Annotated in this window: 46 protein-coding genes and 5 pseudogenes; 17 read left to right on the forward strand and 34 right to left on the reverse strand. The window is 61.2% G+C overall.

Annotated elements, in window-relative coordinates:
* Positions 1-211, reverse strand: a 211-nt coding sequence (locus MRBLMA1_RS06955) for a hypothetical protein (RefSeq protein WP_363735798.1), incomplete at its 3' end; no start/stop codon positions are given.
* A 1,013-nt stretch (positions 212-1,224) separates the two neighbouring features.
* Between MRBLMA1_RS06955 and MRBLMA1_RS06960 the strand changes: the two genes are divergently transcribed.
* Together MRBLMA1_RS06960 and MRBLMA1_RS06965 are read left to right on the forward strand one after the other, a co-directional pair.
* The gene (locus MRBLMA1_RS06960) at positions 1,225-3,705 is read left to right on the forward strand and encodes a TonB-dependent receptor (protein ID WP_363735799.1); all 2,481 of its coding nucleotides are present in this window, start codon (positions 1,225-1,227) and stop codon (positions 3,703-3,705) included.
* A 107-nt stretch (positions 3,706-3,812) separates the two neighbouring features.
* Positions 3,813-4,658 carry an N-acyl homoserine lactonase family protein gene (locus MRBLMA1_RS06965; protein ID WP_363735800.1) on the forward strand — a complete coding sequence of 282 codons (846 nt, stop codon included), beginning with the start codon at positions 3,813-3,815 and terminating at the stop codon, positions 4,656-4,658.
* A 240-nt stretch (positions 4,659-4,898) separates the two neighbouring features.
* Here MRBLMA1_RS06965 and MRBLMA1_RS06970 read toward each other — a convergent pair whose 3' ends face one another.
* The 6 genes from MRBLMA1_RS06970 to MRBLMA1_RS06990 all read right to left on the reverse strand — a co-directional run bounded on the left by MRBLMA1_RS06970 (position 4,899) and on the right by MRBLMA1_RS06990 (position 8,425).
* Positions 4,899-5,435, reverse strand: a complete 537-nt coding sequence (locus tag MRBLMA1_RS06970) for a winged helix DNA-binding protein (RefSeq protein ID WP_133654642.1) — start codon at positions 5,433-5,435, stop codon at positions 4,899-4,901.
* 237 nt (positions 5,436-5,672) lie between these two features.
* Positions 5,673-6,029 carry a ketopantoate reductase family protein gene (locus MRBLMA1_RS06975; protein WP_363735801.1) on the reverse strand — a complete coding sequence of 119 codons (357 nt, stop codon included), beginning with the start codon at positions 6,027-6,029 and terminating at the stop codon, positions 5,673-5,675.
* Entirely contained in the window at positions 5,911-6,219 is a 309-nt protein-coding gene (locus MRBLMA1_RS22315; protein WP_414714758.1) for a ketopantoate reductase family protein, read from the reverse strand. The genes MRBLMA1_RS06975 and MRBLMA1_RS22315 overlap by 119 nt, the downstream gene beginning before the upstream one ends.
* A 52-nt stretch (positions 6,220-6,271) precedes the next feature.
* The gene (locus MRBLMA1_RS22320) at positions 6,272-6,412 is read right to left on the reverse strand and encodes a 2-dehydropantoate 2-reductase N-terminal domain-containing protein (RefSeq protein WP_414714757.1); all 141 of its coding nucleotides are present in this window, start codon (positions 6,410-6,412) and stop codon (positions 6,272-6,274) included.
* Between the two features lie 4 nt (positions 6,413-6,416).
* A complete protein-coding gene (dmpG, locus tag MRBLMA1_RS06985; protein ID WP_363735802.1) occupies positions 6,417-7,472 on the reverse strand; it encodes a 4-hydroxy-2-oxovalerate aldolase in 1,056 nt (351 codons plus the stop codon).
* Complete coding sequence (locus MRBLMA1_RS06990; protein ID WP_133654650.1) at positions 7,469-8,425, reverse strand: acetaldehyde dehydrogenase (acetylating); 957 nt, start codon at positions 8,423-8,425, stop codon at positions 7,469-7,471. The genes dmpG and MRBLMA1_RS06990 overlap by 4 nt, the downstream gene beginning before the upstream one ends.
* A 272-nt stretch (positions 8,426-8,697) precedes the next feature.
* Between MRBLMA1_RS06990 and MRBLMA1_RS06995 the strand changes: the two are divergent.
* Positions 8,698-8,991, forward strand: a pseudogene (locus tag MRBLMA1_RS06995) (integrase core domain-containing protein); the annotation flags it as partial.
* 51 nt (positions 8,992-9,042) lie between these two features.
* Here MRBLMA1_RS06995 and MRBLMA1_RS07000 read toward each other — a convergent pair.
* Entirely contained in the window at positions 9,043-9,357 is a 315-nt protein-coding gene (locus MRBLMA1_RS07000) for a type II toxin-antitoxin system RelE/ParE family toxin (RefSeq protein ID WP_363735803.1), read from the reverse strand.
* Positions 9,358-9,362: 5 nt separating this feature from the next.
* Positions 9,363-9,620 carry a ribbon-helix-helix domain-containing protein gene (locus MRBLMA1_RS07005; protein WP_133654637.1) on the reverse strand — a complete coding sequence of 86 codons (258 nt, stop codon included), beginning with the start codon at positions 9,618-9,620 and terminating at the stop codon, positions 9,363-9,365.
* A gap of 578 nt (positions 9,621-10,198) precedes the next feature.
* Here MRBLMA1_RS07005 and MRBLMA1_RS07010 point away from each other — a divergent pair.
* A complete protein-coding gene (locus tag MRBLMA1_RS07010) occupies positions 10,199-11,323 on the forward strand; it encodes a S8 family serine peptidase (protein ID WP_363735805.1) in 1,125 nt (374 codons plus the stop codon).
* A gap of 56 nt (positions 11,324-11,379) precedes the next feature.
* Here MRBLMA1_RS07010 and MRBLMA1_RS07015 read toward each other — a convergent pair whose 3' ends face one another.
* The 3 genes from MRBLMA1_RS07015 to MRBLMA1_RS07025 all read right to left on the reverse strand — a co-directional run bounded on the left by MRBLMA1_RS07015 (position 11,380) and on the right by MRBLMA1_RS07025 (position 14,238).
* Entirely contained in the window at positions 11,380-12,153 is a 774-nt protein-coding gene (locus MRBLMA1_RS07015; RefSeq protein ID WP_363735806.1) for a transporter, read from the reverse strand.
* A 71-nt stretch (positions 12,154-12,224) separates the two neighbouring features.
* Positions 12,225-12,833: a hypothetical protein gene (locus MRBLMA1_RS07020; RefSeq protein WP_363735807.1), complete on the reverse strand. Its 609-nt coding sequence runs from the start codon at positions 12,831-12,833 to the stop codon at positions 12,225-12,227.
* Between the two features lie 124 nt (positions 12,834-12,957).
* The gene (locus MRBLMA1_RS07025) at positions 12,958-14,238 is read right to left on the reverse strand and encodes a S8 family serine peptidase (protein WP_363735808.1); all 1,281 of its coding nucleotides are present in this window, start codon (positions 14,236-14,238) and stop codon (positions 12,958-12,960) included.
* Here MRBLMA1_RS07025 and MRBLMA1_RS07030 point away from each other — a divergent pair.
* From MRBLMA1_RS07030 to MRBLMA1_RS07040, 3 genes are read left to right on the forward strand one after another with little or no spacing between them, the layout of a single operon-like run.
* The gene (locus MRBLMA1_RS07030; RefSeq protein WP_363735809.1) at positions 14,225-14,815 is read left to right on the forward strand and encodes an RNA polymerase sigma factor; all 591 of its coding nucleotides are present in this window, start codon (positions 14,225-14,227) and stop codon (positions 14,813-14,815) included. The two genes, MRBLMA1_RS07025 and MRBLMA1_RS07030, sit on opposite strands and share 14 nt — an antisense overlap.
* Positions 14,812-15,537 carry a hypothetical protein gene (locus MRBLMA1_RS07035; protein WP_133654631.1) on the forward strand — a complete coding sequence of 242 codons (726 nt, stop codon included), beginning with the start codon at positions 14,812-14,814 and terminating at the stop codon, positions 15,535-15,537. The genes MRBLMA1_RS07030 and MRBLMA1_RS07035 overlap by 4 nt, the downstream gene beginning before the upstream one ends.
* Positions 15,534-15,785 carry a hypothetical protein gene (locus MRBLMA1_RS07040; protein WP_363735810.1) on the forward strand — a complete coding sequence of 84 codons (252 nt, stop codon included), beginning with the start codon at positions 15,534-15,536 and terminating at the stop codon, positions 15,783-15,785. The genes MRBLMA1_RS07035 and MRBLMA1_RS07040 overlap by 4 nt, the downstream gene beginning before the upstream one ends.
* 183 nt (positions 15,786-15,968) lie before the next feature.
* On the opposite strand, the pseudogene MRBLMA1_RS07045 reads toward MRBLMA1_RS07040, so the two are convergent.
* The 3 genes and pseudogenes from MRBLMA1_RS07045 to tnpA all read right to left on the reverse strand — a co-directional run.
* A pseudogene (locus tag MRBLMA1_RS07045) lies at positions 15,969-16,238 on the reverse strand (tyrosine-type recombinase/integrase); the annotation flags it as partial.
* 523 nt (positions 16,239-16,761) lie between these two features.
* Positions 16,762-20,376: a beta strand repeat-containing protein gene (locus MRBLMA1_RS07050; RefSeq protein ID WP_363735811.1), complete on the reverse strand. Its 3,615-nt coding sequence runs from the start codon at positions 20,374-20,376 to the stop codon at positions 16,762-16,764.
* Between the two features lie 210 nt (positions 20,377-20,586).
* A pseudogene (tnpA, locus tag MRBLMA1_RS07055) lies at positions 20,587-21,029 on the reverse strand (IS200/IS605 family transposase).
* Between the two features lie 61 nt (positions 21,030-21,090).
* Here tnpA and MRBLMA1_RS07060 point away from each other — a divergent pair.
* Positions 21,091-22,401, forward strand: a complete 1,311-nt coding sequence (locus MRBLMA1_RS07060; RefSeq protein ID WP_363735813.1) for an HlyD family secretion protein — start codon at positions 21,091-21,093, stop codon at positions 22,399-22,401.
* A 7-nt stretch (positions 22,402-22,408) separates the two neighbouring features.
* Positions 22,409-24,355, forward strand: a complete 1,947-nt coding sequence (locus MRBLMA1_RS07065) for a glycosyltransferase (protein ID WP_363735814.1) — start codon at positions 22,409-22,411, stop codon at positions 24,353-24,355.
* Positions 24,356-24,466: 111 nt separating this feature from the next.
* Here MRBLMA1_RS07065 and MRBLMA1_RS07070 read toward each other — a convergent pair.
* Positions 24,467-24,646, reverse strand: a pseudogene (locus tag MRBLMA1_RS07070) (tyrosine-type recombinase/integrase); the annotation flags it as partial.
* A gap of 188 nt (positions 24,647-24,834) precedes the next feature.
* Here MRBLMA1_RS07070 and MRBLMA1_RS07075 point away from each other — a divergent pair.
* Positions 24,835-25,290 (forward strand): hypothetical protein, encoded by a 456-nt coding sequence (locus MRBLMA1_RS07075; RefSeq protein WP_363735815.1) that lies wholly within the window; start codon positions 24,835-24,837, stop codon positions 25,288-25,290.
* 252 nt (positions 25,291-25,542) lie between these two features.
* Here the strand turns inward: MRBLMA1_RS07075 and MRBLMA1_RS07080 are convergent, their stop codons facing one another.
* From MRBLMA1_RS07080 to MRBLMA1_RS07125, 10 genes and pseudogenes are all read right to left on the reverse strand, one after another.
* On the reverse strand, positions 25,543-25,980 hold the full coding sequence (locus MRBLMA1_RS07080; protein WP_363735816.1) for an acyl-CoA thioesterase: 438 nt from the start codon (positions 25,978-25,980) through the stop codon (positions 25,543-25,545).
* Between the two features lie 268 nt (positions 25,981-26,248).
* Positions 26,249-27,145: a 3-keto-5-aminohexanoate cleavage protein gene (locus tag MRBLMA1_RS07085; protein ID WP_363735817.1), complete on the reverse strand. Its 897-nt coding sequence runs from the start codon at positions 27,143-27,145 to the stop codon at positions 26,249-26,251.
* A pseudogene (locus tag MRBLMA1_RS07090) lies at positions 27,142-27,510 on the reverse strand (integrase core domain-containing protein); the annotation flags it as partial. The gene MRBLMA1_RS07085 and the pseudogene MRBLMA1_RS07090, both read right to left, overlap by 4 nt.
* A gap of 51 nt (positions 27,511-27,561) precedes the next feature.
* A complete protein-coding gene (locus tag MRBLMA1_RS07095) occupies positions 27,562-29,703 on the reverse strand; it encodes a xanthine dehydrogenase family protein molybdopterin-binding subunit (RefSeq protein WP_363735818.1) in 2,142 nt (713 codons plus the stop codon).
* On the reverse strand, positions 29,700-30,164 hold the full coding sequence (locus MRBLMA1_RS07100) for a (2Fe-2S)-binding protein (RefSeq protein ID WP_363735820.1): 465 nt from the start codon (positions 30,162-30,164) through the stop codon (positions 29,700-29,702). The genes MRBLMA1_RS07095 and MRBLMA1_RS07100 overlap by 4 nt, the downstream gene beginning before the upstream one ends.
* Positions 30,161-30,703, reverse strand: coding sequence for a cytochrome C (locus MRBLMA1_RS07105; RefSeq protein WP_363735821.1), 543 nt, complete (start codon positions 30,701-30,703; stop codon positions 30,161-30,163). The genes MRBLMA1_RS07100 and MRBLMA1_RS07105 overlap by 4 nt, the downstream gene beginning before the upstream one ends.
* 13 nt (positions 30,704-30,716) lie before the next feature.
* On the reverse strand, positions 30,717-31,262 hold the full coding sequence (locus tag MRBLMA1_RS07110) for a methylamine dehydrogenase light chain (protein WP_363735822.1): 546 nt from the start codon (positions 31,260-31,262) through the stop codon (positions 30,717-30,719).
* Positions 31,259-31,912 carry a methylamine utilization protein MauD gene (locus MRBLMA1_RS07115; protein WP_363735823.1) on the reverse strand — a complete coding sequence of 218 codons (654 nt, stop codon included), beginning with the start codon at positions 31,910-31,912 and terminating at the stop codon, positions 31,259-31,261. Before MRBLMA1_RS07115 ends, MRBLMA1_RS07110 begins: the two co-directional genes overlap by 4 nt.
* Complete coding sequence (locus MRBLMA1_RS07120) at positions 31,909-32,472, reverse strand: MauE/DoxX family redox-associated membrane protein (protein WP_363735824.1); 564 nt, start codon at positions 32,470-32,472, stop codon at positions 31,909-31,911. The genes MRBLMA1_RS07115 and MRBLMA1_RS07120 overlap by 4 nt, the downstream gene beginning before the upstream one ends.
* On the reverse strand, positions 32,469-33,641 hold the full coding sequence (locus MRBLMA1_RS07125) for an amine dehydrogenase large subunit (RefSeq protein ID WP_363735825.1): 1,173 nt from the start codon (positions 33,639-33,641) through the stop codon (positions 32,469-32,471). Before MRBLMA1_RS07125 ends, MRBLMA1_RS07120 begins: the two co-directional genes overlap by 4 nt.
* Positions 33,642-34,200: 559 nt before the next feature.
* Here MRBLMA1_RS07125 and MRBLMA1_RS07130 point away from each other — a divergent pair.
* The 7 genes from MRBLMA1_RS07130 (at position 34,201) to MRBLMA1_RS07160 (ending at position 40,975) form a co-directional block, all read left to right on the forward strand.
* Positions 34,201-36,045 (forward strand): CocE/NonD family hydrolase, encoded by a 1,845-nt coding sequence (locus tag MRBLMA1_RS07130; RefSeq protein WP_363735826.1) that lies wholly within the window; start codon positions 34,201-34,203, stop codon positions 36,043-36,045.
* 29 nt (positions 36,046-36,074) lie between these two features.
* Positions 36,075-36,665, forward strand: coding sequence for a DUF3237 family protein (locus MRBLMA1_RS07135; protein ID WP_363735827.1), 591 nt, complete (start codon positions 36,075-36,077; stop codon positions 36,663-36,665).
* 265 nt (positions 36,666-36,930) lie between these two features.
* Positions 36,931-37,923 (forward strand): extracellular solute-binding protein, encoded by a 993-nt coding sequence (locus tag MRBLMA1_RS07140; RefSeq protein WP_363735828.1) that lies wholly within the window; start codon positions 36,931-36,933, stop codon positions 37,921-37,923.
* Between the two features lie 153 nt (positions 37,924-38,076).
* Complete coding sequence (locus MRBLMA1_RS07145; protein WP_363735829.1) at positions 38,077-38,685, forward strand: YceI family protein; 609 nt, start codon at positions 38,077-38,079, stop codon at positions 38,683-38,685.
* Between the two features lie 127 nt (positions 38,686-38,812).
* Positions 38,813-39,793, forward strand: a complete 981-nt coding sequence (locus MRBLMA1_RS07150; protein WP_363735830.1) for a hypothetical protein — start codon at positions 38,813-38,815, stop codon at positions 39,791-39,793.
* A 121-nt stretch (positions 39,794-39,914) separates the two neighbouring features.
* Positions 39,915-40,463: a DUF6644 family protein gene (locus tag MRBLMA1_RS07155; RefSeq protein WP_363735831.1), complete on the forward strand. Its 549-nt coding sequence runs from the start codon at positions 39,915-39,917 to the stop codon at positions 40,461-40,463.
* Positions 40,464-40,474: 11 nt separating this feature from the next.
* Positions 40,475-40,975 carry a DUF6644 family protein gene (locus tag MRBLMA1_RS07160; RefSeq protein WP_363735832.1) on the forward strand — a complete coding sequence of 167 codons (501 nt, stop codon included), beginning with the start codon at positions 40,475-40,477 and terminating at the stop codon, positions 40,973-40,975.
* 101 nt (positions 40,976-41,076) lie between these two features.
* Here MRBLMA1_RS07160 and MRBLMA1_RS07165 read toward each other — a convergent pair whose 3' ends face one another.
* From MRBLMA1_RS07165 to MRBLMA1_RS07200, 8 genes are all read right to left on the reverse strand, one after another.
* Positions 41,077-43,107 carry an NAD(P)/FAD-dependent oxidoreductase gene (locus MRBLMA1_RS07165; protein ID WP_363735833.1) on the reverse strand — a complete coding sequence of 677 codons (2,031 nt, stop codon included), beginning with the start codon at positions 43,105-43,107 and terminating at the stop codon, positions 41,077-41,079.
* A gap of 713 nt (positions 43,108-43,820) precedes the next feature.
* On the reverse strand, positions 43,821-44,762 hold the full coding sequence (locus MRBLMA1_RS07170) for a LysR substrate-binding domain-containing protein (RefSeq protein ID WP_363735834.1): 942 nt from the start codon (positions 44,760-44,762) through the stop codon (positions 43,821-43,823).
* Between the two features lie 275 nt (positions 44,763-45,037).
* Positions 45,038-46,453 (reverse strand): NAD(P)/FAD-dependent oxidoreductase, encoded by a 1,416-nt coding sequence (locus MRBLMA1_RS07175; RefSeq protein ID WP_363735835.1) that lies wholly within the window; start codon positions 46,451-46,453, stop codon positions 45,038-45,040.
* A gap of 266 nt (positions 46,454-46,719) precedes the next feature.
* A complete protein-coding gene (locus tag MRBLMA1_RS07180; RefSeq protein WP_363735836.1) occupies positions 46,720-47,445 on the reverse strand; it encodes an amino acid ABC transporter ATP-binding protein in 726 nt (241 codons plus the stop codon).
* Positions 47,442-48,095 carry an amino acid ABC transporter permease gene (locus tag MRBLMA1_RS07185; protein WP_363735837.1) on the reverse strand — a complete coding sequence of 218 codons (654 nt, stop codon included), beginning with the start codon at positions 48,093-48,095 and terminating at the stop codon, positions 47,442-47,444. The genes MRBLMA1_RS07180 and MRBLMA1_RS07185 overlap by 4 nt, the downstream gene beginning before the upstream one ends.
* Positions 48,095-48,829: a substrate-binding periplasmic protein gene (locus tag MRBLMA1_RS07190; RefSeq protein ID WP_363735838.1), complete on the reverse strand. Its 735-nt coding sequence runs from the start codon at positions 48,827-48,829 to the stop codon at positions 48,095-48,097. Before MRBLMA1_RS07190 ends, MRBLMA1_RS07185 begins: the two co-directional genes overlap by 1 nt.
* A 357-nt stretch (positions 48,830-49,186) precedes the next feature.
* Positions 49,187-50,500: an MFS transporter gene (locus tag MRBLMA1_RS07195; RefSeq protein ID WP_363735839.1), complete on the reverse strand. Its 1,314-nt coding sequence runs from the start codon at positions 50,498-50,500 to the stop codon at positions 49,187-49,189.
* A gap of 62 nt (positions 50,501-50,562) precedes the next feature.
* Complete coding sequence (locus MRBLMA1_RS07200; RefSeq protein WP_363735840.1) at positions 50,563-51,117, reverse strand: YceI family protein; 555 nt, start codon at positions 51,115-51,117, stop codon at positions 50,563-50,565.
* Between the last annotated feature and the right edge of the window lie 147 nt (positions 51,118-51,264).

A 51,264-nucleotide genomic window follows, 5' to 3' on the forward strand; every position in this document is an offset into this window, starting at 1 on the left:
CCAGCTGCTCACTCCCCAGGGCGGTGATCGAGATGCCGACATCCTGGAGACGCTGCTCACGATGCTGCGCCGTCACGACAATCTCGCCGTTGTCCATGCCGCCTTCAGAGGCTTTCGACTGCGGGGCCTGCGCCTGAGCATATCCCGTTGTGGAAACCAGGGCGAAAGTCGTGGCGCCGATACCAAGCAGAATCTTCGTTTTTAAACGCATGCCTTATTCCCCTTTATCAGCCCGGTTCCCTCCGGACTCTCGATATTCGAGATATCGAGTCTACATATCAAGATCAAGAGAAATCATTCCAAGATGCTGCCAGACCTTGGCTAAATTTGAGCCGGTATCTGGCAGTGGCGAGATGGACCATTCCGCGGGGACTGTTGGCCAGGTGATCTTATCGGTGGTGTGGCCCGGTTGATCTTGATCCAGCCGAATACGCCTCAAGCAATCGCGCCCCTTGCAGAGCGTCCGATGATGTTCGTCTCACACGCCGCGTGTGGATGACCGCCTTATGGGCTCGCCTCGCCCGGTACCTTCGATGCCGCTGCGAGCAATTTCGCACGAATGAAACATACAGGCACTAATTTCGTTAGTTTTGGCCTTTGAGCAAAACTTGTCGATTTTTCTTGTGCTGTCAAGCACCCCATATATTAAATTATGCCAGTCCCACCTTTGGACGCCGGAAAGCGAACTGGAGTGGGATCGCAGCAGCATGATCTGGGCGGATAATGGCGGGCCGGCGTGCCCAAAGGCAGTAAAGAAATGCGCCGTGGACAGTGCCTTCGGCATGACGAATGGCCATGCCGTGCCGAGGGTCTTGTGTGGCGCCTTCCTGTCCCCAACTCCGCAAGGGATCCTCTGACTTTCCTCGCTAACGCTTCCATCGGTCGCGGGTCAGGCTTTTTGATTTGGCTTGCGGGCGCCACGGGCCGGTACGCAGTTCGAACGTGGCGGGCCACATCGGTTCAGCGAACTGCTACTGCTCTAGCCCTGGACTGGTAAGCCGCCGCATGGGTCCGCCCTTAAGGCGCGCGCCGGCAGCCCGTTCCTTCAGGCCACATCCTCCGTTCACCCAATTTGCAATCGCAGCTTTGCCACGGCCTGGCAGCGCGGTCGCTGGCTTTTTCCACCTTTGATCGAAACTGCCTGCATCTTAGATTGATTTTCAATTGATCTTACTATTTTGACGTGATATCTCGAATAACGAGAGTCCGGCTGGAGCCGGCCAGATGGGGGAATGGGACATGCGTTTAAGAACGAAGGCTCTACTTGGCATCAGCACCGCAACCTTTGCTCTGATCTCTACAACGGGACATGCTCAGGAAGCACAGTCGACGACAGCTACCGCCGAGGTGCAAAGCGCGGACACGTCCGGATCAACGGGGCAATCGGCCTTGGGCGGTGAAATCATCGTCACGGCACAGCGCCGTTCAGAAAATATCCAGAATGTCGGCATCGCGATCAGCGCCTATTCCGGCGACCAGCTTCGCGCCCTCAACGTCGTCGACTCTCGCGATATCGCAGCCCTCACCCCGGGCGTACACCTCGGCGGCGCCATTGCCGGGCAGAACAGCCAGTACACCATCCGCGGCGTCACCCAGAATGACTTCAATGACGTCGTGGAAGCACCCAATGCGGTCTACCTTGACGATGGCTACATTGCGATCGGCCAGGGACAGACGTTCGCTCTGTTCGACATCGATCGCGTCGAGGTGCTGAAAGGACCGCAGGGCACTCTCTTTGGGCGGAACGCCACCGGCGGCCTGGTGCATTATATCACCGTTAAGCCTGAACTCGGAAAAACCAGCGGCTTCGTCGATCTGAATTACGGCATTTACGACTCACCGGCGAATCCGGGCACGTTCCGCGGCGAGGCGGCCTTAAATCTGCCGATGGGCGAGAAGGTCGCCACCCGCGTCGCGGTTCTCTGGAACAAGAGCGGAGCGCTGCTGCGCAATCTCTATCCGCTGGGTGCGGTCGGCGGCTCGCCGGGCGCAGGCGCAGGAGCGAACATGGGTGACGACGACACCCTCGCCGGCCGTCTGACCACCTTGTTCAAGCCGAGCGACAGTGCGTCCATCACGCTGTCGATCAACGCCGGCCGATCGCGCCTCGCAACCGCAGCCTATCAACAGAAGCCGACTATCGCGCAGTTCGATGCCGCTGGCGAGTTGATCAACGTCATCAATGCAGCCCCCAATGAAACGCGAGCATCCATCGGAGCCAATGGTCAGGACGCGGGTTCGGACCTCAATAACGACGGCGTCTTCGGCGACAGCTTCGGCCGTCCGGTCGCGGGGGGTGACTATTTCGGCTATATCGATCCCGATGGCGCTGACTTCCGCACTTCTTCGGATTTCGCCTTCTCGGGTTTGAACAAGTCTCACACCTATGGCGTAAATCTCAACGGCGAGTTCGAACTGGGCAACGACATCACGCTCACTTCGGTTACGGACTACAAGAAGTTCTACAAGCTTCTCTTTCTCGACGTCGATGCGGGTCCGGGCAACCAGACCGGCAACTATCAAGGCGTCGATGCATGGACATTGAGCCAGGAATTCCGCCTTTCCGGCAAGACCGACATGTTCGATTGGACGACGGGTTTCTACTACCTCCACATCGACACGCACTCGATCAACGGCCTGAAATTCCCCGTCGGCAGCGTCGTGCCGGGCGCACCATTCGATCTCGGGACAGATGCCCACCTGATCACGAATTCCTATTCCGTGTTCGGTCAGATCGACTGGCATCTGACAGACCGCCTCAAACTCACCACGGGCGGCCGCTTCATCCGCGAACTGAAGGACTACAACTTCCTTCAGGGCATCTGGGGAACAACGGATTCCCGGCAGGCCCAGGTCGGCACGCCTTTTGTTATCGGTCCGGTCTTCGGCGCAAACGGGCCGGCTCCCTTTGTGGACAAGAAGGGCTCCTCGCTTTGGGCCGGAAAGGTCCAGCTCGATTTTCAGGTGACGCCTGACCTGCTCGTCTACGCAGGCATCAACCGTGGCGTGAAGGCCGGCAGCTACAACGCCCAGATACCAGGGGGACTGGGTGTTCCGGCAAGTGCGATCCCATACCGCCCGGAAGTCCTGCTCAGCTACGAAGGTGGCTTCAAGTACACGACCCCGGATCGCAAGACGCGCTTCAATGCCAGCGCTTTCTACTATGATTACAGCGACTATCAGGCCTTCCTGTTCAGCGGTGTATCTGGCGTTGTCGTCAACGCCGACGCGAGGAACTACGGTGCGGAAGCGAGCCTGTTCACCGCTCCGGCAGACGGGCTCGATCTCGGGGTCTCGGTTTCCTATTTCGATGCCAAGGTGAAGGACGTGCCGCTGCGCGTGGGCGGGCCGATCACGCGTGACGTCAAGCCTGTCTATGCTCCAGCTTTCCAGGCGAGCGCCATTGCCCGCTACGAATGGGACGCCTTTGGCGGGAAGCTCTCGATCGGCGCAGACGCCCAATACAGCTCCAGCTTCTACTACAATCTCAGGAACTTCGATGCAGACAAGTTCGGTCGGTACGTGATGGTCAATGCCGGGCTCGGCTGGACCAACGATGTCTGGACCCTCAACCTGCGCGTCCGCAACCTCACCGATGTCCGCGCCGGCGTGCAGGGCTTCGATCTGGCTTCGCTCTGCGGTTGCAACGAGGTTTCCTACAAGCCGCCGCGCCTCTTCCAACTGGGTGCCAGGTATAACTTCTGATAATAGCTGCCGGGAGAAACAGGGTGTCAACTCCGATACTTAACGCATTCCCCAAAAGGGATACCGACTATTCGATCTGGTCCCTCGCCTACTGCCAGGTCGATATCATGCAGGACTTTTTCGGCGGCTCGGGTCCTTACAGCAACAAGGGCGATGTGCACGCCCCGATGATCTACACCCTGCTCGTGGGCGGTGAAGTCGGCGGCAAGCAGCATGTTGCGCTTGTCGACTGCGGCTTCCGCAATGACTATTGGCTGACGCGCTATGCCTTCTCCAGCTGGGAAGAGCCAAAAGACGTGCTCGGCCGGGTCGGCTTCTCGCCGGAAGACGTCGACACGATCCTCGTCACCCACATGCATTTTGATCATATGGGCAATTTCGAGGCCTTTCCCAACGCCAAGCTCTATATCCAGTTTGACGAGTATATGGGCTGGTCAAACGCCGTCTGCGCCGCCCACCAGCACGAGACCGAAGAGGAACGGGCCTGGATCTTCTCCTCGTTCGATCCACAGGATCTCATCCGCGCTTCACAGGGTGTCGCCGACGGCCGGATCAAGTTCGTGCGCGGTGACGAGGAAGTGCTGCCCGGCGTGATCGCGCGTCTGGCCAAGGACAGCCATACCTTCGGCTCGCAATGGTTCGAGGTCCACACTCGCAATGGACCCTATGCCATGGCGGGAGATGCGGTCTACTGGTACCATAATATCGAGAACATGTGGCCTCCCGGTTACCATCAGGGCAACGCGTTCAACCAGATCAAGGTTTATCGTGAGATCAAGGAACTGCTCAAGCAGAAGACCGATCGCATGATCCCCGGCCACGATCCGGAAGTCTGGCGGCGCCACAGTTCATGGGCCGCGCCGAACGGCAACCAGATCGCCGAAGTCAATCTTCGTGACAACGATCCGAGCCGCAAACCTCACATCACTGGCGGCACGAAAGTCTACACCTGAACTCCCTGGGGTGGCCTCGATCACGGCAAGCAGAAGTCGGTGATAGCGGTCCATTCCAACTGCTACCTGCTTCAGGGCGCATATCGCCCTGAAGCAGGTAGAGCGATTTCCAGACGATCGGAACCGATCGCTGATTAGGAAATCGCGGAAAACAGGGAAACCAGAGCGGCGATCTGATTCAATCAGATCGAAACCCGCTCCAGTCTGTCTGCAGGCCAAAGCCTGCCTTCTCGCCCGCCCTCAGGAAATCTCTGTGGCCGTGTGCGAAAGCGCTGCCGACGTGCGCGAAACCTCTTCATAGACCCCGGTCAGGAAGGAGAGGAAATGCGTGGCATTTCCGAGCTTCTCGTTCAGGTTCTCGAGACCCTTTACGCTTTCGATCAGCAATTCCCTGCGGATCACCGAGAATTCCTCACAGGCCTTCTTGCCCTTATCGGTCACATCGAATGCGTGAATCTTGCTTCCCGGCTCCTTGATCTTCTGGATCAGTCCATGGCTCTCCAGCTTACGCAAGCTGTACTGGACATTGGCAACGTCATCGCGGTTGAGCATGCGCGCGATGGTCATGCCGTTGCGCGGGCGGTCAAGCATGCGGATGACCTGCAGGATCAGATATTCCGAAACCTTCAGATCACCGTCGGCCACGATGGCGCCGGCCGTCGCGAGCCAGCGACTGAACGCTTCGTAGCAGCGGATGATGGACCACTCGAACTCGGTTACCTTGTATTCCAGCTCGTTCGAGGCAAGATGCCAATGGCTGTAGTACTTGGAATCCATGCTGATTTTCCTGCTTCTTCGGCGGCCTGCAAACGACCGGCTGCTTTTGCAATCGTACCTTGAGCAGGCGAAAGCATTAAGCAGACTCTTTGTCCAGCATGTAACGGGGCTTGCGGCTAAGATTGCCGACCTGCGTAAGACGGTCAGGGATTTTCGTCCCGCAACGCCAAGCCGGATATGTCCGGTGACGGATTAAGATTCAGCAAGGCGCCCGCTGCCGGATCATCTTGTCGAGCATCAGGAAAGTCGGGTGCGGAATGCCATGCTGCGCAGCAAGCCGCAGGACTGCACCGCCCAGGGCCTCGTGCTCCGGACATCCGCCGCCACTTCGGCCAATGCGCGTTGCAGCAGGCTCTCACCGTCCATATGGGAGAGGACAGAGCCCGCCGGCAGATCAAGCGCGGCGGCCACTGTGCCAAGACATGCGGCCAGAAGGAATTTCTCCCACAGACTGCGGCGGATGTCCGGAGCAGCCTCAACCGGAAGGGTCGTGTTTGCGAAAGCGGCCCCCGACAACCTGCTCGACCAGAGTCCGGTCGCCGTTGGTGCATCCGAACAGGATTGAAGGAGGCACCCCCACATGACGGACCGCATCACCGTCCATCTCGAAGAAACCATGTACGCGTCCTGCGGCTATGTATGCATCGGGCACCAGGCGCGCCGCCGTTTCGTGCGCTTCGACGCCGTTCTGGAGCGTCAGAATGACACCGGCCCTGCCGGCCGGGAGCGCCTGTTCCAGATCCGGCATCTTCACGCAGCAAATCGAGAGGTCGACCTGCGGCAAGCCGTCATCCGCTGCTGCGACACGGAGCGGCACTTCGATTGCCTTGCCGCCGCTATATATGATCTGCGGGGCTGCGCGGAGCGCGCGCAACCTTTGCCCCGCGCGCAATCAGCACGACATCGCGGCCAGCCGCCGCCAGGATGGCGGCGGCTGCACTTCCTATCGCGCCCGCTCCGACAACCGCAATGCGCATGTCGTCAGCCTTGGTGGGCTTCCTTCTGCTTGACCAGGTCGAGCGCAATGTCGACGATCATGTCTTCCTGACCGCCAACCATCTTGCGCCGCCCGACTTCAGCCAAGATCGAACGTGTATCGACGCCATAGTCCCCCGCAGCCTTCTCGGCATGGCGCAGGAAGCTCGAATAAACGCCGGCATAGCCGAGTGTAAGCGTTTCGCGATCCACGCGCACCGGACGGTCCTGCAGCGGACGGACGAGATCCTCGGCGGCGTCCATCAACGCATAGAGGTCGCAGCCATGGTTCCAGCCCATACGATCGGCAGCAGCAATGAACACCTCGAGCGGCGCGTTGCCCGCACCAGCGCCCATGCCGGCAAGGCTCGCGTCAACACGGACCGCACCGTTCTGCACGGCCACGATCGAGTTCGCCACGCCGAGCGAGAGATTGTGGTGCGCGTGGACGCCGCGCTGCGTTTCCGGCTTGAGCACGCGGTCATAGGCCTGAACCCGGGCGGCGTAGTCGTCCATGCTCATCGCGCCGCCGCTGTCGGTGACGTAGACGCAATGAGCGCCATAGCTTTCCATCAGCAAAGCCTGCTGCGCCAGCGCTTCGGGGCTGGTCATGTGGCTCATCATCAGGAAGCCCGAAACATCCATGCCCAGATTGCGTGCGGCCTCGATATGCTGCTTCGAAACGTCGGCTTCGGTGCAGTGCGTGGCGATGCGGACCGACTTGACGCCCATTTCCGCAGCGTGCTTGAGGTCATGCACCGTTCCGATGCCCGGCAGCAGCAGCGTGGTGAGCACCGAATGCTCCAGCACTTCGGCAACCGCACCGATCCAGTCCCAGTCGGTATAGGCGCCGAAGCCGTAGTTGAAGCTGGATCCCTGCAGGCCGTCGCCGTGCGCCACCTCGATTGCGTCAACCTTGGCCTGATCGAGCGCCCTGGCAATCGCCTGCACGTGCTCGAGGCCATATTGGTGACGAATGGCGTGCATGCCATCGCGCAACGTAACGTCCTGGATGTAGAGCTTCTGGCTCGTGGGATCGTTGAAAGTGCAGTTCAGGGTCATGCCGCCATCCTTTCGGCGATCTTTTCGGCGGTCTTCATGGCAGCCGAAGTCATGATGTCGAGATTGCCGGCATAGGCAGGCAGGTAGTGCGCCGCGCCTTCCACTTCGAGGAAGACCGAAACCTTGAGGCCGGTGAACTCGGTTTGTCCCGTGCTGGCCATCTCGGGAATGCGCAAGGGCCGGTTGCCCCCGATGCTTTCGAACTGCACGGCCTGCTTCAGGCGATAGCCCGGCACGTAGCTTTGCACTTGCGCCACCATATCGTCGATCGACTGGCGGATTGCCTCGCGATCGGCGTCCTCGCACAGGCAATAGACGGTATCGCGCATGATCAGGGGCGGCTCGGCCGGGTTCAGGATGATGATCGCCTTCCCACGAGTGGCCCCGCCGACCTCTACGATGGCCTGGCTGGTCGTCTCGGTGAATTCATCGATGTTCGCACGCGTGCCCGGGCCGGCGCTCTTCGAACTGATCGAGGCAACGATCTCGCCATAGTGGACCTTGGCAACGCGATTGACTGCCGCGACCATAGGGATGGTCGCCTGCCCACCACAGGTCACCATGTTGACGTTCGCTGCGTCAAGGTTCGCTTCGCCGTTGACCGGCGGGATCGTGTAGGGGCCGATCGCCGCGGGCGTCAGATCGATCATGCGCTTGCCCGCGGCCAGTACGAGTTCGCTGTTCCGCTTGTGCGCGCCGGCGCTGGTGGCATCGAAAACGATCTCCACGTCAGCAAATTCGGGCATGGCCAGCAGGCCGTCAATGCCTTCATGCGTCGTAGCGACGCCCATCCGCGATGCACGCGCCAGGCCATCCGATGCCGGGTCGATGCCCACCATTACGCCCATTTCGAGCACGTTCGACAAGCGCAGCACCTTGATCATCAGGTCGGTGCCGATATTGCCCGAACCGATGATGGCTACCTTGGTCTTCTTTCTAGTCTGGAGATCCATTGCAAATTCCCAACAAGGATGGCTCGATAAAACTAGGCCAAACCTTCCGGTTAAACCAGCGGCCGGAGCGACCGATTTCTCATCTGATGAGATGCGAAGCCCGCACTGCCAAGCATCGCCCCCTCGGGCTGAAAAGAGCCGAGATCGGCTTAGGCAAGCCATGGCTTCCTGAACACGCAGATCGTGCAAATCGGGAGCGCCACGCCGTTGGCACCGTCGCTTCTCCTCTTCGAGATCATAGCGATCATAAGTTGGCTCAACGCTGGTCTTCAGACAACGGCCCGGAATTTATGTCGCGGGCGCTCGACCACTGGGCCTACATCAACCGTGTCACGCTGGACTTCAGCAGGCCGGGAAAGCCTACCGACAATGCCTTCGTGGAAAGCTTCAATGGCCGGCTGCGCGATGAATGCCTGAACACGCACTGGTTCTTGTCTTTGGACGACGCCAGGAGCAAGATCGAGGCGTGGCGGACGGACTTCAACGAGACCTGACCTCACACATCCCTGGGGTTCATGACGCCTGCCGAATTTGCTTCATCGGCCGGGGTTAACCCCGGCCGATGAAGCGCCGGATCTCTCGTTCTGGCCGGTGGCAAAACCGGGACAGGGTCACTCTCAGTGTGGAGAATCCTGTCGAAAACGATCGATCTGATGCATGCGTTCATGCAAAATCGTCACGATACCAACGGCACCATCTGACAAAACACGCCAGTAGATATAATGGCGCTCATACCGGCAATAGAACCCTTGAATGCCCAGTTCCCGTGGCACATCCCGCCAGGCAAGGCGCCGCGCAGCAATATCGTCCAACCGTGCAAAAAGGCCCCGGATATATTGGTCGGCCTGATCCTCCCCCCATGTTTCACGCGTGTGGATGTAGATGTCGTCAATCCGCCGACTGGCGGCCTGCTGGACGCGATATCCGATCATGAGACTCAGTTATGAGCGTTGCGGGCTATGACCGCGTCAGCATCAAGAGACTGATAGTCGCCCTCCGGCGCGGCAAATGCGCTGACCAACTCAGCCTGGAGGAGCGCCAAGCGCTCACTCTCGACCCGTTCCTTATCGCGCCGAATCAAGTCTCGGACATATTCACTCACATTTTCGTAGGCACCAGCGTCTCCGATATTAGCGGAGACAAAGTCACTGAGAGCACCGCTGACGCGCACATTCAAAGTCATAGGCTTGGACATCAGGCCACCTTTCTGTCCACAAAATATGGAATATCGAGGACAAACGCAAGGGTCACCGGGGAATATGCGGCAAACAACAGCATCGAGCAGTCACGTTGAAATCGACCCATCTTTGCCGCGCATGGACGAAATTGGCGTTCCAGATTCCTGCCGTTCGTTCATGATGGCGGTCTGGCGCTTCGCCGCAGCGAAGGGCCAGCGCGTCCTCGACGAGCCCATTTCCAACAAGCTTGACCTGCAACTGGGCACTGGCGTGACAGTGTAGGCCAATGGGAAAACCAGCCCCGCTGTCTCGCTGGGGATCAGCAAATTATTCTGATGCAAGGAACTGAGTTACGGCTTTGAAACCAACCCCATAGGCCGTTCGGCATATCGCATTCCCATACGATCCGGGGTATTGCCGCTTTTGCTCTTGCCAACCCTTGAAAGGGTTACAAACCCTGCCCCATCTCCACTCCGGAGGTGGGGCGCTTAGCATTGGGAATGCATTGGTAAATTTCGCTTAAGCCCGAAACGCTGTCGCTATGTTAAATCTTGTTTTGCAGCTTGGCTGCGACTTTTGGGGGAAGGATAGGCTCATGCAAAAGATGCCCGTTGGGATATTGGGCGTTGCATCGCTTCTGGCGATTGCCGGTCACGCACAGGCGGCGCCCAAAACGGCCAAGCAGGTGATTGCCGATCAATATATCTGCGTGTTCAAGCCTTCCATCACGCAACCGAATGTCCAGGCTCAGGCCAACCGCGTCGTCGGGGCACAAGGCGGCAATCTACTGCGGACATATCGTCATTCGATCCGGGGCTTTGCCGCCCATATGTCGGCTCAGGCAGTCGCCCGAATAGACAAGGTCAACAGCGGCATCGCCTTTTGCGAGCAGGACCAGGTCGCCAGCGCATCGCAAGTCGCGACGGCAAAGCCCGGCAGCGGTGGCGGCAGCGTACAGCCCGCTCAAACCATCCCCTGGGGGGTGAAACTGGTTGGCGGCGGTATCACGACGTCTCCTGCACTGGCGTGGGTCATCGACTCCGGGATCGACCTCACCCACCCCGATCTCAACGTCAATAAAACCGGCAATATCAGCTTCACGCGAGACTCCTCGCCCAATGATGGCAATGGGCATGGCACGCATGTCGCGGGTATCATCGCGGCCTGCAATAACAGCATCGGCGTGGTCGGCGTGGCGCCGTGCACTGCGGTCGTTTCCGTGCGAGTGCTGGATCGCACCGGACGCGGTTCGGTTTCCGATGTCATCGCTGGCATCGACTATGTCGCCCAATATGGCCGTGCTGGTGACGTCGCCAATCTCAGCCTGGGCGCTGGCGCTTCTGACGCCCTTGATGCAGCAGTCATCAACGCCGCGGCCGCCCATGGGGTCAAGTTCACGATCGCTGCGGGCAATTCGAGCGACAATGCCAATAATTACAGCCCGGCGCGCGCCAATGGGCCTGGAGTTTACACCGTGTCCGCCTTCGACAGCAGCAGGAATTTCGCGTCCTTTTCCAATTTCGGCAATCCGCCGATCGATTTCTCGGAGCCCGGCGTATCGATCTATTCGACGACCAAGGGCGGCTCTTATGTGACCTTGTCGGGAACATCGATGGCAGCGCCGCATCTGGCGGGACTGCTTCTGCTGGGCAACGCCAACAATGGCGGCCCGGTGCAGAATGATCCCGACGGAACGGCCGATATCATAGGCATTCACTAAGCCGTGCAGAACCGCAGAGCGGCTAACGCCTCTCTGCGGTTCCTATCCTTCTTGCGTCAGAATTTGATGCTGACCATCGACCCCACGCCATAGTCCGGCGCGCCCTTGCTCAACCCCGCCGTGCCGTAGAGGGTCAGATTGAGCTTCTGCGCAAAAGGGGTGCTGAACGCGCCGAACAGTTCATGGCTGTCACGCGCAAAATCGCTGGTCGTCTCCCGATAGTCATAGGATGCGATCAGGACCGATTTGCCCAGCGCCGCGCTCACGCCGCCCGATGCGGTCCAGGCGTTGTGCAGGTTGAACCCGGATGGATCGCCCGGCATCCGATATCCGACATTGGCAAAGGGCGTCAGTATGCCGAATGTCTTGGAAAGCTCGGCTGAAACCGTGACGTCCACCTTGCCGGTGCCCAGCGCCTTGGATTTGGACGCGGTGGGCAGCTTCACGCGGGCCGACAGATCGAGGCCAAAGCCCATGCGGTCTTCCGGGATCATATAGGCCGCGCCGACGGTCACATCGCCCAGCCCGCTTCGAGTGGTGCGCGGCGCATTGGGATCGATGACGATCCCGCCGGAACCGCCACCGACAATGGCCGAAGACCCGTCGATCCGCAGCCAGGGCAAAGTCGCGGTCAGGCGCAGATTGCCGGTCTTGTAACGCAGGCTCATCGGCACGACGAGAATATTGGTGTCGACCCCGGTGCCGTAATCGCCGCTGGAATAATCGACCCCGGTCATCGCCGTCAGACTGCTGTCATCCTGGGCCATGGCTGGCGCCGCCGCCGTGATGCACACCATGCCGGCCAGAGCCAGCGTCATGATCCCCTTCATTTCTTCTCCCCTTTTGCGCAAAAGCGGGCGGGTCCATCGAACCCGCCCGCCAAACCTTGAATTTGCTTTATTCAGCCGCCCCGGCCGGGCCGCGCCGCGCGCACGGCATCCTTGATGGCCGTGGCGTTTTCGCGGACCGCCGCCGCATTGTCGCGGGCGTCCTGAGCGCTGCTCCGCACATCGGCCGCCGCCGCCCGGGCCGCCGCTGCGGTCTGACGGGCATCGCTGACCGAACCGCGCGCATCGCTGGCGCTGGACCGGCTGTCACGCAATGTCGCAACCGCCCCGGTACCGTCCTTGATGGAGGCATTGTCGCCCTTCGCCGCGGCCACGGCGGCAGCATCGGCAGCCGCCGACTTGTCGGAGGCGTGATCACGGCCCGTCACATCCGCAGTTGCCTGGGTATCAGCAGTGCTGATGGTGGCTGTCGCGTCATCCGCATCATCGCTATCGTCGCCATGATCCTGTTTGCGCGCATCGTTCCGCGCATGGGCCATGGCTGACACGTCCGCGCCTATGCCCTTAGTCTGGGCATCCTTCTGAGCCTTTGCCATGGCCGATACATCGGTGCCAAGGCCCTGGCCATGCTGTGTCGAACTGTCCGTCGTCTGAGCGATGGCCGTGCCCGCCAAGGCGATGGCGGCCACGCACGCCAGGGACCAATATCTGCTTTCCAACATCACATTCTCCTCGAGGTTGAGCGCACAAAGCGCCCCCACAGGATAAGAACGTCTGACCAAGGCCGGTTCTTCCCAGCGTCCTGCCATTCATCGGAAAAATCGCACGTCTCTCAACGGGAAAGTCTCAATGGGAGGGCTGGGGCATTCCGATGACGCCATGCCCCGGCAACGACCGGCCCCTTTTCGGCTGCCACGCCGACCGCGCCAAGGTTTCGACCGCCGCTCGTGCGGCCCGTGGAGCCGGCGCAGGCAGCAATTCCGCCAGTTGGCGAGCGACCACTGGCGAGGCAAAGGAGGTTCCCCGCATCTGCACCATATTGCCCGCAATGCCCCGGATCGAGAGGATGGCGGGGCTGGCGAAATCCACCTTCCGCACACGGCTCGCCTCCGGCAGCAGGACGCCTCGTGCGTCGACGCCCGTAACCGCGATCACGCCCTCCAGCGACGCGGGATAGAGCGGTCTGGCCGACGACCCATCATTGCCGACCGGCGCCACGATCAGGAAACCGCGCCGGACGAGGATGGAAACCGCGGAGGCCACGACCCCATTATAGGGTCCGACCATGCCGATATTGACGACCGGTACATTTTGCCGCGCCATCCAGCCCAGCGCCCTCACCATCAACTCCGCCGTCCCACCCCGGCGACCATTGCCGAAAATATCCGCGACATAGACGGCTCCAGAGGCCGGGGTTCGCGCCAGAATAGCCGCGACCGCCGTGCCATGATCGTTGGGCACCACGCCTCCGGCTGCGAAACCCTGCTGCACCAGACGCGCCTGACGCGCCACTGGCTCGGCTCCGGTATCAATCATGCCTACGCGCCAATCCCCATGCTGGCCACGCACCGGCATGCCGGGGACGCTACCCGACCCCACTGCCCCGGATGGAAAGAAGAGATGATCGGCCTCAATCGCGACATCTGGCGCAATCCGGCGCAGCGCGTCCACCATGCGCGTGACAGACCAGCCCGGATGCGTCAGCACGGTCATGGTCAGCCCCAGATCCTCGACCTGCTCCCGCCGCACGACAGAGAAACCGGCCCGCTGCGCCGCCGCCAACGCCCGATCCGGCAGATCACTCGCCAACACCTCGCCCCGAATGGCGAGCGCGCCATTGCGATCCAGCTCATAATCCTCAGGATATTGCTTCGCGGTCGTCTCCGCCTTGTCCCGCTGGTTGCGCGAAAGGCGCTCGGCCTGGGCGGCCTCTGCCCGTTCGAGACCGCGTTCCCAGGGATCGATCGGCCGCCCGACCTCGCTGGCCCGGCCATGCTCGATCGCCGCCCGCGGCAGGCTGGGCATCGGCATGTCGCGCGGCGGGCCGCCCCGCATCTGGGCCAGCGCCACCATGGCCGGAAACCCCATACCGCCAGCGATCAGCACGCCCGCCATGACGATAGACAAGATTTTTTTTGCTTTCATACGCCCTCTCGGGATTAAACGTCTCGTCCCGGACGTTTCATCCATAGGGAAGTCTAGTTTGTCCGATCTTCGACGCCAACTGATTGCGGTGCTGCCGCGCCTGCATCGCTTGGCGGGCGTGATCGTGCGCAACCGTCAGGACGGCGACGACCTGTTCCAGAAGACCATCGCGCGCGTGCTGGAACGGGAAGACGGTTGGGAACCGGGCAGCAGACTCGATTTATGGGCGGCACGGATCATGAAGAATATCTGGCTGGATGAGGTCCGCATGCGCAACCGCTGGGCCCGGCTTGTCGAGCCGATGCCCGAGGGTGACTTGCTGTCCGACGAAGGCGCAACCGCCAGCGATCTCGAACGGAGCACTGAAAACCGCTGGCTCCGCGAGCAGGTCGAAGCTTTGCCGGAGGAGCAGAGGCTGGCGATCAAGCTGGTCGTGCTCAATGAGCTTTCCTACTCGGAGGCTGCGGAGATCCTTGAAATACCCGAAGGAACCTTGACCAGCCGCCTTGCCCGCGGGCGCGCTGCGCTGTCCCGCCAGATCATGGAGGGCAGGCCATGACCGACCGCATCCATGAAGAGATCGTGGCCTATCTCGACGGCGAAATGACCGGTGCAGCCCGGTTGGCCTTCGAAACGAGAATGGCGGGCGACCCCGGACTAGCGCAGGCGGCGGACGATCATCGCGACGTCCTCACCCAATTGCACATCGCCTATCCCGTTCCGGCCGAAAAGCGTTTCGATGCAGCGGAACTGGAGAAGCTGGGCCTGTGGGATCAGGGCGTCGTCACCCAGCTCGCTCCGAAGCGAGAAGCCAGGCAAAGGCGCCGCATTTCCGTATCGCTCTGGTGCGGCGCCATCGCTGCTTCGCTGGTGGGCGGGCTGATCATCGGCCGGATGGACTGGTGGGAACAGGGCTTGGTAGTCCAACAGCACGGGCAGTTAGTGGCGACCAGTCGCCTCGATAAAGCGCTCACCGAATGGGCCGATGGCGTGGGCAGCCCGATCCATATCGGACTCAGTTTTCGCAGTGCAAAGGGCGTCTGCCGCACTTTCCGCATCGACGGCGGCTATGCAGGCATTGGCTGCCGGGACGGCAATGGGTGGACCATCCCCATGCTGGCCAATCCTTCCTCCTTAGTCCCCGCCTCGCCAGACTTCCGTCTGGCCGGAAGTGATTTTCCGGCATCTGTCATGAACGAGGTGGATGCCCGGATCGTCGGCGAACCGTTGACTCAGCGGGAGGTCGAAGATCTCCGCCGTCAGGCCTGGCGATCGCAATGATGCGCAAGGCGGAAAACAGCAGGAGATTGGAGGGATCTGACCGCAAGAGTCTTCTGCTTCAGGAAGAGGGCGTTCAAATGTGGCGATTGGAACCGACCGATGGATCACCCTCCTACTTGATCCGATCACTGCGCATTTCTGAAACAGCACCATTCGAGGATCGTGAAATTGCCGAGCAATGGTTCAACCGCGAAGTTGGACTATCCCGTCATTGCCCCTCGGTTCAAAAGAAATTGGGCGGGCGGTAAGGCCTGCTCCACGCGGCGTTCTGAAACCCCAATGAGGCCTGCTCAGATACATAGAATAACGAGTTGCCGGAGAATGTCCGCTTCCAAACGGATGACAGAATCAATCGAACGTCATGATTTGGCGCGCGGCAGACGCGAATTCGGTACCCGCTCCTCGCAGATGCGAGGAGCCAGCCAAGATCGAATTTCTGTGCCCTCCGCCAGAGTGAAGGCGTCCTCCACATCCACCCCAAGATATCTGACCGTGCTTTCGATCTTCGTATGCCCCAGCAGAATCTGGATCGCACAGAGGTTTCCGGTCGCCTTGTAGATGATCGACGCCTTTGTCCTCTTCAGGGAGTGCGTGCCATAATCTTCGCTGGGCAGGCCGATCCCTGTGATCCATTCATATACCAGGCGGGCATATTGGCGGGTGCTCATGTGGGCCGAATGATCGGTGCGGCTCGGCACAATCCGCCTGCCCGGTGCGCTTCGCCAAGGTGGGAGGCCAATGCGCAAATTTTGCTGCTCTGTCAGGTGTCGAAAGTCACGCAAATTGCTTGGGTGGCGCACTATTGAGGTGTATGCTGCTGTCAGCAACCGAACATGAGTCGATCTGAGTGATCGGTGAAATGGATCGGATGTAGCAACGCCGCCGCTCAATTCCAGGACAAGCTTTCGTAGCAAAATCCTGATGAACTGGGCGGCGACGCCATTTATCGGCTCGATATGCCTTTGCCGCCCAAGGCTGGAGCAGGTTCACTTCCGACCCTTTGCAGACGTTCAGCGGCCAATTTCTGGCGCCCAACTGCGAACCGTCAGGTTTTCGTCCCGACCGCCCGCCCCTTGGCCGATTCCAGAATGGCAGCTTAGAGGCAGATTAATCGGAATGCCGCCATCACCTCTTCGGCAAAGCAGTTGGCCGCAGATGACCGCAACGGTCTGCCCTAAAAAGGTGAGGGGTGGCGCGCCACCCCTCCCGTAAGACGATTGTTGCTTAAACGATGAACTCATCACTAATTCGCACATTGATGTGCTGGACGCCGAGCAGATCCAGGTCGCCGTCCGCTATGTCGAAGGCAAAATCGAGGTCGGCATTCAATGTGCCACTCGTCTGCTGAACAAAGCCGATATCGACAATCTTCAGAACATCATTGTCCAGCGGATCCCAAGCCGTCAGACCGGTCGTGGTGCTGCTGCCGTTCCCGGCTCCTGTAGCCCCGGTCAGGTCGATGGCGTCACCCGACAAGCCATTGGCGCTTTGCATGATCTGGATGCCCTGGATCTGGTAAGTTTCACCAGCGGCCGCGTAGTCATTCTGTTCGATGACGAGCAGGGCATCGTTGTTATCCAGCGTGAACTCGATGTTGTAGGGCGCGGGAATATTTGCGTTGCCCTTGATCAGGTCCGAGTTCTGGACGTTGATGGCTCTCGTTATTTCATCGCCGTTCGCGTCCTTCAGATCGAGTATGACGACCAGATCCTCGGACATGCCGATACCGTCGAACTTGATGACGACGCCACTAGCTTCCGTTGTCGGGTCAGTCCGCTCAGTGCCGCCGCCGGCAGCTTTTGGATTAACATCGCCGAGGATGTTCTGATCGAAGAACCGCAGCGTCAGCAGTTCACCCTTTTGTATCGTATCGCCCGCGACGCCATTGGTGTCTCGGGTCGCACTGACCCAGTCCTCGTTGGTGTTGGTAACCATGTCGTGGGCGGAACCGTTAAACGTGATGTCGCCTGCAACGGCCGCTCCGTCGCCGGACGAGTTGAACCCGAAGCCGATCTGCTGGGTGATCGAATTTCCGGTGAACTGAACGAAGAACGGATCGGGATCGCCGTTCGGGGTCAGTTGCTCGGCGACGATCAACGGATGTCCCGTGTTCCCGGTGGGAGCCTTGGCGAGCAATTCGCTGGTGTGGAGCACATCAAAGCTGAACCCGTCGATCACGTCGGTCAGAGTGAGCGTGTAGGTGTCATTGACCTTGTCGAGATAAAGAGTGCCGGCCGCCGTGGAATCCTGCACGCCAGCAGTGATCGGGTCCTTGTCGTAATGGAACGAGAAGTTGAAAGTCGCGGAGTTGATATCTTCGGAGACGAGGGTGGCGACCGCCTGGGTGATAGCCGGGGTCTGCGGATTAGAAATCGAACCCGTCAGGCTGATCTGCACGCCGGCAGTGACAGGATCGGCATCGACGAAGTCGCTGACAGGCGTCACCAGATTATAGTCAGCGGCGGCGATCTGGTCTGTCATGTTATAGCCAATCTTGCCGCTGGCTGATTGCCCTATCACATTGCCCAAATGTTCCAGCGAATGATCGCCCGTACCGCCAGGATCGGCGTCAAATGGGACCGCCGTCGGATCGGTGTCATTGAAGGTCAGCGACAGCGGCGACGCCGTCGTGCTTTGCTGCGATACTGAGTCATTGTCTCCGTCCGTGACCGTCACTGTCGCCACGACATTGATCAGGCCATTGAGGTCGAGCGTGTTGTCCTCGCCGCCGCCCTGCGAGTTGTCGTGTTCGAGCGCAACCAGCGACGTCAGCGTCACCTGCAAGCCGGACAGTGCGACCGTGAAGGCCGTCGCGTCGAGCGAGCCATTATTGTCGCTGTCATACTTGCCCGAAACTTGGAATGCCGAGTCCGCTACCAGCGTGATCGGATGATTGCCGGCCGTCGTGGTAAGACCTGTTGCAGTGCCTCCCAGGCTCAACGCGTAGCTCACATCCGTTGTGGAGCCATCGACGGCGCTCGCCGTGACGCCCGGAGCCGTGATGGGCACCGTGCTCTTGCCGCCGGCCCCACTTGCCTCGCCAACCGCAGCAGTGCCAACCGTCGGCGGCGATGTGATCAACAGCGTCGGATCGGTATCGTCGAACGTGATCGACAACGCCAGGCTGGAGCTTTGCTGCGACAAAGGATCGTTGTCGCCGTCCGTGACCGAAACCGTCGCCACGACCTTGATAAGGCCGTTAAGGTCGAGCGTGTTGTCTTCGCTTCCACCTTGCGTGTTGTCGTGCTCGAGCGCCACCATCGACCTTAGCGTCACCGTCGTGCCGGACAGCGTCACGGTGAATGCCGTAGCGTCGAGGGAGCCATTATTGTCGCTGTCATATTTGCCAGAGATCAGGCTGGCCGAGTCGGCCACAAGCGTGATCGCCTTGTTGCCCGCCGTCGTCTGCAACCCCGTCGCGGTCGAGCCCACCAGGGCCAAGGCGTAACCTACATTCGTCGTGGCGCCGTCAACCGCGCTCGCGGTGAAGCTGGGCGGCGTGATCGTTGCCTGGCTCTGTCCGGTAATGTTGCTCGCCTCGATCACCTCGAGGGCGCCAACCACCGGCGCGGCCGTGATCGAGAGATCCGGACCGGAATCGTCGAAGTTGATGAAGGAGCCAACCTCCTCGGTACGGGCATTGGGGGTCGTCGTCGAAAAATGGAATTCGGTGATGTCGCAGCCTTCATTGGCATCGACACCCTTGACCTGTAGCCGGTCCATCCCGGTGGCGGTCGTGATATCGACCGTGGTGACGTTATCGAGCCCAGTGATAGTGACAACGTTCCCGGTCCCTCCAAGCCCGGTGATGGTGACGTTGCCGCTTCCCGTCGCATAGGTTCCATCTGCCGTGATGACGGTCGCAAATCCCGACGTTCCCGTCAGTTTAATACTGGTGATGTCTACCGGATTGGTCGCGGTTCCGTCGAAGAAGTCCGTGCCCTGCTCGTTCCCCGTGTTGTTCAAGGCGGTGATGCTGATGTCGACCCGCTTATCCGGCTGGGAAGGCGTGATCTGGTTGATCGTGAATCCGGCCCGCGTGACATCCTCGACATGGCTGCCATACTGGATCTGCGAGGCGGTGCCTGCGGTCAGGTTTGCCCCGGTCACAAAATCGACCTGGAGTGTTTCGTTCGGATTGATGCTCTGGTTGTTGATGCCGAAGCCCTGTGTGCTGACGTTGGCGGTACCGCCGTTGAGACCGATCACCAGAAGCTGCTTGGACGTGTCCGTGGGCGAGTTGATGGCGTAGAAGTCATGATTGCCGGGCGCGGCATTCGCGCCCGAAAAGCTGACCGTGGTGGTCGCAGAGAGCGAGGCGAATACCTTGTTGGTGAGGTCGATGCGCTCGTCGGTGACGGTTGGATCCGGTTGGAACAACGCCACATACTGCACCAGATATAGATCCGGCGTGGTGGTAGTGGTGTTGATAAGCGCGAACGAGAAGGCGAGCGCTCCGGTTGGTTGAGGCATGGTGGTCGGGTCGGACGTCCCGATCACGCCGATGACGACATTGGCATTGTTCGGATCCTGGAACAGCCAGACATAGTTGCCATCGACCGTTCGAATGTCGCTGTTCACGCCCACGGTGGTGGAAAATGGAGTTCCAGTGAGACTCTGGGTGAGAGATACTGAGGAGAAAGTGTCGCCTCCAGTCGCCGTTGCCGTCACGAAGTCGGCCTTGAAGGCGACCTGGGGCGAACTCAGGCCGCCCGAACTGTCGAGCGATAGAAGGTAGTTCACCGTAGCGTTGTTATGAAGGGACGGGTCAACATCATCATCCTGAAAGCCCGTTGTCTCATCGATGATGATGTTTTGGGTCACGATGTCGAGAGCCATGATGATCCTCCTCAGTTAGGATGATCAACGGTGCGCTGACCACCTCGTACCAATGCATAGCATCGCGACCAAAGAGCTCCGGCAGTTGACAGGATTATTATAATATTAGTGCGTCAAAATATAAACAATCTGCGCAATTAACGCGCAATTTTATTTGCCCACTCATCGCAATTGAAAGGACATGAATAGATCTGTGAAGTGAATATGAAATTAATTATAAACGAGATCGGTCTGAAAATCAAACTTCTTATTGATGTAATGCCAATGAGTTTGATATTGTGGGAATAAAAAGAGAGTTATATCGCAGGATATATATAATCTATATTGAACTATTCGATCCTCATCCAGGTGCGATGAATAGCGCTTGCGGATATGCTCGAACTCCTACTGGATTTTGCGCGATGACCGCCCCTTGGCACGGCGTACGAAGTCACTGACCGAGACGTGCGGTGAATTTCGACGAACATATGAACGTGGTCGCACGAGAGCACCCCGTGAACGATGGTCACGCCCATCTCGGCGCAGACCTGCCGGATGATCTCGCGCACCCGCAGGCGCACTTCGCCGTGAAGCACCTTGAACCGATATTTCGGCGCCCCGACCAGATGGTAGCGATGATGAAATGTCGTGTGGCAACCGCTGCTGTAGCCCATAGCCTGTACCCATCAAATCGAGGGAGCCAGCCGGGGGGGCAGGTCACAAGGGTAGTGCATCGTGACTGACATCCAACGCTGCCGGATGTCGGGTCATCCAACCTTTCTTAACCATATCGGCGTACGATCCACCGGCGAGATCGAGGGCGAAATGAGCGTAGAAACCCAATTTTCCACTGATGATGCAGAGGAACTGCAACTACCCGAACAGTCCAAGCGGCCATGGTTCCACCTGCCGCGCCGAATGCTGGTCGGTGGCCTGCTGTTGGTCATGGCCTTCGCGGTGCTGTTACGCAGCTTTATCTTCACAGCCGGTTACAACACGACATTAGTGGCGGATATGGGCGTCGTCAGGGCGCCGATCTCCGGCGAGATTGATCGGCTCGACGCGAATGTCGGTGATCGCGTGGCGCGGGACCAACTGCTGGGACGCTTTGCCGCTCCGGTGGGCCTGTCGGCGGCTGTCCGTGCCGGATCGGAAGATGTGGATCAGCTCCAGGCGAAACTGGCCAGCATCGACGGCCGAATGGCCGCTCTGCGCGCTGACGCCGACCATATCCGCAGCGAATCGGGCATCTATCGTTCTGAAAAGCTGGTGCAGATGGATGCGGTCGCAGACGAAAGCTCCGCAGAACTTTCCGCTGCGCAGGCACGGCTGACCTTCGCACAAAAGCAACTGGACCGCACCCGTGCGCTAGCCGATCGAGGATTCATCAGCGCCGCCGGACTTCAGCGGGCAGAGCAGGATCAGCGCGCCGCTCTGGCGGACCAGAATGCGGCCATGGCCCGCCGGCGCACCAATCTGATCGAAGCACGCGCCGCAGGGCAAGGCCTGTTCCTCAACAACGGCTATAGCAACGTCCAATATTCAACCCAGCGCCTGAGCGATCTCAATCTGGCGTTGAGCGAACTCCAGGGCGAGAGGGAGAACCTGACCGCAGCGCTCGCCACCGCGCAAAAATTGAGCGGCGGCAAGGTCAGCGCCATGCGGCGGCTGCAACTTCCGTTGCAAGCAAGCATCGATGGCAGAGTCTGGGCGAAGGTCGCCGCTCCGGGGGAATCACTGCGTGAAGGCGATCCGATCTACATGCTCGCCGACTGTGCGTCCTTCTTCGCCTATTTCACCGTCGGCCGCAGCGCCTACAGCAAGCTCAACATCGGCGCGCCGGTGACATTCATCGCATTTTCGAGCGGCGATCGCTGGCCGGGTACCATCGTCAATATGGGGGTGAGCGATCCTTCCCAGCTCCGCGTCACCAGCCATGTTCCCAACCCCGCCCCAGGCGAATATCTGATCGGCGCACGGATCACGCTTGACACGCAGGGCCAGAAGCAGTGCCCGGTCGGCACGGCGGGCCGGGTGGTGCTGTAACGCAGCCATGAATGCCGCCGAAATCCCATCCTATTTCTGGGGCATGGCCACCCTGGGCCTCTGCCTGCTGTTCTTTCCCAAACTCACGCCAGCCAACCCCCTGCATCGACTGATCGTCAGCGGCGCCGCGATCGGATCGATCCTGATCTATATGATATGGCGCCTGGTAGCTACGCTCGACCTGGACACGCCTGGCGCCGCCCTGCTTTCCGTGAGCTTCTTCATACTGGAAGTCTGCTCCACGCTGGGCGGAACCCTGGTGCTGATCGTCCTGACGCGAAAGCGTGACCGCTTGAAGGATGTCCGCAACAATATAGGCTGGTTGCGCGCCAACAGGCCCAGCGCGGCGATCTTCATCTGCACCTATAATGAAGATATCGGGATTCTGGACCGCACGATCACCGGGGCGCTCAATCAGAACTATCCGGCAAAGGTCTATCTGCTGGACGACGGTCGCCGGCCGGAGGTCGAGGCGCTATGCCAGCGCCGCGAAGTGGAATGGCTGACGCGCCCAAACAATGTACATGCCAAGGCCGGCAATATGAACGCGGGTATGGCGACATTGGCGGCGCGTGGCGAGACGCCGGACTTCATAGCCATATTGGACGCGGATTTCGTCGCCCTGCCCAATTTCATATCCCATTGCATGGCGCTGTTCGGGGATCCCGCCATCGGCGTGGTGCAGACGCCGCAACATTTCTTCAATCCCGATCCGTTGCAACACCGGATCAAGGGACATCTGGACCTGCCTGACGAGCAGCGCTTCTTCTTCGACACCTTGCTGCCGGCCAAGGACGGATGGGGCACGGCCTTTTCCTGCGGAACATCGTCGGTCGTCCGCACCAGCGCGCTGACCGACATCGGCGGATTTCCGACCGACAGCGTCACCGAAGACATGCTGCTGTCGATCCGCATGAAAGAGCATGGCTTTGTCACCGCCTATCTCAACGAAAAGCTCAGCCTAGGCCTCGCGCCAGAAGGAATCGGTGAATATTGCACGCAGCGCATCCGGTGGTGCGTGGGCGCGATGCAGATCATGCGCAGCGCCGATGGTCTGCTTTCGCGCAAGGGACTGAGCTGGATCGACAGGATGAGCCTGCTGGAAACCCTGCTCTACTGGGTGGGCAGCTTTCCTTTTCGCCTTGCCTGCCTGCTGGTGCCGATCCTTTATTGGATGACCGGCCTCACCATCATGGACGCGCCGATCGGACAGCTGGCGACCTTCCTGTTGCCTCGGATCCTGGTCGAAGCCTTCGCCGTCAGTTGGTATTCCAACGGGCGCATCCTGCCGCTGTTGACCGACACGTCCCAGTTGCTGATCGCGCCGGAAATCGTTGCGGCCTCCTGCCACACCCTCCTGTTCCCAGGCGAGCGTCCGTTCAAGGTGACGGCCAAGGGCGGCGACCGTTCGCGGACGGTGATCCATTGGAAGTTGCTGTCGCGCTTTGCGATTGTTCTGCTGCTTACCGTTTGCGGGCTGCTGTTCAGCTACAGTTCGCCGCTTGCGCCGACCTTCTTCTCCGACCAGAAGGATGTGGTGGCTTTCTGGAGCGTGTACAACGTCCTAGTCTGCATCATTGCCATCATCGTTTGTGTCGAAACACCGCGAAGAGCGGAGGAGCGGGCGCCGATCAGCGGAACGGCCCTCTTCAACGCCGAAGACAGGACAATCCCAGTGCGGCTGCTCGACATTTCATCGAGCGGCGTAGCCTTCGCCAACGAAGGCAATTGGCGCATTGGCGACAGAGGCATGATTTCCATTAGAGAACTGGGCGAGGTTCCGGCGATTATTGCGCGGATCACGGACCGTGTCGTGGGAGCCAAGATGCTCCTCTCGCCCCAGCAGCAGTTGGCGCTCACGCACTTCCAATTTGCGGGCGGCCGTATGCGCACGCCAAATGTGTCCACGCTCGGTAGTGTCTTGGCCCTGATCAGAGGTCTTGCATTGAACTAAGCGAATGACGGCTTCTGGGAAGGTCACTTGAGCCCAAGAACGGCCACAATTGGCGCGTGGCGGACGCGAGACCGGCGCTGGCTCCCCGCAGACGCGAGGAGCCAGCCGACTTCAAATTTCTGTGCCTTCCGCTAGAGTCAAGGCATCCTCCACATCCACTCCAAGATACCTGACCGTGCTTTCAATCTTCGTATGCCCCAGCAGAATCTGGACCGCACGCAGATTTCCAGTGGCCTTGTAGATGATAGATGCCTTCGTCCTCCGCAGGGAGTGGGTGCCGTAATTACGCCTATGAAAAGGTCGCATGTTTCCATGTCTGCATTGATGTTTTCCTGAGGAGGTCCGATGCCCGAAAGCGTCTCCTCCCAGCCGATCAGTTCCGATCACCCCCATGGGTCGTGCAACTGAACGGTTCACTTCTTCGGCAGCGGAACAGGGACGTCATACTCACGCTGGTAGATGACGGCCAGATCGAAGCAATGCGCGTAGTGATCCGCTGCGCCGGAGAGGCTCTCGCCACATTTCTGAAGCTTCCGGGCGGGAGCGTCATAAACCCGCTGATTCTCGTTGCAGAAGTACGGCTCACCCGATCCGGTCGGGCGCTGCGGTTGATGGACAGCGGAGGGAGCCAACCTTCAGCAGAAGTCGATCAATCGATTGTGCGCCTGCTGGCTCAGGCACATCGCTGGTGGCGAATTCTTCGCAATGAGCAAATCGATATCAAGACGCTTTCAAAGCGGGAGAAGGTGACCGCCTCATGGATGACACGTGTGGTGCGTCTTGCTTTTCTTTCGCCGGCTGCCACCGAAGCCATTCTTGCGGGGCGACAGAAATCCGGGCTCTCTGTCACTGCATTGCTTGAATCCGGCGGTGTCGATCCCAGCTGGAATGAACAGGACAAGCGACTCCTGCCAGCCATGCACCAGTCGCGATGATGCGGGTTAACTGGCCTGCCGCGGAACACTCTCAGCCATGTGGGCCGGATACGATCAGCGAAAGCCCAGAGCCCTCAGCGCTTCCACCACCTGAGGTCGCATCTTCCTCATGCGTCTGCTCCTTCCTCGTAGGCAGACTCTACATCAGAATGAGGGACCTTCCGGGGGGCAGGTCACCACCCAACTGGCTACCTTTTAGACGCCGGCCCATTACAGCATCTAGGAAACAACGACTAGCTGCGGACATAAAGCCTAGGTGTTCAGGTGATCAGCGCAGAACGCCGCGCGGACCTCGTCGGGCACGGGAAGCGCCTGAAGGCGACCGGCCTCGTCAACGGTTGCCCAAACACGCTTCTCAGAAGATTGTACCGACTCTCCTGCTGCGTTCGATAGTTGATGCCGGACATCAAAGCTGCTGCGCCCCCAGCGAGCGATGAATGACAAGATTGTGATAGAGTCGCCAAATCGATTTGGAGAACTGAACGCGGCACTCGTGTCGATCATGGGATAGCCGATGATACCAAAGCGAGTGAATGCGGTCGCCGGCTCAAACCCGGCGGCCGCGAATAGCGCATCTGTCGCCGCGTTGAACATACGAAAGTAGTTTGGGTAAAAAACTATCCCGGCAGGATCGCAGTCTCCCCACTCAATCTGCAAACGTATCAAGTTTTTGAAGGGTTGATTAATCATCGCTTCTCGACTTTCGTATAATGCTGAGAGAGACTAAAATCACTCACTAGATCACGCATGTTTTCGGACTGCGAGACGAAGTCGCGATAGACTTAGCCAAATATGGGTTTTTGCCGTTGCTCGGCTCGACAAGGTATCCCGCCCCGACCACGATGAATTGGATATGACGGTCGCTAAGAATACCAATCGGCGAAACATTCTCAAATTGTCTGCTCACCATCGCACGATCCTCGGAAGAGACATCAAAGCGATGCCTAGCAATCAGCTCTTACCGCTGAGCCAAGCCCAACATGTCACGAGCCTCGGATGCGGATGCATGCTCAAGCCCGAGCTCGTGGATGATACGGACGGTGCGCGCCACGAGTTGTTCATTGGTCGCCAATTCGCCTCGGGAATAGTAGTTGTTATCTTCCAGCCCAACGCGAACGTGACCGCCCAGCAGTATGGCTTGAGTGGTTGCCGGCAGCTGAGCAGGGCCGATTGCCGAGACGCAGAATATTGACTGCGGGGGCAAGGCCGCAATCATTGCGGACAGAATGTCGTGACTATAAGGCATAGCGCCTTGGAAGCCCTTGTCTGCCCCTAGCACCATATTGATGTAGTAAGGTGGCTTGTCATAACCTTTTTGGATCAGCCGAGTCACATCTTGAAGGATATGGGTGGGACTAAAGACTTCCCATTCCGGCTTGATGCCTTTCTCCACCATACGCTTCACCAGCGTCTCGCATCTCGATGGCGTTGTAGTGACGATAATCTCTCGGCCGCCATGGACATCGACGAAGGTCATACCGTCAAAGGTGGCCATCTCCGCCCCCGCGTCACAACCTCTCAAACGCTCATCAAAGTTCGACTCGAACAAACCGTCATCTCGGGCGATCAGCATGTCGCCGTTCGACCCACCGCCAGTAGAATTGTTGATGATTATATCACATTTCTGCCGGATCTGCTGGTTAATGTCACGATAGATATCCGGGTTGCAGGTTGCCTCATCATCGGGCCGGCGAGCGTGTAACGCTGCAATAGCCGCTCCTTCCTTATATGAAAGGAGAACTGATTGGGCGATTTCATCCGGTTGCGTTGGCAGATTGGGATTTTGTTGCTTTGATGCCATTCCGCCCGTGGGCGCTACGGTAACAATTACCTTTGTTGCAGCTGTGTTGTTCATGCGCACCCCCAAAAGAGCTGGTTGCTCAGTCCTCGTGATCTGCCCCCACCGACTGGACCGATAGGTTTGTTGTGGATTAAAGCCGCTACCGCCATATCCGGGCCGAGGTGGAGCGAAGCGGAACCGGAGGCCGGATATGGCGATATCGCCGTTTCCAGGGCCGGTGATCGGTAGCCCAGGCTGCTGTGCCGGCGCGCGGCGTTGTAAAGTCACCGCCATGTATCGATCAGCACCGTGACTTCGGCGAGGCTGTAGAAAATCTCGCCATTGAACAATTCGTCGCGAAGCGACCCGCTGAAGCTTTCGTTATAGCTATTCTCCCATGGTGATCCCGGTGCGATGTAGAGCGTCTTCACGCCGATCTGCCGCTGAGATGGCTCGCATATTTGGTGGCAGCCCGCCAACTGTGTCGCGGATCATCCCATCCAGACAGGCTGGGATCGGCTGACTGGGAGCGTCCGGATCCGATTCCGCGTCGCTGCGAAGATCGCGTTCGTGATCGCCGGCGCGATGGCCGCAGTTCCGATTTCACCCACTCCTCCCGGATCTTCCGCGCCTTCCACTATGTGAACGTCGACGTTCGGAGCATTGACCATCGTCAGGATCGGGTAGTCGCTATAGCTCGCCTGCTCCACACGACCATTTGCCACGGTGATTTCGCTCATGAGAGCAGCGCCGGCGCCAAAGATGACGCCGCCCTCGATCTGCGCGCGCACCATGTCGGGGTTAACCGCCCGGCCACAGTCGATTACCGCCACGACGCGCCTCACACGCACTTCCTCCTTGGGCTCGATGGAAACTTCGGCGACCAGTGCGATGTAGCTCCCAAACGCGTTCGCCAGAGCGATCCCGCGTCCCCGCCCGGCGGGCAGCTTCGCGCCCCATCCCGACTTCTCAGCCGCCAGACTGAGCACCTCGCGCGCGCGTGGATCGGTTAAGATGGAGAGGCGGTACGCCACTGGGTCCTGCCGCGCTGCCGTCGCGAGTTCGTCGACGAAGCTTTCGATCACGAACAGACTTCGGGTGGGGCCCACTCCGCGCCACCAGCTGGTGGGTAGGCCGCATTCGACCCGAGCAAACTCGACCCTCAGATCCGAGAGAGCGTAGACCGGCTGAGCCGCGCACTCGACCGCGTCGCTGTCCACCCCCTTGAACGCCTCCGGATAGAGGCGGGCCATGATCGATGATCCGGCGATGCGGTGGTTCCACGTTGTCGGCTTGCCCGCGGCATCCACCGTCGCCCAGATACGATCGCAGTAGGCAGGGCGGTAGAGATCGTGCTGCATGTCCTCCGCCCGTGTCCAGATGACCTGTAACGGCTCCTTGACCACCCGGCCGATCTCGACGGCCCGGATTATTCCGTCGGTCTCGAGACGTCGGCCGAAGCCACCGCCCATGAGGTAGACGTGGATGCGGACCTTGCCGATGGGCAATCCGAGCAGTTTGGCGACGGCCTGTTGCGCATCGGTCGCGACCTGGGTCCCAGTCCACACGTCACATCCGTCGGCGGTAACGTGGACCGTGCAGTTCATCGGTTCCATCGGAGCGTGGGCGAGCAGGGGCTGCTGATAGACCGCTTCGATCCGCCGCCCGTCCGCCTTGCCGGGTTCGCCCACGCTACGTGCGACGGCTCCTGGGCGCGTCGTCGCCTCTGCCAGATCGGCATAGATCTCTGCGGTATTCAGTTGGGCGAGCGGGCCGCTTGACCATCCGATCTCCAGCGCCTCAAGCCCCTTCTGTGCTTGGGGCATGCTGTCAGCAATCACCGCCACCGCGTCCGGAAGGCGCACGATCCGGATCACCCCGGGTACGGCAAGCGCAGTCGACTCTTTGACGCTCTGAAGGCGGCCGCCGAACTCCGGCGATTGCGCCAAAGTAGCGATCTTTCGGGCGGGAATGGCGGCATCGATGCCGAAGACCGCTGTCCCGCGGACTTTTGCTGAACCCTCGATACGCGGCAGCGACTGACCGACCAGGCGGAACTTGGTTGCGTCCTTCAGAAACACCTTGTCGGGGTGGGGAAGTCGCGATGCCGCTTCGACCAGTGAACCGTAGGCCGCACGCCGTCCACTCGCCGCATGCACCACGTCACCATCGCGCGCGGTGAGGCTGCCAACCTCGACCTTCCATTGTTGTGCGGCGGCCTGGATCAGCATTTGCCGAGCGGTGGCGCCTGCCTCCCGCATCGGCTTCCAGCCTTCCCGGATCGACGTAGATCCTCCTGTTGCCTGTACGCCGAAGCGCTCCTTGTCCGCGGGAGCCTGTTCGATCCGCACAGAGTCGAACGGCACCTCCAATTCATCGGCGATGATCGCGGCTAGGCCAGTCTGAGCCCCCTGCCCCATCTCTATCTGCGCCATCGTCAGCGTGATGCGCCCGTCCTGTGTGATCCGTATCCAGGCGGACGGCTCGAACGACGTCGGCGTAGAGCTTCCAACTGCGAGCCCCTTCGGCGGCGCCGCCGCGATCCGCACCGGCACGAGGAGCCCGACGGCGCCCCAAGCGGCGGCCTTCAGAAGGGTGCGGCGCCCGGTTTCCGTCTGGTGCTCTTCGCTCATCGGACAGTCCCCCCGCGTGCTGCACGATGGATGGCGGCCCGTATTCGCGGATAGGTGCCGCAGCGGCAGAGGACCGTCATCTCGCTGTCGATCTGCTCGTCGGTCGGATCGGGAATGCGCCGGAGCATCGCAATGGCGGACATGATCTGCGCGGGCTGGCAGTAGCCGCACTGCACGACCGCCAGGTCCAACCAAGCCTGCTGAACGCGTTTGCCGAGCGCATCCTGGTCAACACCCTCGATCGTCCTGACCGCCATGTCGCCGACAGCGGAAATCGGCGTTACGCATGAACGCACTGCTTCCTCGCCAAGATGCAGGGTACAGGCGCCACACTGCCCAACCCCGCAGCCGAACTTCGTGCCTTGAAGCCCAAGCTGCTCGCGGAGAGCCCAGAGTAGCGGCGTGTCCTCGGACGCTTCGACTGAACGAGTCGCGCCGTTCACGGTAATCGCGTACTTCATCGCATCTCCTTGGCCGGCCGCGAAGCGGCCAGCGATCCATACATGCCCCGCAGATCCGCCGGCGCGGAGCAGGTCCGGATGAGGCCGTCCACGATCTTGCGCCGTATACGTACGAGTGAGGCGCCCGGCGTAAGCGGCTCCTTCCGCAGACGGGCAACCTCCGCCGCGTCGAACCGCAGCGCACCTTCGGGAGCGCTGGCCCCGCCGAGCCCGAAGACCACGAAGTTCATCAGCTCGGCGAGTTCTTCATTGTCACCGATAGGTGCATGCGAGACGTTCGGCAGGCGGATCAGATAGGCGCGCCCCTCGGCCGTGCAAAGGAAGTACCCCACCCTGCCACGCAGCTGCGGCACCTGCGCCGGAGCCGAACTACCTTGGATGCCGTGGCACCCCGCGCAGTGTTCGACGTAGCTGGACCTAGCGGCACCGAGTGATGACGCCGCCAAGGTCGGCAGACCGACGACGGCGGACAGGCCCGTGACGAGTGCGACGACCGCTGCGACGACCGCAAGCCGTCTGCTTCGGGTCAGCGCCGACATGGCTCTATGCCTATCATTCGGCCGCGCCTACCAGCACTGCAGTGGAGCAATGGTATTCCATGCTTGATACGCCGAAGCACCAGATGATGTCGTTGTTGCTCTGCGGACGATACGTCTGCAGTTCTCGGTCCGTTCCGTCGCAGGCGCACTGACCACATTGAGCGGCTCCACAGCAGTCGCGATAGGCGATCAGATATGCCTTGCCATCGGCTGGATTGACGCAGGTTCCGACCCATGCCGTCGGTGAAGGCTCGGTTCCTGGCGGACAGGTATGCAGACCGCCGCCGCAGCAGGTGCACAAATCACCATCGATCGCGCAGTACCGCCAATAGTCGCATTGTAGTTCATCCGTGGTCTGCGCGCGGCGGGCGAACGCGGTCTTTGCCTGGACTGATCGGTCTTTTGTCGACGCGTGGGCGCGACTGACGGGGAGTAGGGGGAAGACGGGTGCGGCGACTGCTGCGGCACCTAGCTTCGCCAGCAGTCCTCGGCGGGAGGTCCGCGCCGCGATCCCACGCGCGAAGCGCTCCATGATCGAGGGGCGGCTCGGGCTCTTCATACGCTCAACCTTCCTGAATCAATCTCTTGCGACGGCGACGCATCTTGCTGATGATCTCCCCCTGTACGCGTACGAAGGAAGTCCTGCACCGACGCATGGCCACTGTCGCGGGACACGACGAGGCTCTCCAATTGCTCCCGACTGTTGACCAGCCCCTTGGCGACGATCAGTCCACGATCGTCCAGCAACAGCGCGTGCGGGAGCTTGTCGACGCCGTAGGTCATTCCCAGCTCTCGGCTATTGACGAACGGATGGTCCGCAATGCCGTAGCGCGCGACGAGGGCACGCTGCTCGTCGTCCTCGCCGTCGCCGGCGAATACGACGTCCAGCCGCTCGGAGCGTCCGAAGCGTACCGCGATCGGGATGAGCTTGCGGCAGATCGGGCAACGCGACGATACGAACAGCACAAGTCGTCCGGTCCCTGCGGGCAACGGGCCGCCGATCGTGATCGCCGTCCCGTCCAGTGCCTCCAAGAAAAGCCGCGGCGCCGCGCTGCCGACCGAAGGTCCGCTGGCCGCGGTCAGTGCTCCGATCGGCGCGACACGTTCGAACAGGATGCCGACCTGCCTGGTTAGTGCGATTCCCGCGAAGACGAGCAGTGCCAGCACGATCCAGACGAGTAACTGCGAGACGAGTAGGACGGTGATCATTGAATGTTCCACGCGCTTCGGGTCGAGCGGGTCGGACGCGCGATCAGCGCCAATACCAAGTCGACGAGGATGTGAAGGCCAAACAGAAGCAGTCCAGCTACCAAGCAGTTGGCAAGCGCCAGCCCGCCGAGCCCGTCGGGCGCCGCGAGGACGAGGGCGGCTGTCCCTGCAAGCACGCCGTTACGGAGCACGAGCAGCCTGGAGATCGCCTGCGAGGCGAATCCGCTGCCGCAACCACAGTCGATCTGGGTCCGCCCCCGGCGGATGTTGATCTCCATCGCAGTCGCGAAGAGCAGCAACAGCGCGACCGCCGCCGCCGCGCCAGCGGGACGGAGCGGTTCGATCCAAAGTGCTCCGGCAATTGCGAGTTCCAGGAACGGCAGCACCATCGCCACTGGTGCGACGAGAACGCCGGGCAGCAATCGATAGCCCGCCACGGCGCGTTCGAATATCGCCGGATCGCGCAACTTGGACACCCCTGCGGCAGCGAAGATCAGACTCAGGCAAGTGCGCAAGGCGAGGCCAAGCGCAGCCAACACAAGCACCCCGAGCTCGATCACCGGCCACTCACGCTAATCATCCCGGCTCCGATCTCCTCTAGCCCGTGCTTCTCCTCGTAGGTCGTGGCATCGAGAACGATCATCTTGCCCTTGCCGGCCAGGAACAGCAGCGGCTTGTCGTCCTGGGTGACCTGCATGTAGGTGATCGGGTCCTTCAAGGCCCTGCGGGCGATCAGCTTGCGCGTGCCCGCGTCCAGCACCCAGAGCTCAGTGCCATCCGCCTTATGCGACCAGAATTCGCCCAGGTGCATCAGCACGAATAGGCGTCCGGTTGCCGAATGGTAGGATAGCAGCTGCCGACCGCCAGGAAGCCAGCCGCTCGTCAACGGAGCGGTCGAACCCCGCGCCATCCCCCCGGCCTCCTGTATCGACCAGGGCTTCTGCATCGCGCCCCCGCCTGGTCCGATCATCGTCTCGTAGATCAGGCCGCTGTAGCTTAGGAAGAAGGCCTTTCCGGTCGACCGATCGACGACGCTATTGTCGAATATGGGGTCGTTGTCAGCGTCGAAAAAAGGTTCGGATGAGGTAACTACAGCCTTCCGTCGTCCATCAAGCCGGATCGTCGCCAACGTGCCGTCGCCGCAGAGCGATGCGACCGCCCCGCCTGCCCCCGCGAAGGCAAGCGCGCAGCCCGGGATTTCGACGGAACTCACCAGCCTTCTGCGAGCAAGATCAACGACGTGTAGCGCTGCCGCCGGGGTCATGTCGTAGATATATGCTAGGTTGCCGTCCGCGGAGATTGCGAGGTTCTGCACGCGGTTTCCAGTCAACAGTCTACCGGGAAGCGGTATTTCGTGGAGAAGCTTCAACGTGCGGGCATCGTATATGCTGACCATGTCCTGGCGGGTGCCGCGGTTGCCCTTCGTCCAGATAGATTCCGCTACATAGACGAAGCGGCGACGCGGATCGATCGCCACATTCGACAGAGGTATGGTATGGATCGTGGCGAGCATCTTGCCGGTGTCGCCGTTGATTAGACGCGTGCCATTGCCCCATGCGCTCATCACGAAGGCCAGATGGTCGCTCATCGTCGGCAGCGTGGCGATGTCGCTTTCCTCGACTTCGGGCACCGCAGCAGGTTCGGACGTCGCAGCTGCCGGAGCTTGAGCCCCTGCAGATCCTTGCACCATCAGCGCCACCAGCGCCACATTCGTCAGTAAACCGATCATCCGCACCTGCTCAAACCCTCCGCCCGACCTCAAAGGCTCGGGCCGCAGCTGCAACCGCTCGAACCAGCCCGAACCGAGATCCGGTTATGCTGCCACGATTCCTGCCGAAGACGAGCCCCGCGAAAACACCGTGCCCCCATGGTCGTCTGGTCGAGCGAGATAGAACATATCGGCCGATCACAGACAAGGCCTTTGACCCTCCAAAGTGTTGTCGGATCAGCACCGGCTGGAGCCAGCTTACGATGCCGACAGTCTGTGCGCGCCGCGTCGCATTTGACGGGCCGCTGTCGATGGTCCGCGAGTAGAGTCGTGCACCTCGGTCAGCGTTGCTCGGACGGCGCCACCGGGTGACGATTAGGTCGCACCATCTGCAGTGCGAGCTATGGTGTTGCACTTCGCCACGTGCTGAGATGCGCACCGTTCGAAAGACGGCCTGACGCAGCCCGGCCCTCCAGGCCGACGACCGAGCCGAAGGGCTGTGCGTTGTGGGCTGCCAAGGCGCGCCCGACGCGAGCTGAACTGCGCTTCGGACGATGATGTTGTGAGGGGGGCGTTATCTATGATCTTGGTCCGCGCGACTATCGCGGCTTTGCTGATTTCCGCGACTGCGTCGGTCGCTCAGCCGCCTCTTCCGCCCGTCGCCAGCTACAATCGTGAAGCCAAAGGTACTCAGCCCTTCTGGGGCCGGCGGCTGACCGGCTACCTCACCGCCCGCGACGGGACACGCCTGCGGTACAGCGCGCTGCTTCCAAAGGGCAGTGGTCCGTTCCCGGTGATCATCAACTACAGTGGTTACGATCCCGGAGCTATCGGCGGCTCCAGCTACCTGAACAACGACACAGCGATGTCGGTCAATCTCGACAGGACGCTCGTCGAGCGAGGTTATGCGGTGGTGGGGATCAACGCCCGCGGCACAGGTTGCTCCGAAGGCGTATTCGAATTCCTGGGGCGGGAATACGGTCGCGACGGAAGGGACGCGGTCGAGTTTCTTGCGACGCAGCCCTGGTCGGACGGTAAAATCGGCATGGCCAACTGGTCATGGGCCGGAATGTCCCAGCTCGCCACCGCGTCTGAACGACCGCCACACCTGAAGGCCGTCGCTCCGGGCATGGTGCTGGGCGATGCACGTCTCGACAGCTGGGCGCCCGGTGGCGTGCCCTCCCCAGCCTTCGTCGCTGGTTGGTGGCGGTTCGTGCACTCCAGATGGACGGCGGTGCGTGCGAGTGCCGAAGCCGAAGGAGACCGACAGTGCATGGCCCAAGTGGACCTCAATCGTAAGACCGCCGAGGCGAACAACCTCTCCAACGTGATCATCCGCCACCCGCTTCGCGACGACTACATTGATCAGCGAGCTTTGGCGCTGCGCACGTCCAGTATCGAAGTTCCGGTCCTGTCCATGGAGGCCTTCCAGGACGAGGCGGTCACCTCGCGGGAAGGCTATTATCAGGAGACGCTGGATCCCGAGAAGCTGTGGTTCCTCCAGGTCAACGGCCCTCACGACCTCTACGAGTCTACCTGGTTCCGACGGATCCTGATTTCGTTCTTCGACCGTTTCGTCAAAGGCGATCGCAACGGCTTCGAGCGGGAGCCGCACGTTCGGGTCTGGTCTGAGAGCAGCGGCACCGGCGACGGCCATGCGAAGTTCGAGAGCCTCAAGCCGGGCTTCGAACTGACTTCGTCCGAGTTTCCGATGGCGGTGACGCCGGTGCGCTTCACGCTGGGGGCTGGCAACTCACTGACCGAGAATGGATCGCCGAGCGGCGAGCCGGACAACTACGCCTACCCGATCCCCGGGCCGACGGTCACCACCAAGAACGGGACCGAAGATTGGGGCGCGCAGCCCGCCGAGTGGCGCCGGGGCAGCGTAGCCTACACGTCTCCGCCATTCGCACGGACGATGATGTTCTACGGCTCCGGCAGTGCAGACCTTTGGGTATCGGCGTCGACAACGGATGTCGACTTGCAGGTCACACTGACAGAGGTACGTCCGGACGGTCAGGAGATGTTCGTCCAGCGCGGCTGGCTGCGGATGTCCAATCGCGCGCAGGATGACGGCAGGTCGACCGACTTGCGTCCGTTTCCGATCGATCTTCCGGAGACGATGCAGTCGCTAACACCCGAGCAGCCGGCGCTGGGACGGGTCGAGTTGAACAAGTTCGCCCATCCGTTCCGCAAAGGTTCGCGTCTACGCATCTGGATCGACACGCCGAGCGCATGGGGCGGCTACGGCTTCTCGCCTATATCGCAGCCTTCAACCGTGAAGATTTGGCACGATGCCACGCACCCATCCCGCCTCGTGCTGGGAGCGGTTGACAGCCGGCCGGTACCTGCCGCACGCCCCAACTGCGGTACCGTAATGATGCAGCCTTGCCGCCGTGATCCTCTCGCGAGCGGTGCGAACTAACTGTTGGGGCGCAGGAACAGGAGGTTGGAATGCAGTCTCGGGAAGAGCTAAGCCGTCGGTCCATTCTGCTCGCGGGGAGCCAGACGGCGACCGCCGTCGCAATCCTGGCGGGGGCGGGCGCGGAGGCGCTGGCTGCGCCCGATACCAGGACAGCGCTTAAGGATTACGATCCGATCAGGACTGAACTTGTGATGGATCTTGTGGTGACGTGCAGTTCGCCCGAGAAAATGGCGCCGTCCAGCGCGAGCAAGGACGGTAACCGCGACAGCATCTGGCCGATCATCGGCGGTCGCTTCCAGGGTCCCGGCATCAGCGGCACCGTCATTCCCGGCGGCGGCGACTTTCCCGTGGAGCGACCCGACGGAGCCGTCGTCATCGACGCCCTGTACCGCCTCAAGACCACCGATGGGGTCACTATCATCATCCACAACCGAGGCCTGGGCTATTCGAACGACAAATACCGTCTGGTCCCCGAGTTCATCGCACCGGTGGGCAAATACGACTGGCTCAACAAGTCGATCTTCCTCTGCACTCTGGTCGATCCGGTGCCCACTCACATGGCGCTAGCCAAGGGCCCAAATGAGAACGACCGCCTGCTTCAGGTCCACCGTGTCCTCTGAGCCCGACGAAGGTGATCGCGGGCGGCGTCTAAACACGTCGCGACACTTGGCTAAGGTAGATTGTTCGAATGTCACAACATCTGCGGAAGGCATGACGATGAGAGGTTTGGACGCAGCCGCACAGCTGCTGGGAAGAGCGGTGCTGCCGCTCCTATTCGTTACCGCCGCCTGCCAAGCCGACACCCAGACCGAAAGGCCGATGGCTGCAGGAGAGCGTGTCCTGAATCTCTTTGTCTGGTCCCCTCACCCTCCGACCGTGGGTGGAATGGGCAGCGCAGACCATTATTTGGCCGAAGGCACGATCGAGGGTTTCGAAAAAGCGACAGGGATCCAGGTCAAGGTCGTCAATTATGCGACCGACGAGGAGATGGGCCGACAGTTGGCGGAGGGAGCCGCATGGGCCGACCTGATCATTCCGTCTGATTCCGCCTACCCGGATCCGATCGCCCGGGGCTACTTCCGCAAGCTCGACAGAAATCTGATCCCCCGGCTGAGCAACGTCGATCCTGCCATCGCTCGGAAGGCTGCAGTGTCCGATCCGGAGAACGCTCATTCCGTGGTACATATGTGGGGAGCCGTCGCGATCGGCTTTGATCCGGCGAAGGTCCGCACTCTCGTTGCGGACGATCCGACCGTCAGTTGGAAGCGCTTCTTGGATCCCTCGGTCCTGAAGGCACTAAGAAGCTGCGGAGTCATGCTGCCGGGATATCCGGACGAGGCTTACTCGGTGGCGCTACTGGCGCTGGGCCGTTCACCTGACAGCACCGATCCCACCGACATCGACGCCGCGACCGACCTTCTGAGCCGCGTCGCGCCTTACGTGCAGTTCGGCTTCCCGGAAGCTAGGGACCTTCAGAGCGGCAAGCTGTGTGCCGCGGCTGGCTATGGTGGCCAGATGCGTTCGGCACCAACATCGCCGTCATCGAGGGAGATCCGGATCGTGATCCCGCGTGAAGGCTCCCGCATGTGGTTCGACAGCTACCTTGTACCTGCAAACGCGCCGCATTCCGCCAATGCCCATGCCTTCATCGACTACATGCTGGATCCGAAGGTCAGCGCGTCCACCACGAACCATACGGGTTACGGAACGATCAACCGGCTTGCCGCGCCCCACATCGCCGCAGACCGTAGACACGCCCCCGACGTGGCGCCGTCGCCCGAAGGCGTCGAGCGATTAGTGCCCACGTCTCCCGCGGCCGTGAAAGCGCGAGCCTCACTAGTCGAAGCTGGCTGGAAGAAGATCACTGCGGCGCAGTGAAGATGCGGGTCGTGCGCGCGTGAATGCGGAGGAAGAGACGGTGATCAGAACTCACCGCATCTGAGATTCAAGGCACCGCGGCATGGACATTTTCGCGTTGTCGCCCACCGCACCTCAGCTAACCTTAAACAAAGTCGCTTGAAGGAACCGAAGATGCGTTTCCGCTTGGCCATGCTGCCACTGATGTTCGCCGTGGCTCCTGTCCACCTCTTTGCGCAGATGCCAGGCGCGGCTGATCCTAAGCGGATCACGGCAGGAACCTACTCCATCGATCCGAACCACACGCAGGTCACCTGGAAGGTCAATCATCTGGGCTTCAGCATGCTGCAGGGCCAATTTGGTGCCTGGGGCGGCACGCTGAGGCTGAGCCCGGCTGATCTCGCCGCTGCGAAGGTTGATGTCACGTTCGACATGACTCAGCTCAGGACCAGCTTTGCAGCGTTCACAAAGCATCTGAACAGTTCGGACTTCTTCGACACGGGGAAGTTCGGCACCGCCACCTTCGTCTCGAGCTCAGTCCGTCCGGGCCCGAACAACACTGCCACGATTGTCGGCAATCTCACCATCAAGGACGTCACCCGGCCGGTCACACTGCAGGTGAAGCTGGTCGGCGCGGGCGACAATCCGATGGGTGACACGTTCGACGTCGGGTTCCTCGCCACCGGCACGATCAAGCGCAGTGAATTCGGCTTGGGAATGGCGGTGCCAGCTGTCAGCGACGAAGTGACGCTCGAAATCAATGCAGCCTTCACGAAGGATTGATGTCGATCGGGACCTCGTTTCGGCCAACCATAATCGCGAGGCGGCACTGGCAGTCCACCGGTGCGCCGTTGCGAAGAGCTCGGCTCGACGGGCAGCCCCTTCCATTTCTTGCACCGGAGTCTCCGTCATGCTCGCCCGAAAACTCCTTCTGACGGCCGCAGTCGCCGTGACGTCGCTGTCGCTGCCCTTCTGCCAGCTGGCCTATGCACAGTATCCGACGCCGGGGATCCTCTCGCGCGCGAAGACCTACGTCGGCCCGAAGCTGACGGAACAAGCCGCAAAGCTGGCCGCGCAGCCGGATATGACTGGAATCTGGCAGATGCTCGATCCCGAGGGCGCATGCGGCGGACCGCTGTTCAATCCGGAATCCGCGGTCTGTCCACCTCGTCCTCCTTCCGGGGAACAGACTTTTGGGCCGCTGCCCGGCACCAAGATGCAGGGGATCCCATATAATGCGAAGTACCAGAAGATGTACGACGCCTATGTCGCCGACGCCTTGCAAGGTAAGGCCCGAGACACGTTCGCCGCCTGTGTCCCTTATGGTGTCCCAAGGATGGTCGGGGCGTCTCCTGTGGCTTTCGATATCATCCAGGCTCCGGATGTGATGCTCTGGTACAACCCCTACGGCCGAACCGAGAGGCGCATCTTCCTGGATGGCCGCAAGCATCCGTCGGGTGAAGAGACTGATCGAGCGGGACCCAGCTATTCCGGTCATTCAGTTGGCCGATGGGAGGGTGACACGCTGGTCGTAGAGACCGTCAACATGATCAATGCCTTCTTCGACGAGACGGCTGCTCCACACAGCGAAAAGCTCTCGATGGTGGAGCGGATCAGGCTAATCGATCCAAAGGTGATCGAAAACGAGATGACGATCACGGATCCCGAGGCCTTTACCAAGCCATGGGTGGTGAAGCGCTACTATGGCCGGACCAAGCCGCTCACGATGAACGGCACGATGAGAACGGACCGCCTGCTCAGCCTCAATGATCGTCCATGCGTTCCGAACGTGAAGATGGATGCGGACGGCTTCCAGGTGATGATGCTGCCGCAGGAGATCGAGGAAGCGGAAGCGCGGGCGAGAGGCGCGGCCGCCCCCGCTGAGCAGTAGGCCTGCGGTCATCTCAGCACGCTCGATGGGCATTCTGATCGGCTTGGCGGCAGCAGAAGCTATCGAGAGTTAAGGACGACACAGCTTCACGGAGTTGAAGTGCCAGCAGTGAAGGAAGCACATGTCCACCTTCGGTGACCTGTTGTATGATTTGAGCCAGTATCTGCGGACCACTCCGGCTTTGGGTCTGGCGGATCGGATTGCCGCGACCTCCCTCAGCCAGTCGATCAGCAGCAACTTCTGGGCGGTCCCGGCGCTTCAGGTCGCGCACATCCTTGCGATCGCGGCTGCTTTCGGATCTGTGCTCATGATCAACATGCGCATCCTGAGGATCAGCGGGGTCGACCGAACGATGGGCGACACCGTCGCGCGGTTCGCACCGTGGATCTGGTGGGCTTTGCTCGTCCTGGTCATCAGCGGACTCGGGATGATCATTGCCGAGCCAACCCGCGAGCTCCTCAATGCGGCCTTCTGGATCAAGATGGTCCTCGTGATCTCGATGATCGGGGTGACTCTGGCCTTCCAGGCGCGGACGGTGCGGCTCAACGTCAAGGATTGGGAAGCCACGCACGCGCGTCGAACTTCAGTCCGGCTCACCTCAGCGGCGATACTCCTGCTGTGGTGCGCAATCATTTTCGCTGGACGCTGGATTGCTTACGCGCCGACTTGAGAGGATTGTCGATGGCATTGGAATCTTTGTGGCAGACGCTCGAAGCGTCTTCCTTGGCGACGTTTCTAGCCGAATCGGCTTGGGCATTCCCGACAGTCGAGTCGCTCCACGTCCTGGCGATAGTCACGGTCGTCGGCTCGATCGCGATCATGGATCTTCGCCTTCTCGGCCTGGCATCCAACGGATCGGCGGTCTCGGCGGTCTCCGATGAGACGCTGCCCTACGTCTGGATCGCGTTCATGGTGGCAGTCGCCACGGGGAGCCTGCTCTTCGTCAGCAGAGCCACTGCCTACGCTGTCAACACCTACTTCATCGCAAAGATGGTCTGCCTCGTCCTGGCGGGGCTCAACATGCTGCTGTTCCAGAGCATCACCTGGCGCGGCCGAGATCGCTGGGATCGCAGTGCCACGCTTCCGCTGGCGGCGAGGATGGCTGGCGGCATTTCGCTGTTGTTCTGGATCATGGTGGTCGTGTGTGGTCGTCTCATCGGCTTCACTCTCGCCGCCTTCTGACAGGAACCCTGAGAGAGGATCCGGAAGTGCTTCCTGTGCTTCAAGATCACCGCTTCGGAAAGATGCCGCCGGCAACCTAGGCATTCGGTGAAGGCCGCGGATCAGGCCCGCCGTGCAAACGGGAACGTGCGTTGCGCGATCACCTCACCCACTGCGCGATGCGCCTCCTCGAACGCAGCGTCGGTGTGGGGACTTGCAGCAGCATCTGAATTGGCGATCGAGATCAGACCGAATGGCTGCCGGGCGACGACACACGGTCGATCAGGCGCCTCCGAGAACACCCACTCCACGGGATCATAGAGGCTATTGTAGGTGTAAGCATAACCGTGGGGCCACCGATTGACCGTGATGCCGGCGATGTCTCGACCCGGATCGAAGCCTCCGGGCCCCAGGATACGTGCCAGCTGGCTTCTCGCCTGGCGTTCGAACTCCTCGAAGCTTATCGCAAGAAGCTCGGCGCGGCCGGCCCGATGCTGGTCCCGTTTCGTCGGCAAACCTGGCGCAGCCATGTACTTGTTCATCGCAACGACGATGGGCTCGTCCGGCGAAGTCGGGGGAACGACCTCGCCGATACCGACGCACTCCGCCAACGACACGTCCTGAAAGAACATCGTCTGGGAACTAACGCGCTGTATGCCGAGCTTCTGGAAAGCACGCCAGTTGCGCAGGGCAACGTTGGTATAGACCAGCGGACCCTTCACTCCATAGGCGAGAGCCTCGCGTTGAAGCGACGGGAGCTCGGGCACGAGATACGGGATGAACATGTTCCAGCAGGCCATGATCACATTGCGCGCGCGGACACGCTGCAAACCCTTCGCTTCCGCATCGTTGCTGCGAGCATATGTGACGATGCATTCCGTCGCTGCGGCCGGACTACCTTCGTGGCGAACGTTGAGCACCGTCGAGCTGAGACGGATCCGAACCGGCTGATCCGGTCGATCCAGCGCTCCGTAGTCGATCAGGCCGGTGCCTAGATCCTCCTGGGTCCTTGCCTTGGTGGCTCCCGGCACCAGCGAACCGACGAGCAACCGCGCGAGCGTGGCGCTGCCGTCGGGGAAATGGACCGAGGAGCCTGACTCCTTCTGGCGGCCATGATGGCCTCCGGGAAGGCTCTCGAACAGGCCATCCGGGATCGGGCCAAGCTGCAGGCCGGAGAAGCCCGGATAGCCCTGAACCCAGCCGAACAGGGCGGGGTAGGCGTCAGCCCCGACACAGAACGTCCCCTGACCAGCTCCCTGGAAGTACCAGAAGGCCTGCGGATCGATCTTGACGATCTTCAGCAGATAATCTCGATAGGATGTCTTGGCGAGCAGCGCCTTCTTCTCGGCGATGCTCCGCCCGGCGAGATAATCGGGCTGATCGGGCGCAAGCAGCCGGAGCATGTCAGCCTTGGCACGCGCCGACAGCGGACTGCGCGCGATCGCGTCCGGGCTCGGCCCGCCGCGCATGTCGGATGCTGCAGGTGGCACAACGAGCTGATCGCGCCTCCACGTCTCTCGATCGAAGAAGTGCCCGGAGCGCAGGCCGAGCGTGTCGTAGAGCTTGTAATTCGCGCTGTTCGCCTGTTCGTAGCGGTGTAGATCAACCCCTAGATCATCAAGGACGCTGCGAGCCCATCGATTGTACCGGTCGGGCGACTCGATCTCGAGCACGCCGCCGTTGGTGACGAGCAGCCGCCCATCCACGCGAAACTCGTTCCGCCTGGCGTGGCCACCGAAATCGTCGTGGTTCTCGAGGATCAGAACACGCACATCGCGCCCGACGCTCTTGATGAAGAAGTGGGCGGCCGCCAATCCGCTCAGGCCTCCGCCGACGATCACGAGATCATAGGTCTCGCCGACGTCCACCGCGGTTGCCGGATCGAGCGATCCGTCGCGCAGCGCGTGAGCCGCCTCGAACGCTCCTGGATGACTCCCGCGCATCCCCATCCGAGCGGGGGGGTAGTTCGTCGGCGGGGCCTTCCCGCCAGTCGTGGAGGCGGAGGGGGCGGCTGCTCCGGCCGTCGCGGTAGCGAGGGCTGCAATCCCGACGGCCGCGCCATTCACGAAGTCCCGGCGCGTGATGGCTCGATCCATCCCCAATGCGCGATCGTCGGCTATCGGCGAACCATTCGCCGGACGGGTGGTGTTCATTTGCTCGATCGCCTCCAGCGCAGATCATATTCGGTGGTCCAAGTCCGGCCTTGGTCCTCGGTCCCAACAGACAGTTCGCGAACGGTTCCGTCCGGCTCCCGCGACAACGTCCAGTGTCGTAGCCGGACGCCACCGCCGACAAGCGGCCGCTCGGTCACGAAAAGCACGCGGTCCTTGCTCTGCTCCGTCCCAAGGAACGATGTCGCGGACGCAGTATCCGCCGCCCATAGGTACAGCCAGCGGCTCACCAGGCGCGAGTAGGTGAACAAACCTAGTCCATTGCCGCTGCGAGGTTTGCCAGAGATCGACACCCACCGCTCATGTATGGCGCACCCATCAAGGGCACGTTCCATGGTCACGCGGGCATCCTTCTTCCCGTTCGCGTAAACATCCCACGTGCCGAGGGTGAAGTCCAATTGACGGTACAATGGATCCATCGCGCAACTCGGGGGACTCGCCGGAGCTGCTGCAGACGCGGGCGTCGCCGCGACCAGCGCCAGCATTAGAATTGCGGGCGTCTGGAGGCGGCCCACTTCCACTGCATCAGTCCAGCGCATCGAATGTGCTTCCGATCCATCATTTCATTGATCTCCGGTTCGCAAAGCGGCTTCCAGCGAGGGAGATGCCTAAATGCGCCCCCTAGGTGCTGAATAGACACCGAACCCATGGCGATCATCCGCGCCGATCCCGAAGGGTCACTCCGTCGTCGATGATCACAGCTGGCTGAAGTCACCCGCCTCATAGGCGTCGGCGGTTCGTCGCAGCCATCGCCGGAATATCGCCAAGGCAGGCGTGCTCCAGCGATCCTCGCGGGCCAAGAGCGTATAGCCGCCGAACCGTACGGGTACGAAGTCCCCCTGCGCCAACTCGACCCTCACGAGGCGTCCATCGGCCAGCTCGTCGCCGAGCAGCATCGGATTGGCTAGGACTATCCCACGATCCTGACGGGCAGCGTTCAGCGTCAGATGAGCGTGCCAAAGGCGCGGCCCCGGAAGCTCATCGGATATCGTCATGCCCTGAGCCTCGAGCCAGTGGCGCCATTCCAGATCGTTGTCCTCGTGGAGCAAGGTGTAGGACAGCAACTCCTCGACGCTCTCCAGCGGCTTCATGTTTGCCACGTAGCCGGGGCTCGCCACTGGAAAGACGAGGGGGCGCGCGAACTCGAGCTTGTAGGCAACCTTCGGCACGGCCGCCTCCTCCCATCGGCGAAGGTAGCGTATATCCCCGTCGACCTCCTTCGAGCGGAAATCCGGGCTGGCGTCCGCTGGCCTGAAGTCTAGGTCGATAGAGGGATGGTGCTTGATGAAATCGCCCAGACGATCAGAGAGCCAGAGAGAGGCGAATCCGGGAATGCACCAGATCCGAAGCTTCTTGCGCTCGGTGGTCTCGGTCAGCCGGGCGGTGGCGGTGGCGATGGTCGTCAGCGCCTTGTAGATCTCCTGATGATAGACTTGGCCGTCATCCGTCAACTGATAACCAGTCGGCTCTCGCACGAGCAGGTTCTTCCCGATCAGGCTCTCAAGCGTTCGAATGTGCCGACTAATGACCGCATGATCAATCTCCAGTTCCTTGCCGGCCTTCCTTACGCCCCCAAGCCGACCCACGGCCTCGAACGCCCGCAATGCCGCCAGCGGCGGTAGCAACTTGTGGTTCACCTAAATCCAAACTCCCGATCCCGCCGTTCGGTCGGCCCACTCGCGCGACATGATGTAACCTGTGCGACACGATGTAACCTGGTGGCTATCATACACCACCTGGGATGGTGTTCGCAACTTTCTGGTCGCGAACCTTTCGTCGATGAGTGCTGGGAACAATAGAGCCTATGATGATCGTCGGTGCAATCGGGGGGATCATCGGCGCGGTCTGTTCGTCGGATCGGGCAGCGCGATAGCCTTGATCGGCCTCGCAGCCGTGATCATCGCCTTCATCCTCATGGATCGCCCAGAGCTGCTGCGATCGACGCATCGAACGGCGGCGCGCGACCGGCCGCATCGGCTTCGTCGATCCGTGAAAACGCGTTCTGCACGTATCGAACGCCAAGCCAGCGAAAAGGCTCGGGCTCCCACCGCTTGCCTTCACTGCGATGGAACGGCAGCTTTTCCAAACCGGTACACTGATCGGTGATTAATCCGCCCAGAAGTTTCCCGAACAGGCTGCTGGTCGCAACTCCGCGTCCCGTGTAGCCGTGCAATTGCGCCAATCGACTCTGTCGATCGAACGTCACCGTGGGCATCCAGTCGCGCGGTATGCCCAGGTAGCCGCCCCAGGCATGGGTAAATCTAACGCCTTCAAGTGCCGGCCACCATTCCCGAACGCATCCGCGCATCCACTCGAACACCGTCTCGTCCCGAATGGCGGCGTCGTCCATTCGCGATCCGAACCGGTAGTTGGCGCCTCGACTACCATAGAGGATGCGGCCATCGACGGTGCGGGTCAGATAGTTCTTGGTATGCGCCAGCGAACTGAGGCATTCACCGCCTTGCCACCCGAGCTCGCTCCACAAACTCTCGCTTAGTGGTTCGGTGAGCACGATCATCGACGACATGGGCAGCAGGCTTCGATGGAAGCGGGGGAGTCCGGTGAGATACGCCTCGCCTGCCGCCACCACGGCCAGTCTCGCGGACAGGTCACCTGCGGCCGTGACGATGGCCGCATCTGCTCCCGTGCGCAGCTCGGTTGCAGCCGTTCCCTCGTAAATCGTACCGCCAAGCCGTTCCACGACGCGCGCTAGTCCCCGCGCCAGCCGGCCCGGATGAACGGCAGCACCGATCGAGGTGGAAAGGCCAGCATGGATGTTGGTGGCGTGCACTCGCTCGAACGCCTCGCCTGCACTAAGGAGGCGCAGCGGACCGTCCATTCCCAGTCTGGCGAAGGTCGCAAGCGTATTGGAGAGCGAAGCGGCCTGCTTCGGACTACGCGCGAGGCTTAGCACCCCGGTCGTGCGATAGTGGGCGTCGATCCCCTCGCGCTCGCAGATTTCCCCGACGTAAGCGGCGGCTGCCTCGACCGACTTCAGGATCGCCCGTGCTCCATCGATACCGAACCTCGAGATCAGCGCCGCTGGCTCCAACGGAAAGCGTGGCGAACACCAGCCGCCGTTGCGGCCAGAGGCGCCATATCCACACACCTCGCGCTCCACGATCGCAACTTCGAGATCGGGTCTCGCCCGCAAGAGATGATAGGCTGTCCAGAGGCCGGAGAACCCGCCACCGAGGATGGCGACATCAACGACGCGGTCGCCGGCCAGCCGGGAGCGAGCGACAAGATCCTCGCCGCAGGTCTCCAGCCAGTAGCTCACCTGCGCCATCGACTGAGCCGCGAGGCGTGGATCGCGCAGCTCGGTCATGACCCTGATCCGCCTTGCTCGAAGAGAAAGAATATCTTGCGAGTGGGCTCGAGGACGTCCCAAACTCCGGCGCTCTCGGCCGAGCCGATCGGTTCGGGCACCGGAGCGAAGCGTGGAAGTTCGCGAACGAGTCGGCTCAACGAGAAATGAATCGGTTTCATTGACGTTCCTGCCGTGTTCCGCGCATCGTATCGGCGCTGCGAAGGTTATGAGGAAGTTTCAATCGGCTCCGCTGCCGCTGCAGACGCATCATTACATCTCAGGCCTCAGAGCGGATTGAGCACACGATCCAGGAAACGCCTCGTCCGCTCGGCGCGGGGAGCGGTCAGCACCTCCCGGGCCGCGCCCTGTTCGACGACCACACCTCCGTCCATGAAGATCGCGCGATCGCCGACCTCCCGCGCGAAGGCGATCTCGTGCGTGACGACGATCATGGTCATGCCTTCGACGGCCAAGCCGCGCATCACCTGCAGGACCTCTCCGACCCGCTCCGGATCGAGGGCGGAGGTCGGCTCGTCGAACAGTATGATGCTCGGCCGCATAGCCAAAGCGCGTGCGATGCCGACCCGTTGCTGCTGACCGCCTGAGAGCTTGGCGGGATAGGCTCGAGCGAAGTCGGCCATGCCAACGCGCTCCAGCAATGTCAAAGCTTCCGCCTCCGCCTCTGCGATCGGGCGACGTAGAACCTGCACGGGACCTTCCACGACATTCTCGAGGACAGTGCGGTGCGGGAACAGGTTGAACCGCTGGAACACCATAGCGGCCTTGCGGCGAACGGGGAGCAACGTTGCGTCCGAAACAAGATCTCCGTCGACCCGGATTTCGCCCGCATCGTGGCGTTCGAGTCCATTGATGCAGCGCAGCACGGTCGACTTGCCGGAGCCAGACGGCCCAAGCAGACAGGTGACCTCCCCCCGAGCGGCGGAGAAGCTCACGTTGCGGAGAACGACGTGAGAACCGAATGCCTTACCGACGCCGTTCAACTCTATCATCGCCGGCCCATTCGACGTTCGAGGTGACGGACAGCGGCGGCGAGAGGCAGGCTGGCCGCGAGATAAAGCAACGCGACGAGCAGGTAGATCGTGCCGTTCTTGAAGGTCGAGATCGCCAGCAGCTGGCCGGCGCGGGTGAGCTCGGCGATGGTGATCGTCGAAGCTATCGAAGAATCCTTGAGCAGCATCACAGCGGTGTTTCCGAACGGCGGAAGCGCGGTGCGTACGCCGAGCGGCAGCGTCACGCGATGGAACACATTTCGATCAGTCATCCCGAGCGAGCGTGCGGCTTCGATGGTCTGGGGATCTACGGACTGGAAACCCGACCTGAAATTTTCCGCCTGGTAGACCGAATAGGCGATACCGAGCCCGACCACCCCGGCCGAGAACGGCTCCAGCTCGATACCGACCTCGGGCAGCACGAAATAGACGCAGAACAGCTGCACAATGATGGGGATGCCCCGAATTATGTTGACGAAGATGCGTGCCGGGGCGCGCAGCGCGGCCAAGCGGCTCATCCCTCCAAGCGCGAGCAGGAGCCCGAGGGCGACGCTGAAGCTCAAGGCGCATAGGCTCAGCACGATGGTCATGGCCAAGCCCTTCAGCAGGACTGGAAGGTAGAGAACTGCGTCGCTAAGGAATTCGGCCATCAGGACGCCTCCAATCCCCAACGTCGGTTGATCTCCGGAATGGCGGAGGCTCGCATGCGTTCTATCGCCAGATCAACGTGCGCCAGCAGTGGATCGCCCTTACGTACGACCAGGCACAGCGCCTCGCCGGCCGGTGCCGCGAATTCCTCAGCCAGCCGCACCGGCCGCTTCGGACCCACTCGCAGCTGATAGGCGAGGATGGGCTGATCGCCGTAACCGACGTCGATTCTACCCAAGCCGAGATCACGCAAGATGTCGCTTAGTCCGTCATAGGTCGAGACATCGATCACACCAGCCGAGCGCAGCTGGTCTACGAACCGGGTGCCGATCTGCGCACCGACGCGCAGACCTCTCAGGGAGACGAGAGAAGGATAGGTGCGTTCGGACGCCACCGGCACGACCAGCGCACCTGAGTAGGAGTAGACCGGACTGCTGAAGGACACCACGGCCTCGCGCTCGGGCGTGCGCAGCATGGCGGCCGCGATCAGGTCGATCTTGCCTGCCGTCAACGACGGAATCAGCGCGCCGAAGGAGGTGATCCGCAGATCGGGAACCCGCCCAATCGCCCTGGCTACGAGAGCGGCAGTGTCAACCATCGACCCAGTCAGTTCGTTGGACCACGGGTCGACGAAGCTGAACGGCACCCCAGTCGGCGACGATCCGATCCGCAGCTGTCGGGCGTCGAGCACCGAACGAGAACATGCGGCAACGGCGGCCGAGGCCGCCAGCACCATGAATCCGCGCCTGTGCCACTCAGCTTCTATCACGCGCAGCGATCGATCGGACCAGTCATCGGCGGATCATGCCCGCGCAGCCCGGTGCACGAAAGTCTTCAATCGCAAACCATGCGGTGTCGGAGTGACACCACGGCCGACCCGAGCCAGACGTAACCGACCTCAAATGTCGGCGGCATGCAGGCCCTCACCACGCGTGCCGATTCAACCTGCCGATCCCAGTGCCGCCGATGGCATTCCACAGCTTTGGCGGCTGAAGGGTCTCGCTCCTCGGCGATCGCCACATGCATGGGCTGGAAGGTAACCGCGGTCGTCACCGGCTCGCGACGCCTACGGTCGACCTGGAAAGCCCGCCCGTCAAGTTGAAGAGGACGTTGCCGGCGCGCGCAGCGAAAGCAGAGCAAGGGCGCCGAGGAGGGAACCCATCGCCATCGCGACCGCCACGCCCTGGAGTCCGACGCCTGTCTGGAAGAGGTATCCAGCCAGAATCGGCCCCAGAGCGGAGCCGCCGCGCCCGATCCCGACCACGAAACCCGTTCCCCCTGCGCGGACTGCCGTGGGGAAGGATTGCGCGAAAACCGCGTAGAGGCCCACGATCGCGGCATTCGTGAAGAAGCCGGCGGCGCCCGCCATCAGCGACAGGCCGGCCAGATCACTCTGCCCCCGTCCGAACAGGGTGACGAGCACCGCAGCGAGCAACATCGCACCTACAACCAGACTCCGCACCGCATATCGCTGCGTCAGGAGGCTCAAGGCAAGAGCGCCGAGCGCACCGCCGACGTTCGCCCAAACCAGCACGCTACCCGCCCGCGCCGGCTCAAAGCCCATGTCGACAACGATCTTCGGGATCCACTTCAGGATGAAGTAGAAGGTCATAACGTGCGCGAAGTAGGCAAAGGTGAGCAGGACAGTCGTCCGGGCGAGCGCCGGCTGGAACAACGCTGCCACGCCTGGGCGCGCACCGGCCGCGTCAATTTCGGGAAGCGCGCCGACCTTGTCTGCTCCAATCCTCCTCAGAACGGCGTTCGTCCTCTCGAGTGCCCGCGTGGGGCGCCTCTCGACCAGAAAGGCGACAGTCTCCGGAAGAAAAAGCCAGACGACAGGAATCAGTACTGTCGCCACTATCGCTCCGAACACGAAGATCGCGCGCCAGTCTCCTCCATCCAGCAGAAGCAGAGAGGAGATCGAGCCGCCAATGATCGCCCCCAACGGATAGCCGCCCGCCATGAGCGCTACCGCCAGTTGGCGGCGACGCGCGTTGGCGAACTCTGCAACCACCGCATTCGTCGTGGCCAGCATGCCACCGATGCCAAGCCCTGTGATGAGTCGGTAAGCCGATAAGGTGCCGACATCCGGGGCTACAGCCGCGAGCCCCATGCCCGCCGCCATGACCGTCAGGCAGAAGAGCACGATCGGCCGCCGGCCCCACCGGTCGGCGAGACTGCCGAGCACGACCGAGCCGGCCGCCATGCCGATCAACTCCATCGACAGCACGATGCCGAGTGCCGCGCGGTCGATCCCCCACTCGGCAGCGACGCCGGGAGAGGCAAAGCTGATCGACAGCACGTCAAAACCGTCGAGCGCGTTCAGGACGACGCACAGCACCACCGCCGCGATCTGGATCGGCGCCATCGGCCGTTCAGACACGAACGCGCGCGGGTCTTTTTCCATGACGACCTCTCAGATTCTTGCGGTGGTGGATCTCTGCCCAGAGACTTCGGGCGAGGCTCCCGTCAGCGTTGGGCCGTGAGCCTCACCTGCACTCGGACAACTTTGCTGACCCAGGCGCCGGTTGGATCGGATTTCATTCCGATGTCGACCGCCGCCCGGTCGAGTGCGAGGTCGCCCGACATCGTGGCCTTGTTTCCGTTGATCGCCAAGGTAAAGGGGAGTTGCACCGGAACCTTCCGACCCTTGATCTGCAACACTCCGTCCGCCACGTACTTTCCCGGCCCGGCGGCGCGGATCCTGCTTGTCGTGTAGGTGGCAGTAGGAAATGCGGCGGAGTTGAACCATTCCGCGCCTGCCAAGGTCGTCTCTTGAAAGCGATCGCCCGTCTTTGCGGACGCGGTAGCAAACACCACCACAGCCTTTGAACCCACCAGGTCTGCGGGATCGAAGGCGATCTGCGCCTTCCACTGGTCGAAGCGACCCTGAAACGGCTTCCCGGACTGGGTCCCCGCGAAGGAGACGCGGCCTTCCTGCGGCGACACCCGCCACGCTGGTGCTGCGGCTACGGCCGGGGTCGCAAACGCTGCGACGCAGATCAGAAGACGAGGCGAGATCATTGGCGGGTTTCCTTTCTTGCCTGAGGTATGTGGCGAGGGCGCACCCAGGGAGCCATGCCGGCGAGCACGTCATCACGATCGACGAGGTGATGCTTGAGTGCGGCGGCCACGTGGACGGCCACCAGCAGGATACCGCTCCAGCCGAGC

Source organism: Sphingobium sp. LMA1-1-1.1, assembly GCF_040676365.1.
Lineage (GTDB): Bacteria > Pseudomonadota > Alphaproteobacteria > Sphingomonadales > Sphingomonadaceae > Sphingobium.

Excerpts from the sequence above, each read along its gene's own strand:
- MRBLMA1_RS06960 (WP_363735799.1), top strand. The coding sequence starts at position 1,225 with ATGGGGGAATGGGACATGCGTTTAAGAACGAAGGCTCTACTTGGCATC.
- MRBLMA1_RS06965 (WP_363735800.1), top strand. The coding sequence starts at position 3,813 with ATGCAGGACTTTTTCGGCGGCTCGGGTCCTTACAGCAACAAGGGCGAT.
- MRBLMA1_RS06970 (WP_133654642.1), bottom strand. The coding sequence starts at position 5,435 with ATGGATTCCAAGTACTACAGCCATTGGCATCTTGCCTCGAACGAGCTG.
- MRBLMA1_RS06975 (WP_363735801.1), bottom strand. The coding sequence starts at position 6,029 with ATGCGGTCCGTCATGTGGGGGTGCCTCCTTCAATCCTGTTCGGATGCA.
- MRBLMA1_RS22320 (WP_414714757.1), bottom strand. The coding sequence starts at position 6,412 with ATGCGCATTGCGGTTGTCGGAGCGGGCGCGATAGGAAGTGCAGCCGCC.
- dmpG (WP_363735802.1), bottom strand. The coding sequence starts at position 7,472 with ATGACCCTGAACTGCACTTTCAACGATCCCACGAGCCAGAAGCTCTAC.
- MRBLMA1_RS06990 (WP_133654650.1), bottom strand. The coding sequence starts at position 8,425 with ATGGATCTCCAGACTAGAAAGAAGACCAAGGTAGCCATCATCGGTTCG.
- MRBLMA1_RS07000 (WP_363735803.1), bottom strand. The coding sequence starts at position 9,357 with ATGATCGGATATCGCGTCCAGCAGGCCGCCAGTCGGCGGATTGACGAC.
- MRBLMA1_RS07005 (WP_133654637.1), bottom strand. The coding sequence starts at position 9,620 with ATGTCCAAGCCTATGACTTTGAATGTGCGCGTCAGCGGTGCTCTCAGT.
- MRBLMA1_RS07010 (WP_363735805.1), top strand. The coding sequence starts at position 10,199 with ATGCAAAAGATGCCCGTTGGGATATTGGGCGTTGCATCGCTTCTGGCG.
- MRBLMA1_RS07015 (WP_363735806.1), bottom strand. The coding sequence starts at position 12,153 with ATGAAGGGGATCATGACGCTGGCTCTGGCCGGCATGGTGTGCATCACG.
- MRBLMA1_RS07020 (WP_363735807.1), bottom strand. The coding sequence starts at position 12,833 with ATGTTGGAAAGCAGATATTGGTCCCTGGCGTGCGTGGCCGCCATCGCC.
- MRBLMA1_RS07030 (WP_363735809.1), top strand. The coding sequence starts at position 14,225 with ATGACGATAGACAAGATTTTTTTTGCTTTCATACGCCCTCTCGGGATT.
- MRBLMA1_RS07035 (WP_133654631.1), top strand. The coding sequence starts at position 14,812 with ATGACCGACCGCATCCATGAAGAGATCGTGGCCTATCTCGACGGCGAA.
- MRBLMA1_RS07040 (WP_363735810.1), top strand. The coding sequence starts at position 15,534 with ATGATGCGCAAGGCGGAAAACAGCAGGAGATTGGAGGGATCTGACCGC.
- MRBLMA1_RS07050 (WP_363735811.1), bottom strand. The coding sequence starts at position 20,376 with ATGGCTCTCGACATCGTGACCCAAAACATCATCATCGATGAGACAACG.
- MRBLMA1_RS07065 (WP_363735814.1), top strand. The coding sequence starts at position 22,409 with ATGAATGCCGCCGAAATCCCATCCTATTTCTGGGGCATGGCCACCCTG.
- MRBLMA1_RS07075 (WP_363735815.1), top strand. The coding sequence starts at position 24,835 with ATGCGCGTAGTGATCCGCTGCGCCGGAGAGGCTCTCGCCACATTTCTG.
- MRBLMA1_RS07080 (WP_363735816.1), bottom strand. The coding sequence starts at position 25,980 with ATGATTAATCAACCCTTCAAAAACTTGATACGTTTGCAGATTGAGTGG.
- MRBLMA1_RS07085 (WP_363735817.1), bottom strand. The coding sequence starts at position 27,145 with ATGAACAACACAGCTGCAACAAAGGTAATTGTTACCGTAGCGCCCACG.
- MRBLMA1_RS07095 (WP_363735818.1), bottom strand. The coding sequence starts at position 29,703 with ATGAGCGAAGAGCACCAGACGGAAACCGGGCGCCGCACCCTTCTGAAG.
- MRBLMA1_RS07100 (WP_363735820.1), bottom strand. The coding sequence starts at position 30,164 with ATGAAGTACGCGATTACCGTGAACGGCGCGACTCGTTCAGTCGAAGCG.
- MRBLMA1_RS07105 (WP_363735821.1), bottom strand. The coding sequence starts at position 30,703 with ATGTCGGCGCTGACCCGAAGCAGACGGCTTGCGGTCGTCGCAGCGGTC.
- MRBLMA1_RS07110 (WP_363735822.1), bottom strand. The coding sequence starts at position 31,262 with ATGAAGAGCCCGAGCCGCCCCTCGATCATGGAGCGCTTCGCGCGTGGG.
- MRBLMA1_RS07115 (WP_363735823.1), bottom strand. The coding sequence starts at position 31,912 with ATGATCACCGTCCTACTCGTCTCGCAGTTACTCGTCTGGATCGTGCTG.
- MRBLMA1_RS07125 (WP_363735825.1), bottom strand. The coding sequence starts at position 33,641 with ATGATCGGTTTACTGACGAATGTGGCGCTGGTGGCGCTGATGGTGCAA.
- MRBLMA1_RS07130 (WP_363735826.1), top strand. The coding sequence starts at position 34,201 with ATGATCTTGGTCCGCGCGACTATCGCGGCTTTGCTGATTTCCGCGACT.
- MRBLMA1_RS07135 (WP_363735827.1), top strand. The coding sequence starts at position 36,075 with ATGCAGTCTCGGGAAGAGCTAAGCCGTCGGTCCATTCTGCTCGCGGGG.
- MRBLMA1_RS07140 (WP_363735828.1), top strand. The coding sequence starts at position 36,931 with ATGGGCAGCGCAGACCATTATTTGGCCGAAGGCACGATCGAGGGTTTC.
- MRBLMA1_RS07145 (WP_363735829.1), top strand. The coding sequence starts at position 38,077 with ATGCGTTTCCGCTTGGCCATGCTGCCACTGATGTTCGCCGTGGCTCCT.
- MRBLMA1_RS07150 (WP_363735830.1), top strand. The coding sequence starts at position 38,813 with ATGCTCGCCCGAAAACTCCTTCTGACGGCCGCAGTCGCCGTGACGTCG.
- MRBLMA1_RS07155 (WP_363735831.1), top strand. The coding sequence starts at position 39,915 with ATGTCCACCTTCGGTGACCTGTTGTATGATTTGAGCCAGTATCTGCGG.
- MRBLMA1_RS07160 (WP_363735832.1), top strand. The coding sequence starts at position 40,475 with ATGGCATTGGAATCTTTGTGGCAGACGCTCGAAGCGTCTTCCTTGGCG.
- MRBLMA1_RS07165 (WP_363735833.1), bottom strand. The coding sequence starts at position 43,107 with ATGAACACCACCCGTCCGGCGAATGGTTCGCCGATAGCCGACGATCGC.
- MRBLMA1_RS07175 (WP_363735835.1), bottom strand. The coding sequence starts at position 46,453 with ATGACCGAGCTGCGCGATCCACGCCTCGCGGCTCAGTCGATGGCGCAG.
- MRBLMA1_RS07180 (WP_363735836.1), bottom strand. The coding sequence starts at position 47,445 with ATGATAGAGTTGAACGGCGTCGGTAAGGCATTCGGTTCTCACGTCGTT.
- MRBLMA1_RS07185 (WP_363735837.1), bottom strand. The coding sequence starts at position 48,095 with ATGGCCGAATTCCTTAGCGACGCAGTTCTCTACCTTCCAGTCCTGCTG.
- MRBLMA1_RS07190 (WP_363735838.1), bottom strand. The coding sequence starts at position 48,829 with ATGGTGCTGGCGGCCTCGGCCGCCGTTGCCGCATGTTCTCGTTCGGTG.
- MRBLMA1_RS07195 (WP_363735839.1), bottom strand. The coding sequence starts at position 50,500 with ATGGAAAAAGACCCGCGCGCGTTCGTGTCTGAACGGCCGATGGCGCCG.
- MRBLMA1_RS07200 (WP_363735840.1), bottom strand. The coding sequence starts at position 51,117 with ATGATCTCGCCTCGTCTTCTGATCTGCGTCGCAGCGTTTGCGACCCCG.